Annotated in this window: 55 protein-coding genes and 1 pseudogene; 24 read left to right on the forward strand and 32 right to left on the reverse strand. The window is 65.2% G+C overall.

Going from position 1 to position 51946, the window contains the following annotated elements:
* Positions 1-46 precede the first annotated feature (46 nt).
* The 15 genes from J8G26_RS15295 (at position 47) to J8G26_RS15365 (ending at position 12800) form a co-directional block, all read left to right on the forward strand.
* Positions 47-358 carry a conjugal transfer protein TrbD gene (locus J8G26_RS15295; RefSeq protein WP_001207961.1) on the forward strand — a complete coding sequence of 104 codons (312 nt, stop codon included), beginning with the start codon at positions 47-49 and terminating at the stop codon, positions 356-358.
* A complete protein-coding gene (locus J8G26_RS15300; RefSeq protein ID WP_011114047.1) occupies positions 355-2913 on the forward strand; it encodes a VirB4 family type IV secretion/conjugal transfer ATPase in 2559 nt (852 codons plus the stop codon). The genes J8G26_RS15295 and J8G26_RS15300 overlap by 4 nt, the downstream gene beginning before the upstream one ends.
* On the forward strand, positions 2910-3692 hold the full coding sequence (locus tag J8G26_RS15305; protein WP_011114048.1) for a conjugal transfer protein TrbF: 783 nt from the start codon (positions 2910-2912) through the stop codon (positions 3690-3692). The genes J8G26_RS15300 and J8G26_RS15305 overlap by 4 nt, the downstream gene beginning before the upstream one ends.
* A gap of 17 nt (positions 3693-3709) precedes the next feature.
* Positions 3710-4609, forward strand: coding sequence for a P-type conjugative transfer protein TrbG (gene trbG / locus J8G26_RS15310; protein WP_210570027.1), 900 nt, complete (start codon positions 3710-3712; stop codon positions 4607-4609).
* 2 nt (positions 4610-4611) lie between these two features.
* On the forward strand, positions 4612-5100 hold the full coding sequence (locus tag J8G26_RS15315) for a conjugal transfer protein TrbH (protein ID WP_006122479.1): 489 nt from the start codon (positions 4612-4614) through the stop codon (positions 5098-5100).
* A 4-nt stretch (positions 5101-5104) separates the two neighbouring features.
* Positions 5105-6526, forward strand: coding sequence for a TrbI/VirB10 family protein (locus tag J8G26_RS15320; protein WP_011114050.1), 1422 nt, complete (start codon positions 5105-5107; stop codon positions 6524-6526).
* A 20-nt stretch (positions 6527-6546) separates the two neighbouring features.
* A complete protein-coding gene (trbJ, locus tag J8G26_RS15325) occupies positions 6547-7311 on the forward strand; it encodes a P-type conjugative transfer protein TrbJ (RefSeq protein ID WP_010890135.1) in 765 nt (254 codons plus the stop codon).
* A 9-nt stretch (positions 7312-7320) separates the two neighbouring features.
* Positions 7321-7548: an entry exclusion lipoprotein TrbK gene (gene trbK / locus J8G26_RS15330; RefSeq protein ID WP_000644148.1), complete on the forward strand. Its 228-nt coding sequence runs from the start codon at positions 7321-7323 to the stop codon at positions 7546-7548.
* 10 nt (positions 7549-7558) lie between these two features.
* The gene (trbL, locus tag J8G26_RS15335) at positions 7559-9277 is read left to right on the forward strand and encodes a P-type conjugative transfer protein TrbL (RefSeq protein WP_011114051.1); all 1719 of its coding nucleotides are present in this window, start codon (positions 7559-7561) and stop codon (positions 9275-9277) included.
* Positions 9278-9294: 17 nt separating this feature from the next.
* Entirely contained in the window at positions 9295-9882 is a 588-nt protein-coding gene (locus J8G26_RS15340) for a TrbM/KikA/MpfK family conjugal transfer protein (RefSeq protein ID WP_010890138.1), read from the forward strand.
* Between the two features lie 13 nt (positions 9883-9895).
* Positions 9896-10531 carry a transglycosylase SLT domain-containing protein gene (locus tag J8G26_RS15345; protein ID WP_011114052.1) on the forward strand — a complete coding sequence of 212 codons (636 nt, stop codon included), beginning with the start codon at positions 9896-9898 and terminating at the stop codon, positions 10529-10531.
* A gap of 28 nt (positions 10532-10559) precedes the next feature.
* The gene (locus J8G26_RS15350; protein ID WP_010890140.1) at positions 10560-10826 is read left to right on the forward strand and encodes a hypothetical protein; all 267 of its coding nucleotides are present in this window, start codon (positions 10560-10562) and stop codon (positions 10824-10826) included.
* Positions 10826-11524 carry a TraX family protein gene (locus tag J8G26_RS15355; protein WP_011114053.1) on the forward strand — a complete coding sequence of 233 codons (699 nt, stop codon included), beginning with the start codon at positions 10826-10828 and terminating at the stop codon, positions 11522-11524. Before J8G26_RS15350 ends, J8G26_RS15355 begins: the two co-directional genes overlap by 1 nt.
* 15 nt (positions 11525-11539) lie before the next feature.
* A complete protein-coding gene (locus J8G26_RS15360; RefSeq protein ID WP_001665065.1) occupies positions 11540-11971 on the forward strand; it encodes an OmpA family protein in 432 nt (143 codons plus the stop codon).
* Positions 11972-12125: 154 nt separating this feature from the next.
* Entirely contained in the window at positions 12126-12800 is a 675-nt protein-coding gene (locus J8G26_RS15365) for a DNA methylase (protein ID WP_011178411.1), read from the forward strand.
* A gap of 1 nt (position 12801) precedes the next feature.
* Here the strand turns inward: J8G26_RS15365 and J8G26_RS15370 are convergent, their stop codons facing one another.
* The 8 genes from J8G26_RS15370 to traJ all read right to left on the reverse strand — a co-directional run bounded on the left by J8G26_RS15370 (position 12802) and on the right by traJ (position 26070).
* Positions 12802-13461 carry a recombinase family protein gene (locus tag J8G26_RS15370; protein WP_011178412.1) on the reverse strand — a complete coding sequence of 220 codons (660 nt, stop codon included), beginning with the start codon at positions 13459-13461 and terminating at the stop codon, positions 12802-12804.
* A 680-nt stretch (positions 13462-14141) separates the two neighbouring features.
* Positions 14142-18488: a zincin-like metallopeptidase domain-containing protein gene (locus J8G26_RS15375; RefSeq protein WP_196996220.1), complete on the reverse strand. Its 4347-nt coding sequence runs from the start codon at positions 18486-18488 to the stop codon at positions 14142-14144.
* A 3-nt stretch (positions 18489-18491) separates the two neighbouring features.
* A complete protein-coding gene (locus J8G26_RS15380) occupies positions 18492-18881 on the reverse strand; it encodes a protein TraD (RefSeq protein ID WP_006122510.1) in 390 nt (129 codons plus the stop codon).
* A 21-nt stretch (positions 18882-18902) separates the two neighbouring features.
* Entirely contained in the window at positions 18903-20966 is a 2064-nt protein-coding gene (locus J8G26_RS15385; protein ID WP_011114056.1) for a DNA topoisomerase III, read from the reverse strand.
* A gap of 11 nt (positions 20967-20977) precedes the next feature.
* The gene (gene traF, locus J8G26_RS15390; RefSeq protein WP_006122512.1) at positions 20978-21514 is read right to left on the reverse strand and encodes a conjugative transfer signal peptidase TraF; all 537 of its coding nucleotides are present in this window, start codon (positions 21512-21514) and stop codon (positions 20978-20980) included.
* Positions 21511-23424, reverse strand: a complete 1914-nt coding sequence (locus J8G26_RS15395) for a type IV secretory system conjugative DNA transfer family protein (protein WP_000694765.1) — start codon at positions 23422-23424, stop codon at positions 21511-21513. The genes traF and J8G26_RS15395 overlap by 4 nt, the downstream gene beginning before the upstream one ends.
* Positions 23421-25661, reverse strand: a complete 2241-nt coding sequence (traI, locus tag J8G26_RS15400; protein ID WP_011342947.1) for a TraI/MobA(P) family conjugative relaxase — start codon at positions 25659-25661, stop codon at positions 23421-23423. The genes J8G26_RS15395 and traI overlap by 4 nt, the downstream gene beginning before the upstream one ends.
* Positions 25662-25695: 34 nt before the next feature.
* A complete protein-coding gene (gene traJ, locus J8G26_RS15405; RefSeq protein ID WP_000426567.1) occupies positions 25696-26070 on the reverse strand; it encodes a conjugal transfer transcriptional regulator TraJ in 375 nt (124 codons plus the stop codon).
* A gap of 373 nt (positions 26071-26443) precedes the next feature.
* Between traJ and J8G26_RS15410 the strand changes: the two genes are divergently transcribed.
* From J8G26_RS15410 to J8G26_RS15420, 3 genes are read left to right on the forward strand one after another with little or no spacing between them, the layout of a single operon-like run.
* Positions 26444-26842: a TraK family protein gene (locus J8G26_RS15410; protein WP_001127128.1), complete on the forward strand. Its 399-nt coding sequence runs from the start codon at positions 26444-26446 to the stop codon at positions 26840-26842.
* On the forward strand, positions 26842-27567 hold the full coding sequence (locus tag J8G26_RS15415) for an ArsA-related P-loop ATPase (protein ID WP_001062597.1): 726 nt from the start codon (positions 26842-26844) through the stop codon (positions 27565-27567). The genes J8G26_RS15410 and J8G26_RS15415 overlap by 1 nt, the downstream gene beginning before the upstream one ends.
* On the forward strand, positions 27567-28007 hold the full coding sequence (locus J8G26_RS15420) for a conjugal transfer protein TraM (protein WP_000718516.1): 441 nt from the start codon (positions 27567-27569) through the stop codon (positions 28005-28007). Before J8G26_RS15415 ends, J8G26_RS15420 begins: the two co-directional genes overlap by 1 nt.
* A 202-nt stretch (positions 28008-28209) precedes the next feature.
* Here J8G26_RS15420 and kfrC read toward each other — a convergent pair whose 3' ends face one another.
* The 13 genes from kfrC to J8G26_RS15485 all read right to left on the reverse strand — a co-directional run bounded on the left by kfrC (position 28210) and on the right by J8G26_RS15485 (position 36279).
* Positions 28210-28863 (reverse strand): IncP plasmid survival protein KfrC, encoded by a 654-nt coding sequence (kfrC, locus tag J8G26_RS15425; protein WP_000826922.1) that lies wholly within the window; start codon positions 28861-28863, stop codon positions 28210-28212.
* Between the two features lie 28 nt (positions 28864-28891).
* A complete protein-coding gene (gene kfrB / locus J8G26_RS15430; RefSeq protein ID WP_000664557.1) occupies positions 28892-29239 on the reverse strand; it encodes an IncP plasmid survival protein KfrB in 348 nt (115 codons plus the stop codon).
* A gap of 170 nt (positions 29240-29409) precedes the next feature.
* Positions 29410-30441, reverse strand: coding sequence for a DNA-binding protein (locus J8G26_RS15435; protein WP_011114059.1), 1032 nt, complete (start codon positions 30439-30441; stop codon positions 29410-29412).
* A gap of 178 nt (positions 30442-30619) precedes the next feature.
* Positions 30620-31669, reverse strand: a complete 1050-nt coding sequence (locus J8G26_RS15440) for a ParB/RepB/Spo0J family partition protein (protein ID WP_011114060.1) — start codon at positions 31667-31669, stop codon at positions 30620-30622.
* Positions 31666-32430 carry a ParA family protein gene (locus tag J8G26_RS15445; RefSeq protein ID WP_011114061.1) on the reverse strand — a complete coding sequence of 255 codons (765 nt, stop codon included), beginning with the start codon at positions 32428-32430 and terminating at the stop codon, positions 31666-31668. The genes J8G26_RS15440 and J8G26_RS15445 overlap by 4 nt, the downstream gene beginning before the upstream one ends.
* A complete protein-coding gene (locus tag J8G26_RS15450) occupies positions 32427-32735 on the reverse strand; it encodes a transcriptional regulator KorA (protein ID WP_011114062.1) in 309 nt (102 codons plus the stop codon). Before J8G26_RS15450 ends, J8G26_RS15445 begins: the two co-directional genes overlap by 4 nt.
* 106 nt (positions 32736-32841) lie before the next feature.
* Positions 32842-33171 carry a DUF2761 domain-containing protein gene (locus tag J8G26_RS15455; RefSeq protein ID WP_011114064.1) on the reverse strand — a complete coding sequence of 110 codons (330 nt, stop codon included), beginning with the start codon at positions 33169-33171 and terminating at the stop codon, positions 32842-32844.
* A gap of 1 nt (position 33172) precedes the next feature.
* Positions 33173-33391 carry a KleE stable inheritance protein gene (kleE, locus tag J8G26_RS15460; protein WP_349238329.1) on the reverse strand — a complete coding sequence of 73 codons (219 nt, stop codon included), beginning with the start codon at positions 33389-33391 and terminating at the stop codon, positions 33173-33175.
* Positions 33392-33699: 308 nt separating this feature from the next.
* Positions 33700-33936: a stable inheritance protein KleA gene (kleA, locus tag J8G26_RS15465; protein ID WP_011114066.1), complete on the reverse strand. Its 237-nt coding sequence runs from the start codon at positions 33934-33936 to the stop codon at positions 33700-33702.
* Positions 33937-34093: 157 nt separating this feature from the next.
* Positions 34094-34351 (reverse strand): transcriptional repressor KorC, encoded by a 258-nt coding sequence (korC, locus tag J8G26_RS15470; protein ID WP_011114067.1) that lies wholly within the window; start codon positions 34349-34351, stop codon positions 34094-34096.
* A gap of 16 nt (positions 34352-34367) precedes the next feature.
* The gene (locus J8G26_RS15475; RefSeq protein ID WP_011114068.1) at positions 34368-35576 is read right to left on the reverse strand and encodes a hypothetical protein; all 1209 of its coding nucleotides are present in this window, start codon (positions 35574-35576) and stop codon (positions 34368-34370) included.
* A gap of 11 nt (positions 35577-35587) precedes the next feature.
* Positions 35588-35806 (reverse strand): hypothetical protein, encoded by a 219-nt coding sequence (locus tag J8G26_RS15480; RefSeq protein WP_012478187.1) that lies wholly within the window; start codon positions 35804-35806, stop codon positions 35588-35590.
* Positions 35807-35850: 44 nt separating this feature from the next.
* A complete protein-coding gene (locus J8G26_RS15485; protein ID WP_011114069.1) occupies positions 35851-36279 on the reverse strand; it encodes an antirestriction protein in 429 nt (142 codons plus the stop codon).
* A gap of 172 nt (positions 36280-36451) precedes the next feature.
* On the opposite strand from J8G26_RS15485, the gene J8G26_RS15490 reads away from it, so the two are divergent.
* Together J8G26_RS15490 and J8G26_RS15495 are read left to right on the forward strand one after the other, a co-directional pair.
* Positions 36452-36715 carry a type II toxin-antitoxin system RelB/DinJ family antitoxin gene (locus tag J8G26_RS15490; RefSeq protein ID WP_011114070.1) on the forward strand — a complete coding sequence of 88 codons (264 nt, stop codon included), beginning with the start codon at positions 36452-36454 and terminating at the stop codon, positions 36713-36715.
* On the forward strand, positions 36702-36983 hold the full coding sequence (locus J8G26_RS15495) for a type II toxin-antitoxin system YafQ family toxin (RefSeq protein WP_011114071.1): 282 nt from the start codon (positions 36702-36704) through the stop codon (positions 36981-36983). The genes J8G26_RS15490 and J8G26_RS15495 overlap by 14 nt, the downstream gene beginning before the upstream one ends.
* A gap of 961 nt (positions 36984-37944) precedes the next feature.
* Here the strand turns inward: J8G26_RS15495 and J8G26_RS15500 are convergent.
* The 9 genes and pseudogenes from J8G26_RS15500 to merT all read right to left on the reverse strand — a co-directional run bounded on the left by J8G26_RS15500 (position 37945) and on the right by merT (position 47450).
* On the reverse strand, positions 37945-40860 hold the full coding sequence (locus J8G26_RS15500; RefSeq protein WP_003049965.1) for a Tn3-like element IS1071 family transposase: 2916 nt from the start codon (positions 40858-40860) through the stop codon (positions 37945-37947).
* A 144-nt stretch (positions 40861-41004) separates the two neighbouring features.
* A pseudogene (locus J8G26_RS15505) lies at positions 41005-42759 on the reverse strand (Tn3 family transposase); the annotation flags it as partial.
* Positions 42760-42761: 2 nt separating this feature from the next.
* The gene (locus J8G26_RS15510) at positions 42762-43322 is read right to left on the reverse strand and encodes a recombinase family protein (RefSeq protein ID WP_003124096.1); all 561 of its coding nucleotides are present in this window, start codon (positions 43320-43322) and stop codon (positions 42762-42764) included.
* A 130-nt stretch (positions 43323-43452) separates the two neighbouring features.
* Positions 43453-44442: a DUF3330 domain-containing protein gene (locus tag J8G26_RS19435; RefSeq protein ID WP_003132006.1), complete on the reverse strand. Its 990-nt coding sequence runs from the start codon at positions 44440-44442 to the stop codon at positions 43453-43455.
* The gene (gene merE, locus J8G26_RS15520; RefSeq protein ID WP_003132004.1) at positions 44439-44675 is read right to left on the reverse strand and encodes a broad-spectrum mercury transporter MerE; all 237 of its coding nucleotides are present in this window, start codon (positions 44673-44675) and stop codon (positions 44439-44441) included. The genes J8G26_RS19435 and merE overlap by 4 nt, the downstream gene beginning before the upstream one ends.
* Positions 44672-45037 (reverse strand): mercury resistance co-regulator MerD, encoded by a 366-nt coding sequence (gene merD / locus J8G26_RS15525; protein ID WP_000995360.1) that lies wholly within the window; start codon positions 45035-45037, stop codon positions 44672-44674. The genes merE and merD overlap by 4 nt, the downstream gene beginning before the upstream one ends.
* Before the next feature lie 17 nt (positions 45038-45054).
* On the reverse strand, positions 45055-46740 hold the full coding sequence (merA, locus tag J8G26_RS15530; RefSeq protein WP_003158917.1) for a mercury(II) reductase: 1686 nt from the start codon (positions 46738-46740) through the stop codon (positions 45055-45057).
* 71 nt (positions 46741-46811) lie between these two features.
* Positions 46812-47087 carry a mercury resistance system periplasmic binding protein MerP gene (gene merP, locus J8G26_RS15535; protein WP_003131987.1) on the reverse strand — a complete coding sequence of 92 codons (276 nt, stop codon included), beginning with the start codon at positions 47085-47087 and terminating at the stop codon, positions 46812-46814.
* Positions 47088-47099: 12 nt separating this feature from the next.
* Positions 47100-47450: a mercuric ion transporter MerT gene (gene merT / locus J8G26_RS15540; RefSeq protein ID WP_003131974.1), complete on the reverse strand. Its 351-nt coding sequence runs from the start codon at positions 47448-47450 to the stop codon at positions 47100-47102.
* A 71-nt stretch (positions 47451-47521) separates the two neighbouring features.
* On the opposite strand from merT, the gene J8G26_RS15545 reads away from it, so the two are divergent.
* Positions 47522-47956 (forward strand): mercury resistance transcriptional regulator MerR, encoded by a 435-nt coding sequence (locus tag J8G26_RS15545; protein WP_003131969.1) that lies wholly within the window; start codon positions 47522-47524, stop codon positions 47954-47956.
* Positions 47957-48068: 112 nt separating this feature from the next.
* On the opposite strand, the gene trfA is transcribed toward J8G26_RS15545, so the two are convergent.
* Both trfA and J8G26_RS15555 read right to left on the reverse strand, forming a co-directional pair.
* Entirely contained in the window at positions 48069-49289 is a 1221-nt protein-coding gene (gene trfA, locus J8G26_RS15550) for a plasmid replication initiator TrfA (RefSeq protein WP_011114072.1), read from the reverse strand.
* A 46-nt stretch (positions 49290-49335) separates the two neighbouring features.
* The gene (locus J8G26_RS15555; RefSeq protein WP_000019167.1) at positions 49336-49677 is read right to left on the reverse strand and encodes a single-stranded DNA-binding protein; all 342 of its coding nucleotides are present in this window, start codon (positions 49675-49677) and stop codon (positions 49336-49338) included.
* Positions 49678-49790: 113 nt separating this feature from the next.
* Here J8G26_RS15555 and J8G26_RS15560 point away from each other — a divergent pair, with 113 nt between their 5' ends.
* The 3 genes from J8G26_RS15560 to trbC all read left to right on the forward strand — a co-directional run bounded on the left by J8G26_RS15560 (position 49791) and on the right by trbC (position 51906).
* A complete protein-coding gene (locus J8G26_RS15560; RefSeq protein ID WP_011114045.1) occupies positions 49791-50153 on the forward strand; it encodes a transcriptional regulator in 363 nt (120 codons plus the stop codon).
* A gap of 309 nt (positions 50154-50462) precedes the next feature.
* A complete protein-coding gene (trbB, locus tag J8G26_RS15565) occupies positions 50463-51425 on the forward strand; it encodes a P-type conjugative transfer ATPase TrbB (protein ID WP_000132020.1) in 963 nt (320 codons plus the stop codon).
* Positions 51426-51441: 16 nt separating this feature from the next.
* Entirely contained in the window at positions 51442-51906 is a 465-nt protein-coding gene (gene trbC / locus J8G26_RS15570) for a conjugal transfer system pilin TrbC (protein WP_011114046.1), read from the forward strand.
* The last annotated feature ends 40 nt before the right edge of the window (positions 51907-51946 follow it).

Raw genomic sequence — 51946 nt, forward strand, 5'->3', positions numbered from 1 at the left:
CGGGCGACTCAGGAACATAGTTTAATTTACGGATAGATCCTAAGTCATGGCTCTGCGCGCGATCCCCATCCGTAGGGCCGGCAACCGAGAAAACCTGTTCATGGGCGGGGATCGTGAGCTGGTGATGTTCTCGGGCCTGCTGGCCGGCGCGCTGATTTTCAGCGCCCAAGAAGTGAGGGCAACGGTGTTCGGCATCGCCTTGTGGTTCGGCGCGCTCTTCGCGCTGCGCCTCATGGCGAAGGCCGATCCGAAGCTGCGACACGTGTACCTGCGGCACCGCCGGTACAAGCCGTACTACCCGGCTCGCAGCACGCCCTTCCGTGACAACACGCCGAGTCAAGGGAAGCAATACAAATGATCGAAGCAATCGCAATTGCCATTGCTGTGCTCGGTGCGGTTCTGTTGCTCATCCTCTTTGCCCGCATCCGGGCTGTCGATGCCGAGCTGAAGCTCAAGAAGCATCGCGCCAAGGATGCCGGCCTGGCCGATCTGCTCAATTACGCCGCCGTGGTCGATGACGGCGTGATCGTGGGCAAGAACGGCTCCTTTATGGCCGCCTGGCTGTACAAGGGTGATGACAACGCCAGCAGCACCGAGGAACAGCGGGAAATGGTGTCGTTCCGCATCAACCAGGCCCTGGCGGGCCTGGGGAACGGCTGGATGGTGCATGTCGATGCTGTGCGTCGGCCTGCGCCGAACTACTCGGAGCGGGGCGTGTCATCGTTCCCCGACTCCGTTTCCTTCGCCATTGACGAGGAACGCCGGCGCTTGTTCGAGGGCCTGGGCGCGATGTTCGAGGGCTACTTTGTCCTGACCGTCACGTGGTTCCCGCCAGTGCTGGCCCAGCGCAAGTTTGTCGAACTCATGTTCGATGACGATGCGGTGGCTCCCGACCATACGGCGCGCACTACGGGCCTGATTGCGCAGTTCAAGCGCGAGATCACCAGCCTGGAATCGCGCCTGTCCTCGGCGGTCAAGATGACGCGCCTGCGCGGCCAAAAAGTCGTGTCGGAAGAGGGCAGGGAAGTCACGCACGATGACTTCCTGAGCTGGTTGCAGTTCTGCGTGACGGGCCTCCATCACCCGGTCATGCTGCCCAGCAATCCGATGTACCTCGATGCGGTAATCGGCGGGCAAGAGCTGTGGGGCGGCGTCGTGCCCAAGATCGGGCGCAAGTTCATCCAGGTGGTCGCCATCGAAGGCTTCCCCTTGGAGTCAACGCCTGGGGTGCTCTCGGCCCTGGCCGAGCTGCCCAGCGAATACCGCTGGTCGAGCCGCTTCATCTTCATGGATCAGCACGAGTCCTTGAAGCACCTGGACAAGTTCCGCAAGAAGTGGAAGCAGAAGATTCGCGGCTTCTTCGATCAGGTGTTCAACACGAATACCGGCTCGATCAACCAGGACGCGGCCGCGATGGTCGGCGACGCCGAGGCGGCCATCGCCGAGGTCAACAGCGGCTTGGTGGCGGCCGGCTACTACACCAGCGTAGTCGTGCTGATGGACGAGGATCGGGAGCGCCTGGCGGCCTCCGCGCTCCTGGTCGAGAAGGCCGTCAACCGCCTGGCCTTCGCGGCCCGTATCGAGACGATCAACACGCTCGATGCGTACCTGGGCAGCTTGCCCGGCCACGGCGTCGAGAACGTGCGCCGGCCGCTCATCAACACGATGAACCTGGCCGACCTGCTGCCGACAAGCTCGATCTGGACGGGCAGCGCCACGGCTCCGTGCCCGATGTACCCGCCGCTGTCGCCGGCGCTCATGCACTGCGTGACGGTGGGCGCTACGCCGTTCCGCCTGAACCTGCACGTGCGCGACCTGGGCCACACCTTCATGTTCGGCCCGACCGGCGCAGGCAAATCGACGCACCTGGGCATCATCGCCGCGCAGCTCCGTCGCTACGCCGGCATGTCGATCTACGCCTTCGACAAGGGCATGTCGATGTACCCACTCGCGGCCGGCATCCGCGCGGCCACGAAGGGCAAGAGCGGCCTGCATTTCACGGTGGCCGCCGACGATGACCGCCTGGCGTTCTGCCCGCTCCAGTTCCTCGAAACGAAGGGGGATAGGGCCTGGGCGATGGAGTGGATCGACACCATCCTGGCGTTGAACGGCGTCAACACCACGCCGGCGCAGCGCAACGAGATCGGCAACGCGATCATGAGCATGCACGCCAGCGGCGCGCGCACGCTCTCCGAGTTCTCGGTGACGATTCAGGACGAGGCGATCCGCGAGGCCATCAAGCAGTACACGGTGGACGGCTCGATGGGCCACCTGCTCGACGCCGAAGAGGACGGCCTGTCGCTGTCCGACTTCACGGTGTTCGAGATCGAAGAGCTGATGAACCTGGGCGAGAAGTTCGCGCTGCCGGTGCTGCTCTACCTGTTCCGCCGCATCGAGCGCGCACTGAAAGGCCAGCCCTCCGTCATCATCCTGGACGAAGCCTGGTTGATGCTGGGCCACCCCGCGTTCCGCGCCAAGATCAGGGAATGGCTCAAGGTGCTGCGCAAGGCCAACTGCCTTGTGCTGATGGCGACGCAAAGCCTCTCCGACGCGGCCAACTCGGGCATCTTGGACGTGATCGTGGAATCGACCGCGACCAAGATTTTCCTGCCTAACGTCTACGCCAGGGATGAGGACACATCGGCGCTCTATCGCCGTATGGGCCTCAACGCGCGTCAGATCGAAATCCTGGCGACTGCCATTCCGAAGCGTCAGTACTACTACGTCTCGGAGAACGGCCGCCGTCTCTATGACCTTGCCCTGGGGCCGATGGCCCTGGCCTTCGTCGGTGCGTCCGACAAGGAATCGGTCGCCACCATCAAGAGCCTCGAAGCCAAGTTCGGCCACGAATGGGTGCATGAGTGGCTGGCCGGCCGTGGGCTGAATCTCAACGACTACCTGGAGGCCGCATGAGCATCGCCGACACCCTCAAGGGCTTGATCTTCAAGAAGCCCGCCAACTCCGCCGAGCCGCGCGATCCGCGCCGCTCGAAGGAACCGCTCGCCGGCGGCCGCCGTGCGGGCGAGGCCGAGAACCCCTACCTGGCCGCGCGCCGCACCTGGAACGATCACGTGGGCAGCGTCGTCTCGCAGCGCCAAACCTGGCAGGTGATAGGCATCCTGTCGCTGTTGATCGCGCTGGCCGGCGTGGGTGGCGTGATCCACATCGGCAGCCAGTCGAAGTTCATCCCCTACGTGGTCGAGGTGGACAAGCTGGGCCAGACGGTGGCCGCCGGCCCGGTGCAGGCCGCAGGGAAGGCCGATCCGCGTGTCATCCACGCCGCCGTTGCGGACTGGATGAGCTGCGCGCGCATGGTGTCGCCTGACGTGGCCTTGCAGCGCAAGTGCGTGTTCAAGGCGTACTCGATGCTCGCCCCCAACGATCCGGCGACGCCAAAGATGAACGAGTGGTTGAACGGCACGCCCGATTCCAGCCCGTTCAAGCGCGCCGAGAAGGAAATGGTCAGCGTCGAGATCAAGACCGTCATCCCGCAAACGCCCGACACCTGGCAAGTCGAGTGGGTGGAAACCACGCGCGACCGCCAAGGCACGCTGAAAGGTCAGCCCGTCACCTGGCGCGCGCTCGTGACTACCTACATCGCCGAGGTCACGCCCAACACCACCGATGAGCAACTGCGGAACAACCCGTTGAGCATCTACGTGCGTGATTACTCCTGGTCCCGCATCCAATGAATTCGAGGTCATCCACCATGAAGAAAACCCTCTCCGCTTTGATCGTGGGCGCTGCTGTGGCGGTGCCCTCCCTGGCTCTGGCCGCCCCTGGCGACGACATTGCCGACAAGTATTTCAACAAGACCAACCCGACGCTGACCGCTCAAGAGCGCGCGGCGCTCGCCATCGCCAAACGGTGGGAAGCGGGGTCGGCGACCGGCATCAAGCCGGTGGCCGGCTCGGGCGGTGCCATCAAGTTCGTGTACGGCGCGCAGCAGCCGAGCATCGTTTGCGCGGTGCTCCAGGTGTGCGACGTGGCCTTGCAGCCCGGCGAACAAGTGAACTCGATCAACCTGGGCGACACGGCCAGGTGGGCGGTGGAACCGGCCATCACCGGCAGCGGCGCGACCGAGGTTCAGCACCTCATCATCAAGCCGATGGACGTGGGCCTCGAAACCAGCCTGGTTGTGACCACGAACCGCCGCAGCTACCACTTCCGCCTGCGCTCGCATCGCACCGAGTACATGCCGCAAGTCTCGTTCACGTACCCCGAGGAAGCGCAAGCCAAGTGGGACGCGATCCAGCGCCGCGAGAAGCAGGAACGCACCGACAACACCCTGCCGGCGACGGGCGAGTACCTGGGCGATCTCTCGTTCGACTATGAGCTGTCCGGGTCGGCGAGCTGGAAGCCTGTGCGCGTCTACAACGATGGCCGCAAGACCATCATCGAAATGCCCGGCACGATGCAGCAGACCGAAGCGCCGACGCTCCTGGTCGTGCGCAAAGAGGGCGGCTTGTTCACCGACGACGAAACGGTGCTGGTCAATTACCGCGTGCAGGGCAATCGCTACATCGTGGACACGGTGTTTGACCGCGCGATCCTGATTGCCGGTGTTGGCAGTAGCCAAGACCGCGTGACCATCAGCCGGAGGAAGTGACCATGCGCAAGATCGTCTCTCTCGCGCTGCTCGCCCTCGCCCTGGGCCTCGGCGGCTGCGCAACCACCAGCCAGTACGGCAACTTCGTCCAGTCGGCCGCGCTCGATCAGCAGAAGCTCGCCACCGACGCGGTGCAGCAGCTCGCCACGCTGTACGCGCCGGCGCGCACGCGCCTGGAGCTGCAACAGCCGACGCCCGATCCGTTCGGCCAGGCGCTCGTCAAGTCGCTGCGCGACAAGGGCTATGCCCTCCTGGAGTACGCCCCGGCCGGCGCTTCCACGCAGGCCCCGGCCTCGGCGGCATCGCAGGCGAGCGCACCGGCCACCACGGCCGCGTCGGGCGGCCTGCCGTTGCGCTACGTGCTCGACCAGGCTGGCGACTCGAACCTGTACCGCCTGACCTTGATGGTCGGCAATCAATCCATCACCCGCCCTTACCTGGCGCAAAACGGCACGTTCGCGCCGGCCGGGTACTGGGTGCGCAAGGAGTGACGCCATGACAGAAAACGCCGATCAGATGGCACCTGACGCTTCGCCTGGCGAAGTGTCCAAGAAGGCGGGCGTCCGTCGCGTCAACAACATGCCCATGTACATCCTCGGCGGCGTCCTGCTGTCGTTCGTGCTGGTCATGGCCCTGGTCGCGGCGGATCGCGCGGCCAAGCAGAACGCGCCGGCGGACGGCCCCAAGGAGAAGGCCGGCAACACGTCGATGTTCGCCAAGGAGATCGCAGGCGACAAGACCGGCGGCTTGATCGAGCCGGCAAGCCCGCTCAAGGTGCCCGACATGCCGACCGGCCCGGCGTCGGCTCCGCTGGAGATCGCGCGGCCGTCCAACCCGGACGCGCCGCCGGCCCCGCCGGCCAACCCCGGCAACCCGGGCCAGCCGGTGAACGACGACGAGGCCCAGCGCATCCGCATGGCGAAGATGCAGATGTTCGGCGAAGCCGTGAAGGCCAAGACCACCGTGCGCGTGGATGCCCCGCGTAGCAACGGCTCCGCGCCGGGTGGCCCGAGCACCTACACCGGCACGCCGCAGACGCGCGATGAAATGCTGAACCGCATCGCAGCGGTGCAGCAGCAAATCGACGCGCAGCGCAGCAACGATCCGACCGCCGCCTATCAAGCACGCCTGGCGCAGATTCGCGGCATGGGCGTCGGTGGTGGCGGCGCGGCTCCGGCCGCCGGCGGCATGGGCGCGGGCGGTGCGCCGCAGCTCCTGCAAACCTCGACCAGCGGCGGCGGGCGCAACAGCATGGCGCAGTTCGGCCAAGGTGGGCAGGGCGACCGCTGGAAGCTGGATTCGCAGCCGGAAGCGCCGCGCACACCGTTCGAGCTGCGCGCGGGCTTCGTCGTGCCGGCCACGCTCATTTCGGGCATCAACTCCGATCTGCCGGGCCAAATCATGGCCCAGGTCGCGCAGGACGTGTACGACACACCGACCGGCAAGCACCTGTTGATCCCGCAGGGATCGCGCCTCGTCGGCTCGTATTCGAGCGACGTGGCCTACGGCCAAGCGCGCGTGCTGGTTGCGTGGCAACGCATCGTGTTCCCCGATGGCAAGGCGATGGACATTGGCGCGATGCCGGGCGCGGACAGCGCGGGATACGCGGGCTTCCACGACCAGGTGAACAACCACTATGTGCGCCTGTTCGGCTCGGCCTTCCTCATGTCCGGCGTGACAGCAGGCATCACCTACAGCCAACGCCAGAACCAGGCCACAAACACCTATGGCGCACCGAGCGCCAGCAGTGCCCTAAGCGAAGCCCTCGGCCAGCAGCTCGGCCAGGTTACGGCGCAACTCATCGCCAAGAACCTGAGCATTTCGCCGACGCTGGAAATTCGGCCGGGGTATCGCTTCAACGTCGTGGTCACGAAGGACATGACGTTTTCCAAGCCGTACCGTTCCTTCGATTACTAACGCCATAGGAGAAAAGCACCATGAAGCCGAAGTTTTTAGCCGCTAAATTGGCCCTCGTCATTGCTGTTTCGAGCACGCTGGCGGTCACACCTGTGCAGGCTGGCATCCCCGTCATCGACGGCACCAACCTGTCGCAGAACATCATGACGGCCATCGAATCGGTGGCCCAGACGCTCAAGCAAATTGAGCAGTACAGCACCCAGCTCCAGCAGTATCAAAACCAACTCCAGAACACGATGGCCCCGGCCGCGTATATCTGGGATCAGGCGCAATCGACCATCAACGGGTTGATGAACGCGGTCAACACGCTGGATTACTACAAGACCCAACTCGGCAGCCTGGACAGCTACATCGGCAAGTTCCAGGACGTGAACTACTACAAGAACTCGCCGTGCTTTACGGCGGCAGGGTGCTCCGACGCGGAACGCGCAGCACTTCGGAATGTGGCCCAGCTCGCGAGCGAGTCGCAGAAGAAGGCCAACGATGCCTTGTTCAAGGGCCTCGATAGGCAGCAAACGAATCTCACGGCCGATGCAGCGACGTTGCAGCGTCTTCAATCGGCAGCGCAGGGCGCGCAGGGCCAAATGCAGGCCATCGGCTACGCCAACCAGCTCGCCAGCCAGCAGGCCAACCAGCTCTTGCAGATTCGTGGCCTGCTGATCGCGCAGCAGAACGCGATGGCAACCAAGATGCAGGCCGACGCCGACAAGGAAGCCCAGCAGGCGGCAGCGGCCGCACAACTGCGCCAGGGCAGCTACCGGGCCAGCCCGGCGCGCACCTGGTAAGGGGGATTCATGAAAGCAATCAAGGCTCTGTCCTTGGCCTCGGCCGCCCTCGTGGCGGCCTTGGTCGCCGGCTGCGACAACAAGCCGGCCACGGCCCCCATGCCGGAAGTGAACGACGAGAACTGCAAGCCCGAGAACATCGCCAAGATCGAGGACAAGGGCGTCCAGCAGGCTTTTTCGTCGCTGTGCTTGCGTCGTGGTGGGGATTTCAAGCCCAGCCCGAAACGCGAATGGTGAGGTGCTGACGATGAGAATGCCAGCCAATCTAAAAACCCTCGCCCTGCCGCTGTTCGTCTGGCTGGCGTTCTTCGCGGTCGATGCCCACGCGGCCATCGACAACGCCGGCGTGTTCGATAGCGTGCTGGATCGCTACCAGGCCGCCGCGAGCGGCTGGGCCGGTGTCATCACCACGGCCGCAACCTGGCTCTTCTGGACGCTGGTTGTGATCTCGATGGTCTGGACGTTCGGCATGATGGCCTTGCGCAAGGCCGACATTGGCGAGTTCTTCGCGGAGTTCGTCCGCTTCACGATCTTTACCGGCTTCTTCTGGTGGGCGCTAACCAACGGCCCTAACTTCGCCTCGTCCATCTATGCGTCGTTGCGGCAGCTCGCCGGCAACGCGACGGGCCTGGGCAATGCTCTGTCGCCCTCGGGCATCGTGGACGTGGGCTTTGCGATCTTCGACAAGGTGATGGATCAGTCCTCGGTGTGGTCGCCGGTGGACAGCATGGCCGGCATCCTCATGGCCGTGGCGATCCTGGTCATCCTGGCCCTGGTCGGTGTGAATATGCTTCTGCTGCTCGCGTCGGGCTGGGTGCTCGCCTACGGCGGCGTGTTCTTCCTCGGCTTCGGTGGTTCGCGCTGGACTTCCGACATGGCGATCAACTACTACAAGGTCGTCCTGGGCGTGGCCGCGCAGCTCTTCGCAATGGTGCTCCTGGTGGGCATCGGCAAGACCTTCCTCGATGACTACTACTCGCGCATGAGCGCCGGCATCAGCCTCAAGGAAATGGGCGTGATGCTGATCGTCGTCATCATCCTCTTGGCGTTGGTCAACAAGATTCCGCCGCTCATCGCCGGGATCATCACCGGCGCGAGCGTGGGCGGTGCCGGCATCGGCCAGTTCGGTGCAGGTGCTGCGTTGGGTGCCGCAGGCATGGCAGCAGCAGCGGCCGCGACCGGCGGCGCCGCTCTGGCCGCCGGCGCAGCCTCGGCCGCCGGTGGTGCCTCTGCCGTCATGGCCGCCTTCTCGAAGGCCAATGAGAACGTGTCGGCAGGCACGGACGTTATGTCGGCCTTCTCGGGCGGCGGCAGCTCGGGCGGCGGTGCGGGCGGCGGCGGCGACGCCGGCACCGGCAGCACGCCCTTCGCTCAGGCTGCGGGCTTTAGCGGCAGCTCCGGCGGTGGCTCTTCGTCGGGTGGCGGCAGCCCCTCGACCGGCAGCAGCTCGGGCAGCTCGAAGGGCGGCGATAAGGGCGGCGGCAAAGCCGACGCCGGCGGCCAGGGCAGCAGCTCGACGGCCAGCACCGGCAGCAGTGCCGACAAGGCCGCCAAGAACGAACCCAAGCCCGCCGGCGGGGCAGGGCAAGGGCAGCAGGCCGCACCGGGCAGCACCGGCCCCGGCTTGCTCGCATCGGCCGCATCGGCCCTCGGCACGGCCGGCCGCATCGCCGCCGACGCCGGCGCGAACTTGGCGAAGGGAACCGCCGATGTTGCCAAGGCCAAAGCCGCGAGCCTGCGCGAAGCCGCAGCCGAGCGGATCGCCGACACCACTGGCGGAAAGATCGCCGCCGCGATCAAGGCGCAAGGAAGCGGCACGGCCGAGAACATCGACGTGCCCGACCAGCAGCCCGCGCCGAGCTTCGGCGACAACAGCCTGGCAGGCGGCCCTGCCGATGCCGATCCCGAGTCCGAAGTAGCTGCGTTCGCCAACCGCGAGCAAGGCCGCGACGGCACAACTGCGTAACCAAGGAGAGTCCAACCATGAAGAAGAAACTGTTTGCCCTGGCCGCCCTCGTGGCAGCCCTCGGATCGACCGCCGGCACGGCCAGCGCGCAAGACGTGCTGACCGGCGACACGCGCCTGGCCTGCGAGGCGATCCTGTGCCTGTCGTCGGGCACGCGCCCGAGCGAATGCACGCCGTCGCTGTCGCGGTACTTCAACATCACGAAGCGCAAGCTGTCGGACACGATCCGCGCCCGCCTGAACTTCCTCCAGCTTTGCCCGGTGGCGAGCCAGACGCCGGAAATGCAGTCGCTCGTGTCGGCGATCTCGCGCGGCGCTGGCCGGTGCGACGCGCAGTCGCTGAACTCGACGTTGGTGATGTGGACGGGCGGCTACGACGATGGGCGCACGTACATCAGCAACCAGTTGCCTGACTACTGCGGGGCCTACACCGGCCACGCCTACACCGACTTCGCCAGCAGCGGCACGCTGCCGCGCTATGTCGGGACGCCAGAGCGGGGCGGGTATTGGGTCGAAGCGCGCGACTATGACCGCGCCTTGGCCGAGTACAACGAACGCATCCGGCGCGAGGACGAAGAGCGCCGCCGTCAGTCCTGGCTGAACTGAGGGAGGGGAGGGCATGCCGTTCTTCGCCGATCTGCCGCCGCAGCTCCAGGAGCGCGTCGTCTGCTCGATCTCGGCCGCCGTCAAGTACGAGGTGCCGGTCAACATCGTGTTGGCCGTCGCCGAGAAAGAGGGCGGCAAGCCGGGCCAGTGGGTGCGCAACTCGAATGGCACGCATGACGTTGGCCCGATGCAGTTCAACACCGCGTACCTGGGCGACCTGGCCCGATACGGCATCACGGCGAACGATGTGGCGGCTGCCGGCTGCTACTCGTTCGACCTGGCCGCCTGGCGGCTGCGGATGCACATCCGCAACGACAAGGGCGACCTCTGGACGAAGGCGGCGAACTACCACTCGCGCACGCCGCAGTACAACGCGGTGTACCGGGCCGACTTGATGCGCAAGGCGTCGAAGTGGGCCGATTGGCTCGAAGCTCGGTTCGTCACGCTTGACGTGACGAAGGCCGGGGCCACGCCCTCGACGCCCAGCCAGCCCGCGACGGTGGCCCAGCGGGCGACGCCGGCGGCCAGGCCGGCACCAGCACCCCAGCAGGCCGCCCCAGCGGCCGCAGCAGCTCGCAGCGTGTCGGTGGCCGGCTACGTGCCCCGCACGGTGTCTTTCAACACTTCACGCGAGGGGTCGGCCGAGTAGGCCGGCTCTTCCGATTTAGCGGCTAAACATGGACAAATTCCACGCCTTCATGATGCGGTACACGCTGGGCGTCGGCCGGTTGCTTCAAGCCTATTGCAAGTGGGCGGAAGGGCAGGCCAAGAACCAGCTCGATTTGCTTCTGCTGGGCCTCGGCCCGATCTTCGCCTTGGGCCTTCTGCTGTGGGCGCTGCCGGCGTGGATCGGCAAGCCCATCGCCTTCGTGCTCTCACTGCCAGCGCTCTACATCATCTTCCTGGTGCTGCGCGCCTACGCGATTCGCGGGGGCCGGCGCTGATGAAGGCCCTGCGGATTCCTGATGGAACCGTCGAAGCGTTGAAGTGGCTCGCACTGGTTCTCATGACCGGCGATCACGTCAACAAGTACCTGTTCAACGCGACGCTGCCGGTGCTGTTCGAGGCCGGCCGCGTGGCGCTCCCCCTTTTCGTGTTCGTCCTGGCCTACAACCTGGCCCGGCCGGGCACGCTCGAACGCGGCGTGTACGGCCGCACCATGTCGCGCCTGGCGATGTTCGGCGCGCTGGCCTCCGTGCCCTTCGTGGCCCTCGGCGGCCTGTACGCCGGTTGGTGGCCGCTCAACGTGATGTTCACGCTGCTGGTCGTCACGGCCACGGCTTACCTGGTCGAACGTGGCGGCAAGCTGCACCTGGCGGCCGCCGGCGTGGTGTTCCTGGTCGGCGGCAGCTCGGTCGAATATTGGTGGCCGGCCGTGGCTTTCGGCCTGGCGGTGTGGTCGTACACGCGCCGGCCGAGCTGGGCCGCCGCGGCGGTCGCGGTGCTGGCCTGCGCGGCCCTGTGGTTCGTCAATCGCAACCTGTGGGCCTTGGCAGCCCTGCCGGTGCTCTTCCTGGCCTCGCGGGTGGATGTGCGCGTGCCGCGCCTGCGCTGGGCCTTCTACGCCTATTACCCGCTGCACCTGGCCTCGCTCTGGTTGATCCGCATCCCCATGAGCAAGGCCGGCTACCTGTTCTTCTGATTGGAGTCCTGCCCCATGCGAAAACCCGTTCTTCTGGCCCTCTCTCTGGCGTTCCTGGTCAGCGCGCAAAGCGCACTGGCCGCCGGCGACGCCGGCAACTTCGGCACGCCGATCAAGTCCGGCGTATCGGTGTCCTTCCCCGACAGCAGCGCGACATTCCAGCCGACGCCAGAGGCCCTGGAGCTGCTGGCCGACGCTAGGAATGCGGCGATCATCTACATCAGCGGGCGCACCAGCACACTACGGCCCAGCGCGGCCGATGAGGCCCTTGCACTACGCCGTGCGCTCTCGGCCAGGTCGTACTTGGTGGCGCGCGGCGTCTCGCCGCTCAAGATCATGGTGAACTTCGCATCGGCCGCCGATTTCGTGGCAGACAACTCGACGGCCGAGGGCCGGCGCGAGAACCAGCGCGTGGACATTGAGGTGGTCTACATCCCCACCTACTGAGCGATCCGGCATCGCCATTCCTGGCGGTGCTGCAGGTCGCTCCAGCAGCTTCGCATCGTCGGCTCTGACGATGCAGGCCCGGCCGGCTTCCCTTGACAGCATCGCCATTTCTGACGATGCTGGCCAAGTCCCGATTTACTCCAGGAAGAAGGCCATGAGATACCCCGGCGGCAAGGGCGGTGCCGGCGTCTACCAGACGATCATCAACAACATCCCGCCTCACGACACGTACATCGAAACGCACCTGGGCGGCGGCAACATCCTGGAGCGCAAGCGGCCCGCTGCCCGCAGCGTCGGCATCGACGTTGATCCCGAGGTGATCGAGGTCTGGCAGCAGCTCGACGTGCCCGGCCTGGAGCTGCACCACGGCGACGCCGTGGCCTGGCTGGAGTCCCACCAGTTCACCGGCTCCGAGTTCGTCTACGCCGATCCGCCCTACGTGATGGACAGCCGGCGCGGCGGCAAGCTATACCGCCACGAATACGACGACGCCGACCACGTGCGGCTGCTCGACGTGCTGGCCGGCTTGCCGTGCGCGGTGATGGTGTCGGGCTACAGCTCAACGATCTATGACAGCTCTCCCTTGGCGTCATGGAGAACCATCGACTTCAACGCGATGACGCGCGGCGGCATCGCTATCGAACGGCTGTGGATGAACTACCCCGAGCCGGCCGAGCTGCACGATCTGCGCTACCTCGGCAGCAACTTCCGCGAGCGCGAGCGCATCAAGCGGAAGAAAGCCCGCTGGCAAGCGAAGCTCGCCAAGCTCGATCCGCTGGAGCGGGCGGCGATCATGGAATGCCTGCGCGAGCTGGAGGCGGCCGAGTAGGTCACGCCTGCGCCTGGTTGTGCAGCGCCCATACGCGCTTGACCTGGCTTTCACTGCACCCGGCCAGCCTGGCCGTCTCTGGAATGCTGTGGCCTGCGCTGCGCAGCGCCACGATGCGTTCATGCACCTTTGTGTTGGCCTTGCGGCCGGTGTAGCGGCCGGCGTCCTTCGCCAGCTCGACGCCCTGCCGCTGCCGCTCGCGGCGATCCTCGTAGTCGTCGCGGGCCATCTGCAACGCCAGCTTCAAAAGCATGTCCTGGATCGACTCCAGCACCACCTTTGCCACGCCCTTCGCCTCGGCGGCCAGGTCGGATAGATCGACCACGCCAGGGACAGCCAGGCGCGCGCCCTGGGCGCGGATCGAGGCCACGAGGCGTTCGGCCTCGGGCAGCGGCAGGCGGCTGATGCGGTCGATCTTCTCCGCAACGACGACTTCACCGGGTTGCAGGTCGCCGATCATGCGCAGCAGCTCGGCGCGATCGGCGCGAGCGCCCGAAGCCTTCTCGCGGTAGATGCCGGCGACGTAGAAGCCGGCGGCCCTGGTGCTCTCCACGATGGCGGCCTGCCTGGTCAAGTCCTGCTCGTCGGTGCTGACGCGCAAGTAGATGCGCGCGACCTTGAAAGCGACGCCGGCGGCCTGGTGCTCGGTCGGCGTCCGCATGATGCGGTCGGCACCTTCGACCAGGCCATCGCCGCCGACGCGCAGCGGTGGCGTCTTGGCGAGCGCCTGGCGCGCTGCGCGTGACTGGCGCGGCATGGCCGCAATCTGTGTTTCCTGGGCGGTGCGCGGCGTGATGATCGCGCTGCGCTTCGCCTTGGTCTTGCCTGGGAAGTAGCCGTTGCGGCTGGTCATGGGTTCCTCCGGTCATTTTGGGTATACGCAAAGTGTCCGGTCATGCTACCCCCGGCCAAAAAGGCCGTCATGCGATTTATCTTGGCCGGGTCGTTATTGGCGGGTCTAAATGGCCGCTCCGTGGATCTCATCGCCAGAAATGGCGATGCGAGATCCAGGGCAGGGCGGCCGCCATCGTCAGACCTGGCGATGGTCGACGCCGGCGCGCATCGTCGGATGTGGCGATGCGAGCTCGAGGTCGGTGGCCACCGCCGGCGACCTGGTGCCATCGTCGGCAATGGCGATGCTGCAGCTCGACGTGCGCGGCCTGGTCGTCTCGGCATCGTCGGATGCGGCGATGCTCGAGCGAGGCGAAAAAAAACCGCCTCGGGGTGTCCGAGGCGGCAAGTCTGCATGCGGTTCAGGGAGGAAGAAACCGCGCCGGCGATCAGGGAGGAAAACCGCGCGGCCTGATGTGCAGCTCGGCCACTTTAGCCGGATTTTTCGACTTATCCGATGCGAGCGGCCCGCCGTGGGCGCTGCTCGATCTGCTGTTGCTTTTTCTCGACGTGCTTCTGCTCCTGGTGCTGCTGCTCGTCGCGCTGCACCTGGCTGATGGCCGCGCCGATCTGCCGCTTCACGCCCTCGATGCCCAGCTCGCTCTTGTGCGCCAAGTCGTTGAAGTCGGTGTGCTGCTTCATCGTGGACAGCGCCGCGATCTGCGCGCCGCTCAACATCGACGCCTTGAGCTTGGCCGCCTCGTCGCCGGCCAGCTCGACCTTGCCGGCGGCGGCGTCGGCAAGGCGCTGCTCGGCGCGCAGGTGGGTCTTGAAGCTGTCGGGCGTGATGGCGGGCAAGTCGCGCGGGTAGGTGTTCTCGGCCGGCGCGAAGATCGGGAAGATCGCCTTGCCGCCCACGGCCTGGGCGGCCGCCTCGGCCTTCTCCCGGCCGGGGTTGTTGCCGTGGGTCATGACCAGGTGCCGGTCGTCGTCGCCGGCGATGATGATCGGCTTGTCCGGGAACTTGGCGTGCAGCGCCTTCGCCACGGCCTCAAGGTTGCCGCTGTCGAAGGCGGCGACCGTGGCGTGGCCCACGGCCTCGGCCACCTGGGCCGCCGTGGCGTAGCCCTCCGAGATCACCAGCGCCGGCGCGGCCGCCAGGGCGTCCATGCCGCCGACCGGGTGGAAGCATCCTTCCTTCTTCGAGTCCTTGGCGAACCGCTTAGTGCCGTCCTCCTGGATGTATTGCATCGTCCATTGCTTGCCCTCTGCGTCGAAGGCCGGGATGTAGGTCTTCTGGCCTTCGCGGTCGGTCATCACGCCGGCCTGCGCCTGGATGCCTTTGGCTTGCAGGTAGGGCGTCGGCTGCTCGATGGGCACGAGGTCGGCCATCTGCCGACCGACGCGCTGCGCGGTGGCCTCCTGGGCCTTGTCCTGCTCGACGGCTCGCTGTGCCAGCTTCTCGGCCGCCTCGGCCTGGAGCTTGGCCTTCTCCTGGTCGCTCAAGGCGTAGCCCTTGCTCTTCCAGGTAATGTCCGTGCCGGTCTTGTTGTTGATGATCCGCCCGGCCGGGTGCCCGTCCAGGTGGCCCACGTAGAAGCCATCGAGCGCGCCCTTCTTGCCGCCCTCGACCGGCACGCGGTGCCGCTTGCCATCCATGATCGGGTGATCGCCCTGGGCGTTGCTGCCGGTGAACAGGCCGGCGCTGCGCATGGCCTCGGCGAACTCTTCCCTTGGCGTCATCGCTGGCCCTTGCTGGGCCTGCACGTTCTCGGGCTTCCAGCGTTCGAGCTTCGCCGCGTCGGCGCGCGGGCCGACATACCAGGACTTCGCGGCCTTGTCCCAAAGCGCGCCGGCGGCCTTGGCCGCGTTGCGCTGCTCGTAGGGCACGGCCAGGTACTGGCGGGCCTGCTGGGCCTGCTGCGCGGGCTTCTGCGCCTCGCCCTGGGCTTCGGGTGCCGGCTGGGCCGAACGCGGCTCTACGGCCGCTGTAGCGGCTCCCTGCGCCCATTTGGCGAAGGGAGCGGCATCGGTGCCCGGCGGCACGTACCAGGACTGTTGCTGCCGATCCCAACGCGCCCCGAGGCTCTTGGCCTCGTCCTTCTCCTTGTACGGCACGTTGATGTACTGCCGTTCGGGCTTCTCGGCCTGCGGCTGCGCCTGCTGCCGCTCGCGTTCCTGGCGCTCCAGCTCGGCCGCGCGGCGCTGCGCGTCGCTGTCGTTGAGCATGGCCGACGCCTCGGCGGTCTTGCGTGCCTCTTTAGCGGCTGAAATGTCCTCTTCGGTCGCGTTGGGGTCGCGCCGTACACGCTCTTCCTGCACGCGGGCCAGCTTGGCGGCGCGCTCGTGCTGGTTGTCGGTGCCCAGCGCATCGACCAGGTGCAGGCGCTCGGTCAGAGCCTCGGCCTGGCCCTCGGTGCGGGTGCCGGCGACGAAGGCAAAGGCGTCCTCGCCGAACTGCGCATCGGCCTTGCGCGCGTAGACCTGGAACGCCTGCGGCTCGATGCCGGCCTGGGCGGCATCGACGGTCTGGCCGTCCTGCTCGGCCACGCCGACGATGCGCAGCTCTCCGCTCCAGTCGGGCGGCAGCTCAACGCCAAGGTGTTGACGGGTCGCGTCGGCGAACGCCTGGCCGTCGATCTCGCCGGCGGCGAGCTGCCGGCGCGCGGCGGCGGCCTGCTCGATGCCCTGCACCGCGTCGGCAGGATGGGCGGCCAGCAGGGCGGCCGCCTGGTCGTTGGTCGGTGGGGTCATGTTCGCCTCCTGGTCTGCGACGGCCGCTTGCTGCTGGGTCAGCGCCGGCAGGGCCATCAAATGGTCGGGCGCGTAGTTGTTCAGCTCGTCCAGGCTGCGAACCTGGTGGGGTTCACCGTCCTGGTCGTGGAACGCAAAGATGCGCTGGCCGTCGCTCCACCTGGCTTCGGCGTCGATGCTCGACACGATCTGTTCGCCGTGCTGCTGGAGCTGCTGCGCGAGGTGGAGCTGTTCGGCCATGTTGGCGAACTCTTGCGCCAAGCCCTTGCGCTCCAGGTAGGCGTTGTCGGTGTCGGTGTGGCTCGGGTCGATGCCGAACACCGGCGACAGCCGGTCATGCGCGACCGCGTAGAACTGCTCGGGATCGGTGCCGGTGATGCTGCCCACGGTTTCGAGGCCACGGCTGCGCAAGGCGTCTTCCAGGGTGTCGCCCTGGAATGCCTGGTAGTGGCTGAAAGACACGTCCGGGTTGTCCAGGACTTCGGCAATGTCCACGGCCAGGGCCTGGGCCACGGCTTCGTCCTGGGCCTGGCTCTGCTGCTGGTCTTGCTCCTGAACCTGCTTCTGCTCGAAGGCCAGCACGTAGTCGTGAATCTTCTCGGCATCGGCGGCCGCGCGGAACACCTCCAGCGGCTCGTCTTGCAGCGCCTTGATCCACGAACCCACATAGGCGGCGTGCTGGCCCGGATCGTGGCCGATGCCCAGCTCGTCGCCGACGATCATGGAAGCGATTTCGGCGCGCAGCTCTTCCTTGGCGTACCCCTCGCTCCCGAACGGGTGCGCCAGGTCGCGGTCAAGGCGCGAAGCGTGGCCCGTCCAGTGGCCCAGCTCGTGCAGCGCGGTCGCGTAGTAGCGGTCGGAGCTGGGGAACTGGCCGCGCTCCGGCAGGGTGATGCTGTCGGTCGAAGGGCGGTAGAACGCCCGATCACCGGCGGCGTGGGTGATCGTCGCGCCCGAGGCTTTCAGGATGTGCTCGGCGCGCTCGACGGCGTTCCAAGTCTGTTCCTTCTTCGGCTGGAGCGGCGGCAGGCCGTCGATCTGCTCGCCGTTGAACACGGTCGCAAAGAACACGCGCGGCCGCTCCAGCATGACGGTTTCCTTGACCGGCTGGCCCTTCGCATCGAGGACGGGCCGGCCGCTGTCGTCCAGCTTGTCTTGCTCTTCGCTGAACTTCCAGTATTGAACCGGCGTGCCTTTCTCGCCCTTGCGAACCTGCGCGCCCACGGCGGCGGCCTGCTTGTAGGTCATCCAGCGCGCATCGCTGCGGCCCTGGGCCATCAGGTGGATGGCGTTGATCCCTTTGTACCGCTTGCCGGTGGTCGGGTTCATCGGCAGGTAGGCGTTGGGTTCGCCCGGCTCCCACGGCTTTTGCCACGGTGCGGTGCCGGCCTTGAGCTGCTCGATCAGCTTTTCGGCCACGACTTCGTGAAACGGCTTCTTCGGCTCCATGTTCTCGTCCCTTCGGAATAGCTCGTTGAACTGAGGGAAGTTCTGCTGTGTCCGGGAACGGTCGCGCAGGCCCTGGGCGACCATGCACACGATGTTGTGCAGGTCGTCGGCCTGCATGGGCCGCACGCGGGCGATGCAGGTTTCCGTGAATGACTGTTGGCCGCGCTGCTGCACCTGGTCGGCGACCTGGTGCTGGCTCGGCTCGATGCCCTCGCAGTGCAGGGCAAACACTTCCTCGGCGCGCACGTCCAGGGACTGGCCGGCATAGCGCCGGTTCACGTCATCCCATAGCGGCTTGAGGGTGGGTTCGTTGCGGGCGGCCGCCAGGCCGTCCAGCAAGGCGCGCTTCTCGCCCGGCGCGAAGGTGTTGGCCCCGTAGTGGCCTAGCACCTCGTGCCGCAGCGTCATCAGTAGGTCGCCGGCGCTCTCGACGTTCTGCAAGGGCACGTCCACGCGGCCACGGTAGGCGCGGCCGGCGTGCAGCGTCTCCTTGGGCACGTAGCCGCCCTTCATGTCGGCCGGCACCTCGGCCGCTCGCGGCCCGTACAGCTCGGCCGCGTCCTCGCGGAACTTGTAGGCCAGCTCCAGCGCGCCGGGGTAGTCGCGGACGAAAGCCCGCGTCACCCCTTGCGCCTCGGCTTTCGTGATCGGCATGGGTCAGCCCTCCGACGCCTTGCGCGCGGCGGCCTGGGCAACCGTCTCGCCGGGCCGCAGGTCGTACAGCTCGCGGGCGTTCGTGGTGGTGATGAACGGCGGGATGTCGGCGCTCGGGCCTTCGTCGTCCAGGAATGCCGGCTCCAGCGCGCCATCGACTTCCACCAGGTCGTCGCCGCTCGCGGCGGCGTCCTGCTCGGACAGCGCGTCCTCCACGAACGCGCCCACGCGCTCGGCTTCGTCGGGGTCGAACTCGACCTGGAAGCCGGGCGTCAGCGCGTCGGCCATCTTCTCGCGCACGGCCTCGCGGCCGGCGGCGTCGTCGTCAACCGGCGGCAGGACGGCCAGCGGCTCGTCGTGGGCGGCGGTGTTGGTGGTGGTTTGCTCGTTCATGGTCGATCTCCTTCGCTGTGGTCATTCGGATGCCGGGCCGTTGCGGCCCTTGCTGTAGTCGGGCCGACCCTTGAGGTCGGGGTAGGTCTGCTTGCATGTGGGGAAGTTGCTGCAACCCCACCAGAATTGCCCCTTCTTCTTGCTCGGCCGGCGCGACAAGCCGCTGCCGCAGGCCATGCACTTGTGAAGGGATGACACCGGCGCGGCTTCCTTGCCGCCGGCGATGGTCACGGCTCCGCTGTTGGCCTTCGCCACCTGGTCGCGGATGAACGTCTCTTGCTTCGTGATGAAGGCGTCCAGGGCGGCCGTGCCCTGCTCGACGCCTTTCAGCATCCGCTCGTAGAGCGCGGTCAGCACCGGGCTTTTCACAACCTCGGGCAGCGCGTCGATGACGCTGCGGCCGAGGGTCGTGCTGATGATCTGCTTGCCTTTGACGGCCAGGAACTCGCGCCGCTTCAACTCGGAAATGATCGACGCACGGGTGGCCGACGTGCCGATGCCGTCGCCCTCGCGCAGCATCTTCTTGTGCTCGGCATCGCTGACGAACTTGTGGATGTTCTCCATCGCGCGGATCAGCGTGCCCTCGGTAAAGCGCGCTGGCGGCTTCGTCTTGGCGTCCTTGCGGGTGGCGTCCGTGCAGGTCACGGCGTCGCCCTGGGCCATCGACGGCAGGGCCTGCGTGCCGCTGTCGTCGTCCTCGTCCTTCTCGCCTTCCTCGTCGGCCTGGCTGTACACGTCACGCCAGCCGTTGCGCGTGACTACCTTGCCGCTCGCGGCGAAGTTCTCGCCCGCGATCTCGACGCCCACGGTGGTCTGCATGTACTCGTGCAGCGGGTAGAACTGCGCCAGGTAGGCGCGCACGATCAGGTCGTAGATGTTGCGCTCGCGCTCGCTGAGGGCGGCCTTGCTGCCCTTCTGCATGGTCGGCACGATGCCGTGGTGCGCGGTGATCTTCGAGTCGTCCCACGTCTTGGACTTGATACGCGGATCGGCACCATCGACCAGGCCGGCCAGTTCGGGGTTGACGTGCTTGATCGCCTCCAGCACGCGCGGCGCGTCGGCGTGCTGCGACTCCGGCAGGTAGGCGCAGTCGGTGCGCGGGTACGAGGTCAGCTTGTGCGTCTCGTAGAGCGCCTGGCAGGTGTTCAGCACGTCCTCGGCGCTGTAGCCGAACTTGGCCGAGGCCAGTGCCGTAATGTCGGACAGGGCGAAGGCCAGCGGCTGGTTCTGCTTCTTGGCCTCCTGTTTGTACGCGGCGATGGTGCCCGGCTGGCCCTTGACGGCGGCCACCAGGGCGTCGGCGACGGCGGTATCGACAAGGCGGCCTTCGCTGTCCAGACCGGCTTGATCCTCCTTCGCCTTCCATGCGGCGGCGAAGCTGCCGCCGGCGTGCTGCACCACCGCCCGGATGGTGTGGTACGGCACGGCCTTGAATGCCTCGATCTCGCGGTCGCGGGCGACCACGAGGGCCAGCGTCGGCGTCTGCACGCGGCCCACGGTCAGCAGGGCGCGCGAGCCGCCGCGCTGCGCGCGCAGCGTGTACGCGCGGCTGAGGTTCATGCCGATCAGCCAGTCGGCGCGCTGCCGCCCGCGTGCAGCGTCGGCCCAGCCTGCATAGGTGGTGTTCTCCTTCAAAGCGGCCAGGCCGCGCTTGACGGAAACGGAGTCCTGCGCGCTCACCCAAAAGCGGCGCACCGGCTTGCTGTTGCGGAAGTGCTCCAGCACTTCGTCAACCAGCAACTGGCCTTCGCGGTCGGGGTCGCCGGCGTTGACGATCTCCTTGGCCTCCTTGAGCAGCTTGCCGATCACGGCGAGCTGCTTCTTCGCGTCGTCCTTGGGCTTGAGAATCCAGCTCTCGGGGATGATGGGCAGCTCATCGACGCGCCAGACCTTCTTGCCGGACTGGCCGCGCGGCACGTCATCGGGCGTGTACTCGTCGGGGTCGGCCTGTTCGAGCATGTGCCCGAAGCACCAGGTCACTTTGTCGGTGCCGCACTCGATGAAGCCGTCGCCCTTGCCGGTCGCGCCCAGCTCGCCGGCGATGGCCTTGGCGACGGACGGCTTTTCTGCGATGAAAAGGCGCATGGTGTGTCTCCCTACCAGGTGATGACCGGACGGATCACGGTCTTGATTTGCGAACGATTGATCGGGCCGAAGTAGCGGCCGTCGAAGGATGTGGCGCTCACGTCCGACATAAGCAGCACCTCGGAATTGCCGAGCGTGTAGCTGTTGGACTGATAGCGCGGCAGCGGCCGACCGGCCTTGTCGGCCTTGATCGGCGCGCTGAGGGGCAGCAGCTCGCCGTTGACGCGCACGCCGTCATCGGCGACGGCGACGGCATCGTCTTTAGCGGCTAAAACGCGCTTCATCATGTAGCCGTAGCCGCCCTGGCAGAAGCCGGCCCCGATGTAGCCCCTCTCCTTGGCGTCATCGAACACGCCGAGCTGCGGCGGGCAGAAGAGGACGTAGGCCCCCTTCTCCACCGGCGCGCTGCTCGTCCAGTACAGGCCGACCGGAATGCTCTTGGTGGTGTTCACGCGGGCACCGGCGGCATAGCCGCCGGCGGCCAGCAGCAGGGCGGCCACGCCCGCGATGACGACGCCTGCCGCGATGCGTTTCAGGATGCGGCTCATATCGTGATGCCCTCCCCTTCCGTCTCGGCCTGTGCGACGGCGCGCAGGCGGTCGCTGACCTTGGGCGCAGGGATCGCGGCGCGTGCCGAGAACACTGGGTCTTTGAAGTACAGGGGTTGCTTGCCGTAGATCGCCGGGTAGCCCGCGACGTAGATCACCATGTCGCCGGCTTCTTCGATCTCGCCCTGGGCGTTCTTCTTTGGCCCCGGCATGCGCAGGCATTCGTCGGGCGTCAGCAAGGGCCGCTGCACTTCCTGGTAAGTGCGCGACACCTGGCCCAGCATCGCCGCCGTGCGGCGGCCGCTGGTCGTGATCTGCTCCTTCACCACGGTGGTCTGCCCGGTGAGGCGGGACAGGTGTTCGGCCGTCTCGACGCGGTTGGGCGGGTAGGCGTTCTGCACGTGGCAGTTCGACGTGATGCTTTCGTCGTGGCCGTAGCCCGTCTCGCGGCTCTTGAGCTGGTTAATGTCCTGGCAGATGAGGTAGCACTTGATGCCGTAGCCGGCCACGAAGGCCAGCGACTCTTGCATGATCTCCAGCTTCCCGAGGCTCGGGAACTCGTCCAGCATCATCAAGAGCCGGTGCTTGTAGTGCGCCACCGGCCGGCCGCCCTCGAAGTCCATCTTGTCGGCCAGCAGGCGCACGATCATGTTCACCATGACGCGCACCAGCGGCCGCAGGCGGGCCTTATCGTTGGGCTGGGTGACAATGTAGAGGCTTACCGGGTCGTCCTCGTGCATCAACTGCTTGATGCGGAAGTCCGACCGGCTGACGTTGCGGGCCACCACGGGGTCGCGGTACAGGGCCAGGTACGACTTGGCCGTGGACAGCACCGATCCGGCTTCTTCCTCGGGCCGATCCATCATGTCGCGGGCCGCCGAGCCGATGGCGTGATGGTTCTGGCCGTCTACGTGCCCGTAGGTCGCCATTTCCATCCAAAGCTCGCCAATGTCCCGGTTCGGGTCGGCCAGCATCGCATCGACGGACGGCAGCGTGGCGGTGCCGCCATCGTCCTTGGCCTTGTACAGCGCGTGCAGGATCACGCCGACCAGGAGCGCGAAGGCGGTCTTCTGCCAGTGCGAGTCCAGGCCCTTGCCGTCCGGGTCAACGATCAGCGTGGCAAGGTTCTGCACGTCACCCACCTCGTATTCGGTGCCGAGGCGGATTTCGTCCAGCGGATTCCAGCAGACGCCGCCCGAGGTGCTGGCCGGCTCGAAGCGCAGCACCTTGTTCTTGGCGTGCTTCTGCCGCCAGCCGGCGGTCAAGGCCCACAACTCGCCCTTCAAGTCGGTGATGACGCTGCTCGCGCCCCACGACAGCAGCGTGGGCACCACCAGGCCGACGCCCTTGCCCGAGCGCGTGGGCGCGTAGGTCAGCACGTGCTCGGGGCCGCTGTGCCGCAGGTAGAAGAAATTGCCGTCCTTGTCCTGCCAGCCGCCCACGTACACGCCGGTAGCCGTGGGTGCGGCCTTGCCGGTGACGATCTCCAGGACGTTGCGCTCGCGTGGCAGCAGGCCGGCCGCCTGAATGTCCTTCTTCTCGGCCCAGCGGGCCGAGCCGTGCAGGTACTCGTTCGCCTTCGAGCTGTTGGACGTGACGACCTTCGCCACGGCCACGCCCAGCAGGCCCACGGTCGAAACCAGCATCCCCATGCTGCCGGCCTTCATGATCTCGTCCGGGTACTGGCTGTACCACTTGTACGTCCAGTGCAGGATCGACCAGGGCGCGTACACGTGGCCCACGTTGGGGCCGAGGGTCGCGTGATAGGCGAACGTGTGGGCGAAGAACTGCGTCGCGGCCTGGAGGCCGCCGACCATCGAGGCCGCGCCCAGCACCGGCAGCAGCTTGCTCGGCTTCGGTTTGGCGGTTCGGACTTGCGGCCCTACCGCGTTGTTCATCTTGATCTTCATCTACTCCTTCCTTTCGACGTTTTGATGGAGCCTTTCGCGGTGATCGAGACGGCATCGCCGACCGCGATGCGCGTCAAGCGCCGGGCCGTGGCCTGGTCGATGGGCATAACCATGACCTCATCACCTCGTTTCAAGAGGGCCAGCGCCTGGCCCTCGATAGTCCTGGTGCCCTGGAACGTGAGCGCACCATCACCGGCAGTATATCGGGAATGCTTCGGTATATCGAAACCTTTTAGGCGCTTTGCCTCGCGTTCGGCGATGTACTTGTCGGCGGCGGCGACGCCCGGCGGCGTCTGGCCTACTCCTGTTCCTGGCCGAGAAATTCCCCGTCGCAGTGCGTGATCTGGTTGGGTTCCTTGCTGCTCCACGTGACGAGGAACATCACGCGGCAATAGCACTTCACTTCCGCCGGCGATGCGAACCACACCGAGTTCGGACAGTGCTCGCAAACGGTGCTGGCTTTGGGGCGGCGGTTTTCTTCCAAGGCGTCCAACGTCGGGCTTCCGGTGGACGGTGGCGGCGTGAAGGCCGGCGTCGGCGCGGTCGCCTCGGCCGGCGGCTGGCCGGCCGTCGCCTGCTCGGGCGACGGCTGCGGCTCCGGTAGCGTGCTGGTCGGCAGCGGGCCGCTGTCCAGGGCCGCCAGCGCCGCGTCCAGTTCGTCCTCGATGCTCTGGTCTTTCGGTTCGCTCATGGGTGTTCTCCTTGTTCAAAAGCGCCTGCCGCCGGCTCTCAAGAGCCGGATCGGTGAAGGTGATGGGTAGCTGGGAATCGACGGCGGCGCGGATCATCTGCGCCTTGAACTCCACCGTGCCGTTGACGGTGATGCGGTTGCCGTAGCGTTGCATCGCCAGGCGCAGGGCTTCTTGCAGCCCTTCGCGCGTGGCCTCGCGGGAGACTTGCAGGCGGTCACCGTCATCGCGCACGGCGCTCATGCCGGCGCGGAAGATGATCGTCCCCTTCTTCGTGATGTTGTCCACCGCCGGCGCGTGGCCGGGCTTCGCCTGGCCCTCGCCCCGGATGGTGTTGCCCTTGAGGCCCTGGGCCGCCTCGCGGGCGCGCAGGGCGGCCAGGGCGTCGGCGCCGCCGTGCTGCGCCTCCTTCTTGAGCCAGTCGGCCCACGTGCGCCGGCTGTGCTCGGCGTAGAGGGCCGTGCGCTCCTGCTGGAACTGCTTGTTGATCGCCTGGATTTCGCTGCGCAGGGCCTTGCTCGCCTGGGCGTACAGCAGCTTCTTGTTCGCGCGGCCCTCGCCGACCACCTTAATCGTGGCGCGGCGCAGGCGGTTCGACCTCTTGGCCGCCTCGATCAGCCGATCCTTGCGATGCCGGGCGCGCTCCAGGGCCTGGGCGCGCGCCGTGGTCAAGCTCTGCTGCTCGGCCTTGTACTTCGCGTACAGCTCCACGGTGTTGACGCGAAGGCGGATGGGGTCTTTGCGGTACTGCCGCTTCGCGGTGGTTTGCGCCTGCCGTTCGGGCGAAGCCTCGAACGGGCCAAGCCGCGCCTCCAGGCTCGGCTTGGAAAGGTCGCGGGCTACTGTGCTCGCCTTCACCATCGTTCCGTCGCCGGCCTCGAACACGAGGCCATTGGCGCGGACGCGCAGCTCCATTCCGTTGTCGCGCATGACCTGGTGCAGTTCCTGCCAGGACTGCGCGCCCTTGATCTCGTCCAGGCACTCGCGCTTGATCCAGCCGACCAGGCTTTCAACGCCGGCATGCCGCTCCATGTCGGCGGCCCGGCCCTCCGCGCCGCGCTTGCGCGGCTCGTGGTTGTCGCGCTCCAGGCCGTAGTCGCGCTCCAGGGCCGTGCAGAGTTCCGCCAGCGCCCGGTGCGGGTAGTACGGCTCGTGCATCGTGTGCCGCGTCGGGTGAATCTTGTTGATGGCGATGTGGATGTGCAGGTTGTCGGTGTCGTTGTGGACGGCACTGATTCGCTGATGCTCGCCATAACCCAGCCCGACGCAGATGCGTTCCTCAATCGCGCGCAAGGTGTCGGCGCTGGGCTGCTCGCCGGCCCGGAAGCTGACGATCAGGTGGTAGGTCTTGTCGCCCTTCGCGCGGGTGTTCGTGTGCTGGGTCGCCAGCACCTCCGTGATGGCGTCCTGGATGGAACCGGCTTCGCAGTTCGTCGCCTGCACGTGGCCCAGCCGGTGGTCTTTGCTTTGGGCGTCGGTGATGTAGTTCGCCAGGCCCGCGAAGTCGCTCTTGCCAAGCGAGCGCATCGGCACGTGCTTGGCGATCATGGCCGCCCCTCCGGCTTTTTAGCCGCTAAAGAAGTCAAGGCTCGGCCCTCGGCTGAACCACGGCCTTCATGATCCGGCTCATTTCGTCCTGGGTGGCCTCGATCCGGCCCAGCAGGGCCAGGATGGTCGCCTCGCCGAACTGGAGCGTTCGCACGTCATCGGTCAGCCAGAGCTTGAGCAGGCCGCCAAGGCGGCCAAGGTCGCCGTTGACGCGCACCAGCTCGCGCACGTGCTGGTAGTCCATGACGCCCTTGATCTGGTAGCCCTGGCCCACGTCGCGCAGATAGCGCGCCACGCTGACGCCCGCCCTCTTGGCGTTCGCCTCGATCTCGTCTTTCTCTTCGGGGAACACCGGCACCCGCAGGTGCTGCCGCCGCCGGCGGCCGTGTTCCTTTTCGTCGTTCTCCATGCCTCGCCTCGTCTCTCATGCCGGCGGTAGCCGGCTGCCTCGCAGAGCAGGATGACCCGTTGAGCGCCCCCGGCGCGAATAAGGGACAGTGAAGATAGATAACCGGCTCGCCGGTTAGCTAACTTCACACATCCTGCCCGCCTTACGGCGTTAATAACACCAAGGAAAGTCTACACCATCCATTACGATTTATCCGCAACTATCGCGCTATCAGGCCGCAAAAGCAGCAACGGATATAGCGAAACCCGCCACAATGGCCCATAATGCCGCTATCGAAGCGTGCCAATGCACGCCGATAGCGGACTTTTTGCGTTTCCGTAGCGCCGCTTAGTAGCGTTACATTTGCGATGAGAGGATTAGATGGACGAACACGATGCCAAAGACCTACCCCGAAGAGCTGGCTGAATGGGTGAAGGGACGGGAAGCCAAGAAGCCGCGCCAGGACAAGCACGTGGTCGCGTTCCTGGCCGTCAAGAGCGACGTTCAAGCGGCGCTCGATGCGGGCTATGCGATGAAAACGATCTGGGAGCACATGAAGGAAACCGGCCGGCTGCGCTGTCGGTACGAAACCTTCACCCAGCACGTGAAGCGGTACATCAAGGCCGCGCCGGTAGCTTCCCCGCCGCCTCCCGCCACTCCCCCGGACAGCCAGCCCAAGGGCGCGAAGCCCGAGCCGAAGGCCGCCCCGCCGGCCTCGGAATCCAAGAGTGAGCCACCCAAGATCGGCGGCTTCACGTTTGATGCGACTCCAAAGAAAGAGGATTTACTGTAATGGCGAAAATTCACATGGTTCTGCAAGGCAAGGGCGGCGTCGGCAAGTCGATGATCGCGGCCACCATCGCGCAGTACAAAGCCGGCAAGGGACAGAAGCCGCTTTGCATCGACACCGATCCGGTGAACGCGACGTTCGAGGGCTACAAAGCCCTCAACGTGCGCCGGCTCAACATCATGGACGGCGACGAGATCAACACCCGGAATTTCGACGCCCTGGTCGAGATGATCGCGTCGGCCGAGGGCGACGTCATCATCGACAACGGGGCCAGCTCGTTCGTGCCGCTGTCGCACTACCTCATCAGCAACCAGGTGCCGGCGCTGCTCCAGGACATGGGCCACGAACTCGTGGTGCATACGGTCGTCACCGGCGGCCAGGCCCTGGTGGACACGGTGAGCGGCTTCGCCCAGCTCGCCAGCCAGTTCCCGGCCGAATGCCTGTTCGTGGTCTGGCTGAACCCGTATTGGGGGCCAATCGAGCACGAGGGCAAGGGGTTCGAGCAGTTGAAGGCGTACACGGCCAACAAGGGCCGTGTGTCCGCCATCATCCAGATTCCGGCGCTGAAAGAGGAAACCTACGGCCGCGACTTCGCCGAAATGCTCCAGGATCGGCGCACCTTCGATGAGGCCCTGGCCGATTCGGCGCTCACGATCATGACGCGGCAGCGGCTCAAGATCGTGAAAACCCAGCTCTTCGCCCAGCTCGAAAACGCGGCGGTGCTCTGATGGCGGCCGACGACAAGATCGAGGAGCTGATACGGGAGATCGCGGCCAAGCACGGCATCGCCGTGGGCCGCGACGATCCGATCTTGATCCTCCAGACCATCAACATGAAGCTGATGCAGGACAGCGCATCGGCCCAGCAGGAAATCTTGGACGCCTTCAAGTCGGAACTGGAGTCCATCGCCCACCGATGGGGTGATGACGCCAAGGGAAAGGCGGAAAGGACGCTCAACGCGGCGTTGGCGGCCAGCAAGGACGCCATGACGCGGGGAATGCAGGAGGGCGCGAAGGCGGCCGCCGAGGCCGTGCGGCGTGAGGTTGAGGCGGTGACGGCGCAGCTCGTCGCGCCGATCCGCGAGGCGCGGCGCGTCGCCATGATGAACATGGTCGCGGCCGGCATGGCGGTCGTGGCCGCCGGCCTGGCCCTGTGGGCCTCGCTGTAGATGGCGATGCGGGATCTCATCGTCAGAACTGGCGATGGTCGACCGCGCCGGCGGCATCGCCAGGTTCGGCGATGCTGGCCAGCTCCCGGCATCGTCGCTTGTGACGATGCTGCAGGATGATTCCACCAGGCCCTCGGCGGGCCTCCCTCGCCAGAAATGGCGATGCTCGAGAAAAAAGCCCGGCGACCGCCGGGCTTCGTTTTTATGCGGGCCTGGCTGACAGGCCCAAGGACTGCGATCTCCCTGGCCGCTCCTGGGCCTGGGATTGCTTGCGCTCCTGCTCCTGCTTGCGCATCAGCAGCTCATGCCGGCGGGCGGCCTCGCGCATGGCATCCCAATCGGAAGCCAGCTCGGGGTTCTCGGCGCGCATCTTGCGCGTCGCCAGCTCTTCGATCTTCGGCGAGTGCAGGCCCATGCCTTCCTTGATCTCGCGGACGGCCTCCAGGCGCGCGTGAAGCGTCTGCAAGCGGGCCTGCTGCTGCGCCTGCTGGTTCTGCCAGGCTCGCTTAGAGCCGGGCAAGGAAAGCCGGCCAGGCGCGGACGCCTGGGTCTGCTGCAAACGGGCCTGCTGCCGGTCGATCAGGTTTTCTAGCCTGTCCTCGATGTGCTCCACCTGGTCGTGCTTGGCCTGCACGTAGAGCGCCAGGGTTTCGGGGTAGGACTGCTCGACCGGGGCCGCCTCTAGGGTGGCCTGCTGCTCGATCTCGGCCGCCTGGGCGGCCTCCAGCAAGTCGGCTCCGGTGTCCTCGCGCGAAGCGCCGAAGGCGGCACCGCCGAGGGTGGCCGGCGCGCTGACGCGGGCCGGCTTGGTGGCGCGGCTCTCGGTGCCGCTGCCGGGGATGGTGAGTCGTTTCAAGGGCGTGCCTCCTTTTTAGCCGCTAAAGCTACATGGAGCGCCCCCGCGTCAGTTTCGGGGCCTCTGCGGCGACTGCCGCCTTGCCCTGGGCGTTGTAGCTGATGCTCTTTGCGCTCCCAATTTCAGGTACTTTATCGAAATCTGACCGAGCGTGCATGACAAAGTTCTTGCCGATCTGCTGGTACACGTTGGTGGCGTCGGCATGAACGATCACGCCGGCGTGGGTCTGCTTCTTGTCGGCCGCTTGGGCCGTGTACAGGTTGTAGATGCCGGGCTTCAACGCGCCCGCCTTGTCTACTTTCTGATTCGTCCAAGCGCCGTCCTTTTCGGCCTGAACGATGCGTTGACCGTTCATGACCAAGAGGCGTTCTTTCATCGGGCACTCCTATGGTTGCCGTAGTTCTCAAAAGGGTGATGGTGGCCCCATGCAAGCCGCGCTCCAACAAAAAAGCCGACCTCGGCAAAGCGAGGCCGGCTCTTCCCAGCGGCCGGGTTGTGCGTTTTGTCAGGGTTCCAGGGTAATTTTAAGGAAAACCAACCGATTTATCAGGTCTTTTTGCGTCCGCCGCTGGTCGGATCGGCCGCCCGGCCTTGCGCCATGACGGTTTCCAGGGCCTCCAGCCGGCCGCGAAGCCCGGCCGCTTCCTCGCGGGCCTGGGCAGCGTCGCGCTTCGCCTGGTCGCGCTCGCCCTGGGCGGCGGTCAGCCGCTCGGCCTGGCGGTGTGCCTCGGCCGCCATCGCCTTGCGCTGCTCCTGGTGGGCCTGCTCGGCCGCCTCGGCCTTGGCCTGCACCTTCACCAGCTCCGCGCGCACCTGGTCGCGCTCGGCGGCGGCCGCCTCGGTGGCCTTCCGCTGCTCGGCCTGAGCGGCGCGCGCCTGGTCGGTCGCCTGGTTCGCCCGCTCCAGGTCGGCACGCAGCTCGCCGGCGCGGCGCTCGATCTCGGCGGTACGGCTGTTCGCGGCCGCGAGGTCGGCCCGCAGGGCCTCCACCTGGTCGGCGCTGGCCGTGGCCCTCTCCTGGGCCTTGTCGCGCTCTGCGCGCGCCTGGCGGGCTTCCTGATGGGCGTGATCCAGCTCCGTGCGCAGCTCGCCGGCCCTGGCCTCGGCCGTGGCCGCGCGCTCGCTGGTCGCCGCGAGCTTGCCGCGCAGCTCGTCGGCCTCGCCCTTGGCGGCCGCCTCGACGGCCTCCAGGGCCGCGATGCGGGCCTTGGCCTCGTCCAGCTCGCCGGTGAGCTGGTCGGCCAGCTCTGCGGCTTCCTGGCGCGCTGCTTCCGTCTCCTGGCGCACGGCCTCCAGCGCCTCGCGCTCGGCGGCCAGGCGGTTGTTCGCCATTTCCAGCGCCACGGCCCACAAGTCGCCGCCCAGCTCGGCCAGCTTGTCAGTGATCGCCTGCGGTGCCGGCTCGCGGATCGGGGCGGCCTGGCTGGCCTTGCGTGCGCGCCACTCGTTCATCGCCTCGCTGATGGTGGTGAAGCTGCCGCTGCCGAGCTGCTTGCGCACGTTCGCCAGCGTGGGGTTCTGGCCGGCCGCGTCCAGTTCGTCGGCCACCGCAAATATCTGCTCCTTCGAGATCGCCATGTCGGGCCTCCTTTGGCCGGTTGTATGTTGTAGCGTGAAGCATACTACAACATACAACACTACGCAAGCGGTTTAGCTGAACTTTTTTTAGCGGCTAAAACGCGGGCAAAAAAAGCCCCGCTCGATGGCGGGGCGATGGGTGGGGGTCGGTGGTCGGCGATGCCCGGCGCTGGGCGTGTCAGCCCTCCAGCAGCGCGACAAGCTGCACGGTGCCAAGGTCGGCCTCGAACTCCTGGCCGTCATCCTCGTATTTGAGCCAGGCCCAGCCCTCGGCCGGGGGCCGGCGGTTGAGGATCAGCCGTGCCGGCCGGTCGTCGTGCTTGACCTGGATGATGGCCTTCTTGAGCTTGTCGGGGTCGGCCTCCTTCGGCTCCTTCTTCCCCTTGGCGTCATCATCCTGCGGCCCCTGCTCGCCGTCGCCGGCCTCGGCGTCGGTCTTGCCGGTCAGCGCATCGACGGTGTTGGGATCACGGTCGCCGTCCTCGTGACTGCGCTTGTCCTCCAGGAACTCGCGCAGCAGCTTCACCGAGCCGCGCGTCAGCTCCTGGCTGTCGTCGGCCAGCCAGGCGGCCACCTCGTCGGGGTTCTTCTTGTAGGCCGTCACCAGCTCGTTGATGACAGTCACGTCCTTGCCCCGGCCGCTATTGAACGCCTCGGCAATGGGTTCGGGCAAGTCCAGCAGCGTGACGTGCTGCGTGACGAAGGCCGGCGACTTGCCGATCTCCTTGGCGATCTCGCCCTTCTTCTTGCCCTTCGCCAGCTCGCGGCCGATGAAGTCGGCGATCTCACGCGCCGTCAGCTCGTTGCGTTGCAGGTTCTCGATAACCTGGTCGGCCTCGTTGTAGTCGTTGTCGATGAAGGCCGGGATCGTGGTCTTGTGCGCCCACTTCGAGCCGCGATAGCGCCGCGCGCCGTGGTTGATGAGGTAGCGCCCCGGTGCGTCCGGGTTCTCGCGCACGCTGATGGGCGACTTCACGCCGCGCGCTTTGATCGTCTCGCCGATCTCCGCGATGCTCTCCGGCGAGAAGCCGGGGTTGTCGGCCGTGCGCGGCTGGTGCGGGTCTTCGTCGATCAGGTCAAGCGGCAGCTCCTGCGGGCCTGCGCCGCCGGCGTTGGCCGCCGGCTGCTCGTTCAGCAGGCCGGCCAGGTCGCCCAGCCCGTCCAGGCCCAGCCCGGACGATTGCGGCTTGTCCTGCTCCTTCTTCTTGGCGTTGGTCTTGGCGCTCATTGCGCGATCTCCATCTTCGTGAACACGTAATCCGCCAGCGCACGCACCTCCTGGGTGGCCTTCCGCGCGGCGGTCTTCTTGATCTTCCACACCGGCATCTGCTCGCCCAGCGCCTCGGCGATGCTGTCACGCGCGCCGATGCTGAACGGCAAGATGAGCTGCGGGTATGCCTGCTGCAACGTCGCCAGGTTGTTGACGTGGCGCGGCTTCCGCGCGTCCACCTTGTTCGGCACCATGCCGAGGAAGCGCAGCTTGGGGTTCTGCTTGCGCAGGTTGCTGATGACCGCGACCATCTTCTTCATGCCCTGCAAGCTGTACGCCTCCATTTCGATGGGCGACAGCATGTAGTCGGCCGTCAGCACGGCCGCCGTCATGGCGACGCCAAGGGAGGGGGCCGTGTCGATCAGGCACACGTCGAAGAACTCGCCCAGCGCGGCCACACTGGCCCGCAGCGCGGCGGCCGCCTGGGAAAGCTCCATCTTGTCCAGGTTCGCCAGGTTGGCGTCTGCCGCGATCAGCGCCAGGCCGTCATCCTCCCGGTCAGCGAACCAGGCGCGCAGCTCGTCGCCGCCGGCGGTGAACATGCGACTGGCGGGATAGCCCGAGTCGTGGCCGGCCAGCGTCCAGCTCGCATTGCCCTGGGTGTCCAGGTCGATCACTGCAACCCGAAGGCCGCGCTCCTGGAAGTCGAACGCCAGGTGGCAGGTTGCGAACGTCTTGCCTTGACCGCCTTTCTGAATTGCCGTGACCAGTGTTTTCATGAGTTGGGTTCCTGTTTCCTCTTTCCCTTGGCGTCGGCTTCCCAACGCTTGACGATGAACGCTTGATGCTCCGGCAGTACCGCCGTCACCCGCTCGAAGCCCTGCGGGAGCACTTCCCCCGCCACTGCCCACACGCGGCTGACCGCTTGCGATACCGCCCCCTTGGTCAGCCCCAGCGAGGCCACAAACTCGGCCTGGGGCCTTCCATCGACCAGCACGCCGCGCGCTATGTCGATGGTCTGTTGCCCGATCTCCAGGCCCTTGATCGCCGCCTGGAATTGGGCTTCGGTTAGCCGTTTCTTCATGGAGAACACCCATATAAACTCCACACCCGGTTGTTGAACAAAAGGCGGTGCCAGCCGCCGACCATGTGCAGAAGTTTAGCTAAACTCGCCGCCCGCGTCAAGCGTTTTAGCGGCTAAAAATGGGCGCGTGATCTTCTTTCTTGGCGTTCAACCTGGCCGCGTCAGCGGCACTCATGAAGAACGTCATCAGCGGGCCGACCGTGCGGCTCGAACCGTTGGCAAAGCACACGTCGAACTGACCGCCGGCGGTGTGCGGATCGACGCCTTCCACCAGTCGCCAGGGGTCAAGGCCCCATTCCTCGGATTGCGCGCTGTACCAATAGGCCGGCGCATCGCCGTTCAAGTCGCTGGCCGCGTACTCGCGCACCAGGACGGCCACCCGGCCGGTGTTCGGCTCCACGAATCCCGGCGGGTAGGGTAGGGTCTGTTTTTTCATGTCAAAGCCCCTTCGGCTTGTAGATCGAAACGAAGTAGGTGATCGCGGTCAGCACCGCGAAGTACGCCAGGAACGACCAACCGGCATACACGCCAGGCGTGTTCCAGTGGTAGAGCATCCGCACGAACTGGAAGAAGGTGGCAATCGACAGCACCCACTTGAGGATCGGCCAGACCAGCACGGTCGCCACCCATACGAACTTGACCAGGCCGGCCAGCACCGGGGGCCTTGTTGGGGGCAGCAGACGCGGCGGCAGGCTCCACCGGCGCGGGCGCGGCGGGCTGCTCGATCTCCTTGGGGAACTTGATGATGTTGGACATAGCTTGACCCTCCACGCGCTTACGTGTTGAATGCTGGGTGCTCCCACTCGGAAGCATGGTTACGGTGTGCCAGCACCAGGCCAAGCGCCCCGGATCACTCCGGGGCGTTCCTCCACCTGGGGCCGCCCTTGATCTTGCCTCGGCTCACGCAATACTCCTTCTTGGCGTCCTCGATAGGCCCGGCCGTTGCCGACCGGGCCATGTGCTCTTACCAGCCGGCCCGGCGCTTGGCCTGCTCGACGGCTTCCATCGACCAATGGCCCTTGGCCTGCCCCTCCAGGGAGCATCCGGCGAAGTACGCCTTGCCGCGCAGTTCCTCGGCTTTGCACACCAGCTCGGCCGCCTCGGCCATCATGGCCGCGATCTCGTCACGGCGGGCCGGGAAGTCGGTCGCTGCCGCGCCCTCCAGCTCGTCAATCCAGGGCATAATCTTGTTGTCGCTCATCGGACTTTCTCCGGTAGTTGACCTGGGCAATGTGCCCGGCCTTCAAGTGCTATATTAGGGCAAAATGCCCTAGCCTGTCAAGCACTTTAGCTAAACTTTTTTCGCTTTACCGGAATCCGAAGGCTAAACTTTAGCCGCTAAAACCTTTCCCTTGGCGTCAATCCTCTTTCCAGATCACGCCCAGCCCGGCCTGGTCGCACAGGATCGCCCATGCCGCATAGGGAATCGGGGTGTCCTCGCCGATCCAGCGGCGGATCGTGCGGTCGCCCTTCGCGCCCAGCCCCAGCGCCTTCGCGGCCTTGCTGCCGCTGAACCCGGCCAGGCGCAGCACCTCTCGGACTTCCTCGCCGGTCGGTTGCGCCCAGCGTTCGGCCGGCTTCAAGCACTCCAGCCGGATATTGGCGTCGTTCGTCATTCGTTCGTTCTCCTGGTCAAGTGATAAGCCGCAACTGGTCGAAGCCGTAGATCGACTGGATGCAGCTCGGGTCTGAATCGACCACGCGCCGGCCTGCGCGATTGGTCTTGTACGTTACCGGCCTGTCGTCGTGCGCCCACACCTGGCGGGTGTCGGGATGCACCTTCACGATGATGATGCGCTTGCCGATGTAGCGGTCGAAAACCGGGTGATGGACGCTCACGATCTCGCACCGCTGGCCGGGCTTGAACTCCACCAGGTCGGCCGGGCCTCCATCGCCATTCCTGGCGATGCTGCAGGTTGCCGCGCTCGCTCGCGGCATCGTTGTTTCCGGCGATACAGGCCCGCCCTCGCCCGGCTCGGCATCGTCGGCTTTGACGATGCTGCAGGTCATCGTCGTTTCTGGCGATGCGGGATCTCGCTCCGGGCCTGCGCCGGTGATTTTTCCCTTGGCGTCCAACCCGGCGGCCCTGGCCGCCTTGATCCTGGTCGCGGCCTCGGCCGCCCAGCGCCTGGCGATGAAGGCCCGATGCGAGGGCAGCACCACATCGACCAGGACGAACCCCGGCGGCACCAGGACGGTCGCCGGTGCGCGCCGCGCCGGCGGCTCCAAGCCGGCCAGCCAAGCGGGCAGGGGAGCATCGGCCAGGCGGTCGCGGTAGCTGGCCTCGACCATCACCGGGCGCTTCTTCTCGGCTCGCTGCGCAGCCAGGATGCCGCGCGCAACCTCGTCCACCGTCATGCAGCCCTGCGCCGTGTCGAAGTGCGAGCGGTAGCCCGTTTCGGAGATAAACGGCCTGTCCAGGTCGATGACGTGGAACTGGAAGTGGGCACCCAGCGGCCCGCCGTAGCCGGCCTCGTACTCCACCAGGGCGCGCATGTCGCCATCCGCGACCAGGAACTGGCCGCGCTGGCCCCACAAGGGCACGTCGCCAGGCACCGCCGCGCAATGGCGCTCGATGACCTGGCCGGGCGCGTCGTGGTCGGCCATGCTGCCCACGTGCGTTCCGCCGTTCATCTTCCAGATGACGGCCTCGTATCGGTCGCTGGCCGCCTCGGCGGCCGCACCGTCACCGCGCATGATCGCCGCGTCGATCTCCACCACGGCCGCCACGGCGGCGGCCAGCAGCTCGTCGCGGTCGGTGGGCAGCTCGGCCAGCAGCTCGGCCGCCGGCGCGTTCCAGTCCTGGCCCGGCTGGGCCGGCGTCTTGCGTTTCTTCGCCATCGGCCGGCCCCTCAAGTGTCAGCACGCCGCCACGCGATCACGTCGCGGGCTTCGTAGCCGTGGCGCTTGCAGTCGTCGCAGAATCCCGAGCTGAACCCCTTGTGGTTCGTGCCGATCCATGCGGCCGGCTTGCCGCATTCGTGGCCGTAGGTGCCCGGCTCGGCGTTGTGGCACTTGCCGTCCGTCGCGTAGCTGTTCGTCGGTGCCTGGGGAGCGTTGTTCCTGGTCATGGTCGCCTCCTGGAAGCCCCGGCCGAAGCCGGGGCCGCCCCTCATCAGTCAATAGCCCGGTAGATCGCGGCCGCCTCGGCGTGGCTGGCTGCGAAGCCGCGCAGGAAGTGATAGCGGTCGATCAGGGCATCGCCGGCGTCCGTGTCGGCGGCCTCGGCCGCGAGCTGACCCAGCGCGAACAGGGTTGCGACAATGCCGGCGGCGTCGGCCGACAACTCGCCTCGGAAGCCGTTGCCGTCCACCTCGATCTCCAGGCGGTCGGCCAGGTCGGGGGCCATGTAAAAACCGCCGTCCGACAAGGTGTAGTAGTGCCAATACGCGCCGCTGTAGCGTTCGCAGAGCCGGCGAAGCCAGGCATACACCAGGGCCTCGCCGCGCATCATCAGACGCGGGCCGAAGTAGGCGGGCAGGAAGTCGAGGCGCTGGGCCTCGGCGACCAGGGAAGCGGTAACGGGTTGCTCTTGGGTGTTCATCGGACTTTCTCCGGTAGTTGACCTGGGCGAAATGCCCGGCCTTCAAGTGCTATATTAGGGCAAAATGTCCTAATCGTCAAGCACTTTAGCTAAACGTTTTAGCCGCTAAACCTTGCCCTTTCCCTTGGCGTGCATTACAATGTAATTCACGAACCCAACCGGAGAACCAATCATGGCTGCAAACCAGCTCGTACAAACGCGCATCGACGGCGCGATCAAGGAAGAAGCGGCGGCCGTCCTGGCCGCGATGGGCCTTACCGTGTCCGACGCGGTGCGGCTGCTGCTCACGAAGGTGGCCCAGGACAAGGCGCTGCCCTTCGAGCCGCTGATTCCGAACGCCACCACCATCGAGGCGATGAAGGAAGCCCGCAAGGGCAAGCTGCCGCGCTTCGCCACCGTCAACGATCTGATGGCCGATCTGCATGCGGCAGATTGAGCGCACCGGCCAGTTCAAGCGCGACTACAAGCGCGAGGCGAAAGGGCAGCACCGGGCCACGCTCGACGCCGACCTGGTGCCCGTCCTGGTCGCGCTCGCCGACGACCAGCCGCTGGAACCTCGGCACCGCGACCACGCGCTGACCGGGGACTGGAAGGATCACCGGGATTGCCACGTCAAGCCCGACCTGGTGCTGATCTACCAGAAGCCCGACGCCGACACGCTGCGCCTGGTGCGCCTCGGCTCTCACTCCGAACTCGGCTTGTGATCGGCGCGGGCCTGGCCCCGCGTCTCACGTTTCATTGACACTTGAGGGGCGCTTTCCGCGCCACCGGCCGAGCTGGCCGACCCCCTTCCTTGGCGTAAAACCTGCGGCGGTGGAGTTGCTGCGATGCTTGAGGATCGCGCGGCCGGTCGAACCGCGGCGACCTGGTTGGGGAGTGTGAGGGGGCTTTGCCCCCTCGCAAGCTCTCGAACTTACTGCCTTCCGCCAGGCGCTTGCGCCTGGCTCTCCTAAGCCGTAGCGCCGAAGGCGCTCCATTGTGGGGTGAGGCCGCAAGGCGGCCGAGGGGCGTAGCCCCTGGGGGGATGGGAGGCCGCTTGCGGCCGGGTGGGATCGAGAAGGGGGGTTTCCCCCCTTCGGCGGCCGGTCATGCTGCGCGGTAGCTTGGGCCGTGTTGCCGTTTTTTTCGCCAGCCTCTGGTTAAAACTACCTGGTTATATAAAAAGGTTATAAAGACGGTTAAAAACCTGGTTAGCATGACCGAAAAACGCGCGTAAACCGTTGTCACGCCAAGGAAAAGCGCGAAGAGGCCGCCCCTCAAGTGTCAATGGATAAGCCCCCCATGTGTCAATACGCTGCCCCTCAAGTGTCAAGAACCGCGCCCCTCAAGTGTCAGTAGGGCCGCCCCTCAAGTGTCAATACCGGGGCAGGGTTCCTAACAGGGTTATCCACAACTTCGGTGGATAACTCCATGCCGATCAGGCACTTAGGCCGCCTCGGCGGCCGCCTGGACGGCTCGACCAGGCCGAAATCGGCCGCTGCCCCCCAAGTGTCAACATCGCGCCGGCCCCGCTGCCCCTCAAGGGGTCTCCTCGTTTTCAGTGCAATAAGTGACGGTACGAAAAGCTAGCACTGGCGCGGAGGTGGTGTTGGTAGATCGTTGATTTCATTGACTTTCCTGTTCACTTTCAAATCTGCGATTCGTGGCGTCAAACCGTGGTCGGTTTCATCCATTGGTGCCAGTTATCGATGCATTTGGCCGCGAAGGCAGGATTTGGTCAGCATAGCGGTCAACCGGGAAGCGAAACACACCCCGCAAGTTGATGCTCTCCAGCCTGGTGGGCGCAATCTTCCCGATCAGTTCCGGTGGAATGACCTGGCGGCGGTTCGACCAGCGATCCAGGACCGCCTGCATCTGTGAGGTATTCCACGCCATCACGATGTTGGCCATCAGGCTCAACGCATCGGCCACAGCCTGCATTTCATCGACACGTTTGGCCTGCGCCGGGCTGATCCGGCCGGTATAAATGGCGCGCTTGAGGGCGTTAACAGCCTCGCCCCGATTGAGCACCCGGCGCAACTCGTTCCTGAAAGCGTCCTTGACAAAGTAGTCAGCCAAAAACGCCGTACGCAGCAACCGCCCCAATTGCACGCCAGCCTCATAGATTGGATCGCCCTGGGCGGCAGAACCGAACCGCGCAAGAGCTGCCACCGCACTGGCATGTCCGCTCATGACCGAGGCTGCCAGGTGCACCAGACTATCCCAATGCTTTTCGATCAAAGCGACGTCGACATTGGCTTCGCACACCGCAGCGATTTCTGCGGGCACTTTGGTGCCGCGTGGCACAAAGAGGTGGCGCTGTTTGAGTTCCTTCAACCGCGGGCAAAGATCAAAACCAAGCAAACGGGCATGTGACATGGCAAAGTCGGTGTAGCCATGGGTATCCACAGCAAGCTGGCTGGTCTCCAGCTTTTCTTGGCGGATGACACCTTCAATGGCCACGCCCGCCTGGCGCTCATTGAGCACAAAGGGCTGCGCATGGAAGATGCCCCACCGGTCTTTTACATGGGAGTAGATTCCAATGGAAGGTGTGTTGCGCCGAGGATCAAGCCGGGCTTGCCACACCCGTTTGGTGGTCTCCATGCTCATCATGTCAGAAGATGCCAAATCGGACCGCCCCCAGGTGGCGGCAATCGGGTGTCGCTGCATGAATTCCAGCACAGCCTGGCAGGCCTGGCTCAGACGCCGTTCGTCCCGCGCCCAGCGCATGGCCTGGCGAATGCTGGTGGCAGACAATTGCGGAATCATGCGCGCGCATTCGACCGCAGTCAGACTGGTGCCGTGGGCCATGATGCCGGCATAGACCATCAGCAGCTCGTCGGTAGAGCGCGGCTCACGTCCGAGCATGATCCAGCTAAAGCGCACCTGGGCGTCAACGGCCAGAATCACTTCCGGCAATTGAACCTCACCGATGCGGTGATCCAAAGCCGCGCGCAGCTTGGTCACTTCTGGGTCTTCGTCCTCTGCGGGCAATGGCGACAAATGGAGTTCATCATCCACGCGCAGTACGCCACTGCGGGCTGCAGCGGCCACCGCATCGACACCGGCAGTTACTCTGGCCAGCAAAGGCTTCAAGAAAGTGGCAGCCTTGCTGGGTAACGATAGACGGGCATAGTGTTTCTTGGACTCTGCCTGCCAACGCTCGTCCGTGAAGAACAAGCGCGCACGACCCCGAAAGCTCAGGCTGTGCTCAATCCAGACCGAGCCATTGCGCACCGCGCGGCGCAGGGCAAACAGGGTGGCCACCTCCAACGCCTGAAACGCCCGTTCCCGGTCTGGGCTGGAGATCGAAACCTGCCAGATCATTCCCAGACTTGGTGCCACCACTTCAACTGGCAGCTTTCTGGATCCTTTGAGATATAAAGCTTGCAGCTTGGCAAGGTACTCGATGGCAGGATGCTCGCCGGTGGCCTGCCAGGGCAGCTTTGCAATGGCGACGAGCAACGACCGCACGGGGCGAATTCCATCAATCAATCCCTCGCGGACCAGGGAGGCCCTGCTCGGTGGTTTGCGTTTCTGGGTTTCGGTGATCAAGGCTTCAAGACGGGCACGCAACTCAGCATCTGGCACCGCACCTTGCGCGCTCAAGGCAACAAGTTCGCCGAGCAGCGTTTTGTACATTGCGGCCCAATTGACGGTAGCGGGGACATCGGCGGCAGCCTGACGCCACAGATCGGCGATCCGGCGCTGCACCATAAGGATCAACTGGTCTGTGGTGGTGAACAGGCAATACCGAAGAAAGCATGCGACCTCCACGGTGCGCGCTGGCTCTTTGATCTTGGCTCCGGCTGAGGGCGGCCTGGAGACAAGTCGGCGCGCGTAGCGGCGCAAGATGAGATCGGGGATGTCTGCCAGGTGCTTATGAACGTCCAGCGTGTAAAGCAGGTCGATGCGCTCCAGTACCTCGCTGATTTGGCGGGTTGAGTGTTTCGCCGGTGCAGCCCATAGCCAACTCTGCTGGGTTTGTCCATCTGGGCGCAGCTCTGAAACTGAGGCTCGCCAGCGATCAAGTGTTGCTGGATCAACGCTGGCGGCGATGGCGGTGCCTGTTTCAACTTCAAGCTGGGCAAGTGCCGCCGCAATCAGTGTCCGAATTGCCCGCTCGTGCACGATCACCAGCTTGTTCTTGTACAGCCATTGACGCGCCCGCACGAGTAGCTGATCGCGGTCGGCGCAGCGCGCCACTTCGTCGCGCAGTTCACGTACCAGTGAGCGGCGCTGGTGCTCGCTCATCCACTGGAATCCAAGGACCGTGCAGGCTACTTGTTGGTGATCGAATAGCGTGCGCCCGCGTTCATACATGGCTCTCAGCGAGGCGACTTCTGGTGCTGCAATGCCAAGCTCGTTGCCAAGGTGGCGCCACAAGGCTACTGGAATTACCCGAAAGGCACCGAGCAAACGCCCACTCATGCGCAGGAAACCAATATGGAGCGCCAGACCAAGCTTGTGGGAATCACCTCGGCGTGCATTGATTGCGTCGCGCTCGGCACCATCGAAGGTGAAAAATGCCTTCATCTCGAAGTCGCTGATATCGCGGGGGAGCCCACGCATCCCCAAAAACGTTGTGTGCCAACCCTGCATCGTGAACCTCAAAAGTGGGAGGCCACCATACCCGTTTACAAAGCGAACAGGAAAGTCAATGAAATCAACGGTCTACCCAGACCACCCCCGCGCCAGTGCTAGCTTTGCGTACCGTCACTTATTGCACTGAAAACGAGGAGACCCCACCTCCAGCAGCAGTTCGGTGATCTTGACGTGCGGCAGGATCATTGCCGTCTGGTCGATCAGCGCTTGGGCGGTGTCGGGTACCGCCGCGTCGAGCGGCGTGATCTTCAAGCCTGACTCGGTGATGATGGCGTCCGGCAGCTCGTTGGCCGTCGCCATACGGTTGACGGTGGCAAGCTGTGTTTCCAGCAGCGTCAGCCGGTCGTTCAGGTACCGGTTGCAGTCGGTGGCCACGGCCAGCGGCAATTCGCTGGCCTGCTTGAGGCTGGCGAATTTCGCGGGCGGCACCAGGTAGTCCTCGAAGTCCTTGAACTGGCGCGACCCCTGCACCCAGATGTCGCCGGAACGCAACGCGTTCTTCATCTCCGACAGCGCGCACAGTTCGTAGTAGCGCCGGTCGATGCCGGTGTCGGTCATGACCAGCTTCTGCCAGCGCGGCTTGATGAACTCGGTCGGCGCGTCGGCGGGCACCTTGCGGGCGTTGTCGCTGTTCATGCCGCGCAGCACCTCGATGGCGTCGAGCACGTCCTTCGCGGCGGGAGCGGCCCGCAGCTTGAGCACGGCAAGGAATTCCGGCGCGTAGCGGCGCAGCGTGGCGTAGCTTTCGCCGATGCGGTGCAGGAAATCGAAGTCCTCGGGCTGCGCAAGCTTCTGCGCTTCGGTGACGCTCTCGGCGAAGGCATCCCAGGACATGACGGCCTCGATGGCGGCGAACGGATCGCGGCCCGCCTGCTTGGCCTCGATCAGCGCCTGGCCGATGCGGCCGAACAACCGCACCTTGGCGTTGATCGCCTTGCCGGACGCCTGGAATTGCTGCTGATGCTTGTTCTTGGCGGCGTTGAACAGCTTGCCCAGGATGCGGTCGTGCAGGTCGATGATTTCGTCGGTGACGGTGGCCATGCCCTCGATGGCAAGCGCCACCAGGGTGGCATAGCGTCGCTGCGCCTCGAACTTGGCCAGGTCGGCGGGCGTCATCTGGCCACCCTCACGGGCGATCTTGAGCAGGCGGTTCTGGTGCACCGACCGCTCGATGCCAGAAGGCAGGTCGAGCGCCTGCCACGCTTTGAGGCGTTCGATGTGTTCCAGCATGTGCCGCGAATTCGGTTTGACGGGCGATTGGCGCAGCCAGGCCAGCCAGGTCGTTTTGCCGTTGTCCCGACGCTTGAGCAGATCGTCGAGGCGGCGGCGATGCGCGTCCGACAGCGGTTCGGCCAAGGCATCGTAGATGCGCCGGTTGGCGCGGGTGATTGCTTCGGCGCTCGCCCGCTCGACGGCGTTGAGGGCAGGCAGAATGACCGACTGCTGCCGCAGGTGCTCGATCAAGGTGCTGGCCAGCACGATGCCCTTGTCGGTCTGCAAGGCCATCTCGGTCAGCAACTGGACGGCCTGCCGGTAGTGGCCCATGGTAAAGGGCTGGAAGCCGAACACCGTTTGCAGTTCGACCAGGTGCTCGCGCCGGGTCTGCTCCCGCTGCCCGTATTCGTCCCAGCTTTCGACGCTGACCTTGAGCTGGTCGGCGACCAGTTTCAACAAGGGCGGAAACGGCGGCTCATCGACGCCCAGGATGACACCAGGAAAGCGCAGGTAACAGAGCTGCACGGCGAAGCCCAGCCGGTTGGCCGGGCCGCGCCGCTGCCGGATGATGGAGAGGTCGGTTTCGCTGAACGTGTAGTGACGGATCAACTCATCCTTGGTGTCCGGCAACGCCAGCAGGCTTTCGCGCTCGGCGGCGGACAGGATTGAACGACGTGGCATATTTACTGATCCGTTCTCAAGTATTGATACAGGGTTTCGCGACTGATTCCGAATTCACGAGCCAGCTTGGTCTTTTGCTCGCCAGCCTCGACACGTTGGCGCAGTTCGGCAATACGCTCAGACGACAGGGATTTCTTCCTGCCACGGTAGGCCCCGCGCTGCTTGGCGAGCGCGATGCCCTCGCGCTGCCGCTCGCGGATCAAGGCGCGTTCGAACTCGGCGAACGCGCCCATTACCGACAGCATCAGGTTCGCCATCGGCGAGTCCTCGCCGGTGAAGGTCAAATGCTCCTTAAGGAACTCGATGCGTACGCCGCGCTGGGTGAGGCCCTGCACCAGGCGGCGCAGGTCGTCGAGGTTGCGCGCCAGACGATCCATGCTGTGCACCACGACCGTGTCGCCTTCGCGCACGAAGGCGAGCAGCCGTTCCAGTTCGGGCCGCCGTGTGTCCTTGCCCGACGCCTTGTCGGTGAACACTTTATCCACCTGGATCTGTTCGAGCTGCCGTTCTGGGTTCTGGTCGAAGCTGCTGACGCGGACGTAACCGATGCGCTGACCGTGCAAGGTATCCTCCTGAGGGAAATGTGTCAGGAAGAAATCTATGACCCTTGACGGCGCATGTCAATCAATTCGGAAGGCAACTCTATTCTGACGATTTAGCGCCGGATGGTCTGACGCCAAGTTAGGGTATGCCTCAATCTGACGGTAGCGAGTCGCAGGCGTTCGGATCGGCATCGGTTTCGTTCCCTGTCTTGGCACGCGCTTCGAAGCGTTGATAACACTCCAACCCGCAGAAGTGCTCGACGTATTCCGCGCCTTCCGGGGTGAAGGCGGCATCGAGCGGGATTTCCTTGCAGCACACGCAGCAACTGGTGGTGGTCGAGTCACTTGCATTCATGGTGGCACCCCTCCATTGACTGACGAAGACGGCGAATGCCGCCGCCGGCATTGGCTTCGCGAACAGGAAGCCTTGTCCTGTGTCGCAGTCCGCTTGTCGCAATAGATCAAGACTCGCCGATGTTTCCACGCCTTCAGCCACCACATCCATGCCCAGCCCGTGCGCAAGCTGAATCACGGTGTGCACGATGGTTTGGTCGCGGCGGTCGTTGGCGAGCCCGGCGACAAACGATTGGTCGATCTTGAGCGTGCTGATTGGGCAGCACTTCAGATGTTGCAGACAGGAATACCCCGTCCCGAAGTCATCGGCGGCGAAGCGCACACCGATCTGCCGCAAGGCGTCCAGGGCGGGGAAGATCGCCGGATCACCAAACGCGACCGATTCGGTCAGCTCGATTTCGAGATACTCGGCGGGCAACTCGGCATCAGCCAGCACGCCCTTTACCCACCCGTCGAAGTCCGGTCCCACTTGGCTCGCCGAAACATTGACGGCCAGCCGGAACGGTCGCCATGCCAGCATTCGCCAGTCACGCATCTGGCGGCAGGCTTCGCCCAGCACCCAAGCGCCGATTTCAGGCATCAGGCCGGACGATTCGACCACGGGCAGGAACTGGCCCGGTGGCAATAGTCCAAGCGTCGGATGACGCCAGCGCAACAGGGCTTCCGCGCCGACAATCCCACCACTGCGCAGATCGACGACGGGCTGGTAGTGCAGTTCAAGCTGCCCGCGCTCGACCGCTTGGGCCAGTTCCGGCGTCGTCCATCCATCCGGCCGGAAAGCGCTCATTCTCTTTCCCTGAATGCCCGCAACGCCCGCGACAGGGACAGAAGGAACAGGCCGGTCAAACCGAGCGCCGCGATGACCCAATGCTCGCCGAGGAAAGCACCGGCGGTTGTGCCGGCCAGCACGACAGCGAGGATGGGCAGGTGGCAGGGGCAAGTCAGCACAGCCAGTCCGCCCCACAGGTAGCCGGTGATCGGTTTGTGCGTCTCGGACGGCAAGCGCTCGGGGTTGTTCATGGCAGACTCTCCGCGTGCTGTGCCGGCTCGGTCGGCAGGGTGGCCAACTGCACTTCCAGATCGGCCAACGCTTCGCGCCGACGCTCGACGAACTGACGCAGCAGGGCAAGCTGCGCGGCCGCTTCGTCGCCGTCCGCCGCATCCAGCGCCCGGCACAGCCGCGCCAGCGCGTCGAGGCCGATGCCCGCCTCGAAGGCCGCCCGCACGAAGCACAGCCGTTGCAAGGCGGCGTCATCGAACAAGCCGTAGCCGCCTGGTGTGCACGCCACCGGGCGCAGCAATCCGCGCAGCAGGTAGTCGCGCACGATATGCACGCTCACCCCGGCATCAAGAGCCAGCCGGGACACCGTGTAGGCGTTCATTGAACACCTCCTTTTTCTCACCCGGCGCAGCAGGAAAGCTGCTTCACATCCTTGTTGAAGGTCTGCGCCGCGAGCTTCAACCCCTCGACCATCGTCAGGTAGGGGAACAACTGGTCGGCCAGTTCCTGCACCGTCATGCGGTTGCGAATGGCCAGAGCCGCCGTCTGGATCAGTTCACCCGCTTCCGGCGCGACCGCCTGTACGCCGATCAGCCGATGGCTGCCTTCCTCGATAACCAACTTGATGAAGCCGCGTGTGTCGAAGTTGGCGAGCGCACGCGGCACGTTGTCCAAGGTCAAGGTGCGGCTGTCGGTCTCGATCCCGTCGTGGTGGGCTTCCGCCTCGCTGTAGCCCACGGTCGCCACTTGCGGATCGGTGAACACCACGGCCGGCATTGCGGTCAGGTCGAGCGCCGCATCGCCGCCGGTCATGTTGATCGCGGCACGGGTGCCGGCCGCTGCCGCCACATAGACGAACTGCGGCTGGTCGGTGCAGTCGCCGGCCGCGTAGATGTTCGGGTTGCTCGTGCGCATGCCTTGGTCGATGGCGATGGCACCTTGCGCATTGACAGTGACCCCCGCTGCGTCCAGCGCGAGGCTGCGCGTGTTCGGTGTCCGACCGGTGGCAACCAGCAGTTTGTCGGCGCGCAATTCACCGTGCGTGGTGGTCAGCACGAATTCACCGTCCATATGGGCGACCTGGCTGGCTTGCGTGTGCTCCAGCACCTCGATGCCCTCGGCACGGAAAGCGGCTGTCACCGCCTCGCCGATGGCCGGGTCTTCACGGAAGAACAAGGTATTGCGCGCCAGGACCGTGACCTTGCTGCCCAGCCGGGCAAAGGCTTGCGCCAGCTCCAGCGCCACCACCGACGAGCCGATTACGGCAAGGCGTTCGGGAATGGTGTCGCTCGCCAGGGCCTCGGTGGAAGTCCAGTAGGGTGACTCTTTCAAGCCCGGAATCGGCGGGACCGCCGGGCTGGCACCCGTGGCGACCAGGCAGCGGTCGAACATCACGACGCGCTCGCCACCCTCGTTCAAACGGACGGTAAGGCTCTGGTCGTCCTTGAAGCGCGCCTCACCGTGCACAACGGTGATGGCCGGATTACCGCCCAGGATGCCTTCGTACTTGGCGTGCCGCAGTTCGTCGACGCGGGCCTGCTGCTGGGCCAGCAGCTTACTGCGGTCAATCGTAGGCACAGTTGCCGCAATACCGCCATCGAACGGGCTTTCCCGGCGCAGATGGGCGATGTGGGCGGCGCGGATCATGATCTTGGACGGCACACAGCCGACATTGACGCAGGTGCCGCCGATGGTGCCGCGCTCGATCAGCGTGACCTGCGCGCCTTGCTCGACGGCTTTCAGCGCCGCCGCCATCGCGGCTCCACCGCTGCCAATGACCGCTACCTGCACCGGGGGCTCGTTGCCACTGTGCTTTTCGGCGGCGGCCATCCATCCCCGCACCTTGTCGAGCAGTCCGACGCGGTTGTCCGCCAGTGGCGCATCGGCTAGCGTTGCCTTGTAGCCCAGTCCGGCCACGGCGGCAGTCAGCGCGTCCGGCGATGTGCCCGGCACGATGGCGAGTTGCGCTGTGCCCTTCGGATAGGACACCAGCGCCGACTGCACGCCTGGCACTTTTTCCAGCGCTTCCTTGACGTGCGCCGCGCACGAGTCGCAAGTCATGCCGGTGATTTTTAGATGGGTCATGCAACAGATCCTTTATCGTTTGTGGCGCCAGACAATGACGTCCGTTGTGCTGCGGTGCCGTTTTCAGTGACTCACTGCTTGACGCTGGACGGATAGCCCGCGTCTGCGGTTGCCTTGGTCAGCTTCTGCACGCTGGTCTTGGCATCGTCGAAGGTGACGACCGCTTGGCGTGTCTCGAAAGTCACGTCAACTTTGCTGACGCCTTCGACCTTGGAAATCGCCTTCTTGACAGTGATCGGGCAGGCGGAGCAGGTCATGCCCGGTACGGACAGCGTGACGGTCTGGGTGGCGGCCCAGACGGGGGCAACAACGGCGGCGAGGGCGAGGGAGGCAAACAGTTTCTTCATGGTGAACTCCGATCAGTAGAAAAATGGCATGACGTAGGGAAATCCGAGCGCGACCAGAACCAGCGCGGCCACGATCCAGAAAATGAGCTTGTAAGTAGCTCGCACTTGGGGAATCGCGCAGACCTCACCCGGTTTGCAGGCCGCTGCCTGCCGGTAGATGCGCCGCCAGGCGAAGAACAACGCCACCAGCGCCACGCCGATAAAGATGGGGCGATAGGGTTCCAACACCGCCAAGTTGCCGATCCAAGCGCCGCTGAACCCCAAGGCGATCAGAACCAACGGCCCGAGGCAGCAAGCCGAGGCGAGGATGGCGGCAAGCCCTCCAGTGAAGAGCGCGCCGCGCCCGGTTTTTGGTTCAGACATGCGCTTGTCCTTTCGAATTGAAATTGGATAGCGTAACCTTACTTCCGTACTCATGTACGGAGTCAAGCGATATGGAAAACAATTTGGAGAACCTGACCATTGGCGTTTTCGCCAAGGCGGCCGGGGTCAATGTGGAGACCATCCGTTTCTATCAGCGCAAGGGCTTGTTGCTGGAGCCTGACAAGCCCTATGGCAGCATCCGCCGCTATGGCGAGGCGGATGTAACGCGGGTGCGCTTCGTGAAATCAGCCCAGCGGCTGGGCTTCAGCCTGGATGAGATCGCCGAGCTGCTGCGGCTGGAGGATGGCACCCATTGCGAGGAAGCCAGCAGTCTGGCCGAGCACAAGCTCAAGGACGTGCGCGAGAAAATGGCTGACCTGGCGCGCATGGAGGCCGTGCTGTCTGAGTTGGTGTGCGCCTGCCATGCGCGAAGGGGGAACGTTTCCTGCCCGCTGATCGCGTCACTACAGGGTGGAGCAAGCTTGGCAGGTTCGGCTATGCCTTAGCGTGCTTTATTTTCCGTTTTCTGAGACGACCCCTGCCTCGCCGGAAGTGGCGATGCTCGAGAAAAAAAGCCGCCTCGATCTCGGGCGGCTCCAGGGGAGGGCAGGGGGGCGATCACCGCTTGCAATGCACCAGGTCGTCGTTCACCCACGCACTTTCGACCAGGCCGTTTTCGCGCAGCTCGTCGCACGCTTCGCCTACCTGCTCGCGCCACTTCTTCGGCCGGGTGGAATCCGAGCCGCACATCAGCCGGAACGTCTCCAGCTTGAGCGGGTACGGCTCCTTGTGGGTGGCGAAGTAGTCGAACATGCGCCGCGCGGTGGGCGACAGCTTGCGGTACTTCTCCCACACGAATTTCGTGTAGTGGTCGCCGGCGAACAGCACCACGATTTCGGCGTCGATCTCGACCTGGCAGCGCGACGTGCGCTTGCCGCGATCCAGGACGCGGAAGCGCCGGATCAGCGACACCGATTCGAGCCGGCCGATGCGTTGGGATGAGAACTGCATGGCCGACGCCTGGAGCCGCGTCAGGCATTCCTCGGCCCTTGTGTAGTACCGACCGTTGATTGACCAGTCCAAGTCCTGGCAAAGCTCGTAGAACGTGAAGGAAACCGGCTCTCCGAGCGCGGTGCGCTTCGCGTACTCCAGCACCTGGGCGAATACCAGCTCGTCGTCGTCGGCGCGCAGCTCGATCCCGGTGTAGGTGATCTCCACGTCTTTGTTGACGTGGTAGATCGACTGGCCTTGCAGCGCGGCGCGCGGCACCTTCTTGTTGCGGACGGTGAAGATCGCCGACCGCCCGAAGTCGTTGGGCAGTGCCCGCATGTGATCCGGCCAGGGAGCCAGGTCGAACAGCGAGAGCTGCATGTCCTTGATCTGCTGCTTCGTGTGCTTGAGCAAGGCCGTCTGCTTGGCCTCGCTGACCTTCTCGGCCAGCTCACCGCCGGCCGTTCGCTTCTTGGTCGCCATCGCACTACTCCGTTTGTCCTGGGCCAGCGCGCCGATCTGCTCGGCCATCTTGTTCACGGCGGTGCGCGGTTCGGGCGGCAGGCCCATCGTGCGCGCAAGCTCGGCCGATTCCTGCGCCATGCGCTCGGATCGCTCGACGGCGGCACTTGCCGGCGTCGGTAGCTTCGGCGGCAAAGCCGCCTCGTTGTCGCCGGCCGTGGCCGGCAGCTCGAAGAGGGAACCGGCGGGGCGGAAGGCCCCGCCGGCGCTGCCCGAGTCCCTGCGAGCGGCGGCGGTACGGGCGGCAAGGTCGGTGGCGTCGGCTTCGCTAAGCCCGCCCTCGATGAGCTTGCGCCTGTATTCCTGCTCGTTGAACTCGTTCTGCATCTAATCTCCCTCCTAGCATACTGCCCGGCCGTGGCCGGGCCTGGCCTTACTGGCCGCCGCCTGGCGCTTTGGTGTCCAGGTATTCGATTTCCTCGGCGATGAAATCGAAGCCGTATTCGGTCTTGCCGTCCTTCTCGTACTTCGTCGGCTCGATGCGGCCCTGGACGAACACCTTGGAGCCTTTGCCCAGGTACTTGCCCGCGTTCTCGGCCAGGCCGCCGAACGACTTGATGCGGAAGAAGTCCGTCTGCTCCTGCTTCGCACCGGCTGCGTTGCGCCACACGCGATTGACAGCCAGGTCGAAAACGGCGCGGGCGCTGTTTTCGCTATGGCGAACGTCGGTATCGCGGGTAAGATTACCGATAAACTGGAACAGGTTGTGGCTCATTCGTCATGCTCCTTTCGCTAATGGAGTCGTCAGTTTAGCTAAACCTGCGTCCGTGGTCAAGAACTTTAGCGGCTAAAATTTTCTGCCGCCCGCACCGAGAAGGCATACGGGCCTTGTACAACTACATCTTCTTCACGAACGTGCTCCGGCTGCTCGATGAGCGGCACATGACGAAAAAGGAGCTATCGGACAGGTCGGGGGTTTCGATCTCCTTCCTGTCCGATCTCACTACTGGCAAAGCCAACCCCTCCCTAAAGGTGATGGAGGACATTGCGCAGGCCCTTGAAACTCCCCTGCCGCTCCTGCTTGAATCGACCGACCTGGACAAAGAAGCCCTTGACACCCTGGCCGGCGGCAAGGCACCCCGAAGCCTGCCGCCAGGCTTCGAGCGCGTGGCGGCCGTGCTGCCAGAACACCAGGCGTTCATCGTCAAGAAGTGGGGCGAAGCGACAAGGAAGAAACTTAGAGGGAGTTGACGCCAGGATGTGAGAAGGGAAGGGAAGCGGCGCGGAACTGAGCCACAAGAGCCAGCCAAGTTTTAGCCGCTAAAGCCCGCCGGGGTGGCTCAACCCCCGGACAACCCATAACGCAAACGCCACGGGTTCGGCGCGAGGGCGCACGGAGCATGCGCCGCGTTGTCGCCTCTTTCGCCCCTGCAATCCGCGATGCAACGTCGCGGCCGAAGTCACCCTTGTGCGCTTCGGTGTTGCGGTCGAAATTAGTTCGGTATATCGTATGAACCTGTGTAGAATGCGCGAAACGCAACGGCATACAGGGCATACGGAATGACCGACCAGAAACCAGAACACAACAGCATCAAGGAACGGGCGAAGAAGAAGCTCGAACGCGACATGGGGCCGGAGCTGCTGGCCGCCCTCAACGATCCCAAGACCGTTGAAATCATGCTCAACGCGGACGGCAAGCTCTGGCTCGAACGCCTGGGCGAGCCGATGAAGTGCATCGGCACGCTGCGCGTCGCGCAGGCGCAAGCCATCATCGAAACCATCGCGGGCTACCACGGCAAGGAAGTCACGCGCTCCAAGCCGATCCTGGAAGGCGAGCTGCCCCTTGATGGCAGTCGCTTCGCCGGCCAGCTCCCGCCGGTTGTGCCCGCACCCACCTTCGCCATTCGGAAGAAGGCCGTCGCCATCTTCACGCTCGATCAGTACGTCGAACGCGGAATCATGACCGCGCCGCAGCGCGAGGCATTGATTGCAGCGGTGCGCGCGCACCGGAACATCCTTGTGATCGGCGGCACCGGCTCGGGCAAGACCACGCTGGTGAACGCGATCATCAACGAGATGGTGATTCAAGACCCGACCGAGCGGGTTTTCATCATCGAGGACACCGGCGAAATCCAGTGCGCCGCCGAGAACTACGTCCAGTACCACACCAGCATCGACGTGAACATGACGGCGCTGCTGAAAACCACCCTCCGCATGCGCCCCGACCGAATCCTGGTCGGCGAGGTGCGCGGCCCCGAAGCCCTTGATCTGTTGATGGCCTGGAACACCGGGCACGAAGGAGGTGCTGCAACCCTGCACGCAAACAACGCCAAAGCTGGATTGGATCGGCTCGCCATGCTCATCAGCATGCACCCCGATTCCCCGAAACCCATTGAACCGCTTATCGGCGAGGCGGTTCACGTGGTTGTTCATATCGCCCGCGTCGAAGGCTCGCGGCGCATCCAGGAAATCTTGGAGGTTTCCGGGTTCGCCAACGGCCAGTACATCACCAAAACCCTCTGACTAGGAGTTACGACCAATGCAAGCAACCTTCCCGGCATTCCGCCTCAACCGCAACGCCCTGTTCTACATGGGCCTCTTCGCCCTCCTGGCGTTCTTCCTGCTGGCCCCCCAGCACGCATTCGCCTCCGAGGGCACCGGCGGCTCTCTGCCGTATGAGAGCTGGCTGACCAACCTCCGCAACTCCGTCACCGGCCCGGTGGCCTTCGCGCTGTCGATCATCGGCATCGTGGTCGCCGGCGGCATCCTGATCTTCGGCGGCGAACTCAACGGCTTCTTCCGCACGTTGATCTTCATCGTCCTGGTCATGGCCCTGCTGGTCGGCGCGCAGAACATGATGAGCACGTTCTTCGGCCGTGGCGCGGAAATCGCCGCCCTGACCGATGGCGCGCTGCACCAGGTCAAGGTCGCCGCGCTGGACGTGGCCGGCTTCCCCGGCGAAGCCGTCATGCGCTGGGCCGAGCGCGGCCACATCGCGGGGTAAGGATTTATCCGTAAATAATATTGACAGGTAGACTGATCTT

The sequence above is a fragment of the Acidovorax sp. JG5 genome (genome assembly GCF_017939685.1).
GTDB lineage: Bacteria > Pseudomonadota > Gammaproteobacteria > Burkholderiales > Burkholderiaceae_C > Acidovorax.

Excerpts from the sequence above, each read along its gene's own strand:
- J8G26_RS15295 (WP_001207961.1), top strand. The coding sequence starts at position 47 with ATGGCTCTGCGCGCGATCCCCATCCGTAGGGCCGGCAACCGAGAAAAC.
- J8G26_RS15300 (WP_011114047.1), top strand. The coding sequence starts at position 355 with ATGATCGAAGCAATCGCAATTGCCATTGCTGTGCTCGGTGCGGTTCTG.
- J8G26_RS15305 (WP_011114048.1), top strand. The coding sequence starts at position 2,910 with ATGAGCATCGCCGACACCCTCAAGGGCTTGATCTTCAAGAAGCCCGCC.
- trbG (WP_210570027.1), top strand. The coding sequence starts at position 3,710 with ATGAAGAAAACCCTCTCCGCTTTGATCGTGGGCGCTGCTGTGGCGGTG.
- J8G26_RS15315 (WP_006122479.1), top strand. The coding sequence starts at position 4,612 with ATGCGCAAGATCGTCTCTCTCGCGCTGCTCGCCCTCGCCCTGGGCCTC.
- J8G26_RS15320 (WP_011114050.1), top strand. The coding sequence starts at position 5,105 with ATGACAGAAAACGCCGATCAGATGGCACCTGACGCTTCGCCTGGCGAA.
- trbJ (WP_010890135.1), top strand. The coding sequence starts at position 6,547 with ATGAAGCCGAAGTTTTTAGCCGCTAAATTGGCCCTCGTCATTGCTGTT.
- trbK (WP_000644148.1), top strand. The coding sequence starts at position 7,321 with ATGAAAGCAATCAAGGCTCTGTCCTTGGCCTCGGCCGCCCTCGTGGCG.
- trbL (WP_011114051.1), top strand. The coding sequence starts at position 7,559 with ATGAGAATGCCAGCCAATCTAAAAACCCTCGCCCTGCCGCTGTTCGTC.
- J8G26_RS15340 (WP_010890138.1), top strand. The coding sequence starts at position 9,295 with ATGAAGAAGAAACTGTTTGCCCTGGCCGCCCTCGTGGCAGCCCTCGGA.
- J8G26_RS15345 (WP_011114052.1), top strand. The coding sequence starts at position 9,896 with ATGCCGTTCTTCGCCGATCTGCCGCCGCAGCTCCAGGAGCGCGTCGTC.
- J8G26_RS15350 (WP_010890140.1), top strand. The coding sequence starts at position 10,560 with ATGGACAAATTCCACGCCTTCATGATGCGGTACACGCTGGGCGTCGGC.
- J8G26_RS15355 (WP_011114053.1), top strand. The coding sequence starts at position 10,826 with ATGAAGGCCCTGCGGATTCCTGATGGAACCGTCGAAGCGTTGAAGTGG.
- J8G26_RS15360 (WP_001665065.1), top strand. The coding sequence starts at position 11,540 with ATGCGAAAACCCGTTCTTCTGGCCCTCTCTCTGGCGTTCCTGGTCAGC.
- J8G26_RS15365 (WP_011178411.1), top strand. The coding sequence starts at position 12,126 with ATGAGATACCCCGGCGGCAAGGGCGGTGCCGGCGTCTACCAGACGATC.
- J8G26_RS15370 (WP_011178412.1), bottom strand. The coding sequence starts at position 13,461 with ATGCGGACGCCGACCGAGCACCAGGCCGCCGGCGTCGCTTTCAAGGTC.
- J8G26_RS15375 (WP_196996220.1), bottom strand. The coding sequence starts at position 18,488 with ATGCCGATCACGAAAGCCGAGGCGCAAGGGGTGACGCGGGCTTTCGTC.
- J8G26_RS15380 (WP_006122510.1), bottom strand. The coding sequence starts at position 18,881 with ATGAACGAGCAAACCACCACCAACACCGCCGCCCACGACGAGCCGCTG.
- J8G26_RS15385 (WP_011114056.1), bottom strand. The coding sequence starts at position 20,966 with ATGCGCCTTTTCATCGCAGAAAAGCCGTCCGTCGCCAAGGCCATCGCC.
- traF (WP_006122512.1), bottom strand. The coding sequence starts at position 21,514 with ATGAGCCGCATCCTGAAACGCATCGCGGCAGGCGTCGTCATCGCGGGC.
- J8G26_RS15395 (WP_000694765.1), bottom strand. The coding sequence starts at position 23,424 with ATGAAGATCAAGATGAACAACGCGGTAGGGCCGCAAGTCCGAACCGCC.
- traI (WP_011342947.1), bottom strand. The coding sequence starts at position 25,661 with ATGATCGCCAAGCACGTGCCGATGCGCTCGCTTGGCAAGAGCGACTTC.
- traJ (WP_000426567.1), bottom strand. The coding sequence starts at position 26,070 with ATGGAGAACGACGAAAAGGAACACGGCCGCCGGCGGCGGCAGCACCTG.
- J8G26_RS15410 (WP_001127128.1), top strand. The coding sequence starts at position 26,444 with ATGCCAAAGACCTACCCCGAAGAGCTGGCTGAATGGGTGAAGGGACGG.
- J8G26_RS15415 (WP_001062597.1), top strand. The coding sequence starts at position 26,842 with ATGGCGAAAATTCACATGGTTCTGCAAGGCAAGGGCGGCGTCGGCAAG.
- J8G26_RS15420 (WP_000718516.1), top strand. The coding sequence starts at position 27,567 with ATGGCGGCCGACGACAAGATCGAGGAGCTGATACGGGAGATCGCGGCC.
- kfrB (WP_000664557.1), bottom strand. The coding sequence starts at position 29,239 with ATGAAAGAACGCCTCTTGGTCATGAACGGTCAACGCATCGTTCAGGCC.
- J8G26_RS15435 (WP_011114059.1), bottom strand. The coding sequence starts at position 30,441 with ATGGCGATCTCGAAGGAGCAGATATTTGCGGTGGCCGACGAACTGGAC.
- J8G26_RS15440 (WP_011114060.1), bottom strand. The coding sequence starts at position 31,669 with ATGAGCGCCAAGACCAACGCCAAGAAGAAGGAGCAGGACAAGCCGCAA.
- J8G26_RS15445 (WP_011114061.1), bottom strand. The coding sequence starts at position 32,430 with ATGAAAACACTGGTCACGGCAATTCAGAAAGGCGGTCAAGGCAAGACG.
- J8G26_RS15450 (WP_011114062.1), bottom strand. The coding sequence starts at position 32,735 with ATGAAGAAACGGCTAACCGAAGCCCAATTCCAGGCGGCGATCAAGGGC.
- J8G26_RS15455 (WP_011114064.1), bottom strand. The coding sequence starts at position 33,171 with ATGAAAAAACAGACCCTACCCTACCCGCCGGGATTCGTGGAGCCGAAC.
- kleA (WP_011114066.1), bottom strand. The coding sequence starts at position 33,936 with ATGAGCGACAACAAGATTATGCCCTGGATTGACGAGCTGGAGGGCGCG.
- korC (WP_011114067.1), bottom strand. The coding sequence starts at position 34,351 with ATGACGAACGACGCCAATATCCGGCTGGAGTGCTTGAAGCCGGCCGAA.
- J8G26_RS15475 (WP_011114068.1), bottom strand. The coding sequence starts at position 35,576 with ATGGCGAAGAAACGCAAGACGCCGGCCCAGCCGGGCCAGGACTGGAAC.
- J8G26_RS15480 (WP_012478187.1), bottom strand. The coding sequence starts at position 35,806 with ATGACCAGGAACAACGCTCCCCAGGCACCGACGAACAGCTACGCGACG.
- J8G26_RS15485 (WP_011114069.1), bottom strand. The coding sequence starts at position 36,279 with ATGAACACCCAAGAGCAACCCGTTACCGCTTCCCTGGTCGCCGAGGCC.
- J8G26_RS15490 (WP_011114070.1), top strand. The coding sequence starts at position 36,452 with ATGGCTGCAAACCAGCTCGTACAAACGCGCATCGACGGCGCGATCAAG.
- J8G26_RS15495 (WP_011114071.1), top strand. The coding sequence starts at position 36,702 with ATGCGGCAGATTGAGCGCACCGGCCAGTTCAAGCGCGACTACAAGCGC.
- J8G26_RS15500 (WP_003049965.1), bottom strand. The coding sequence starts at position 40,860 with ATGCAGGGTTGGCACACAACGTTTTTGGGGATGCGTGGGCTCCCCCGC.
- J8G26_RS19435 (WP_003132006.1), bottom strand. The coding sequence starts at position 44,442 with ATGAGCGCTTTCCGGCCGGATGGATGGACGACGCCGGAACTGGCCCAA.
- merE (WP_003132004.1), bottom strand. The coding sequence starts at position 44,675 with ATGAACAACCCCGAGCGCTTGCCGTCCGAGACGCACAAACCGATCACC.
- merD (WP_000995360.1), bottom strand. The coding sequence starts at position 45,037 with ATGAACGCCTACACGGTGTCCCGGCTGGCTCTTGATGCCGGGGTGAGC.
- merA (WP_003158917.1), bottom strand. The coding sequence starts at position 46,740 with ATGACCCATCTAAAAATCACCGGCATGACTTGCGACTCGTGCGCGGCG.
- merP (WP_003131987.1), bottom strand. The coding sequence starts at position 47,087 with ATGAAGAAACTGTTTGCCTCCCTCGCCCTCGCCGCCGTTGTTGCCCCC.
- merT (WP_003131974.1), bottom strand. The coding sequence starts at position 47,450 with ATGTCTGAACCAAAAACCGGGCGCGGCGCGCTCTTCACTGGAGGGCTT.
- J8G26_RS15545 (WP_003131969.1), top strand. The coding sequence starts at position 47,522 with ATGGAAAACAATTTGGAGAACCTGACCATTGGCGTTTTCGCCAAGGCG.
- trfA (WP_011114072.1), bottom strand. The coding sequence starts at position 49,289 with ATGCAGAACGAGTTCAACGAGCAGGAATACAGGCGCAAGCTCATCGAG.
- J8G26_RS15555 (WP_000019167.1), bottom strand. The coding sequence starts at position 49,677 with ATGAGCCACAACCTGTTCCAGTTTATCGGTAATCTTACCCGCGATACC.
- trbB (WP_000132020.1), top strand. The coding sequence starts at position 50,463 with ATGACCGACCAGAAACCAGAACACAACAGCATCAAGGAACGGGCGAAG.
- trbC (WP_011114046.1), top strand. The coding sequence starts at position 51,442 with ATGCAAGCAACCTTCCCGGCATTCCGCCTCAACCGCAACGCCCTGTTC.